Raw genomic sequence first — 55747 nt, forward strand, 5'->3', positions numbered from 1 at the left:
TTCCAGCCACTTCCACCCCGCCTAGGGAGCCTTCGGCAAGCTCGTCATTGCGAGCGGCAAGGCCGCGCGGCAATCCAGGGCCCGGCGCGTGACGCACTGGATCGCGTCGTCCCTGCGGTCCTCGCGATGACGACACTTGCCGGCATCAGGGCGCCTGTGTCCCGGTAAACGGGTGCTCGGCCGACCAGGCGCAGCCATGGCGCGTCTCGCCCTTCACGCTCAGCAGGGCGGAGAAAGGATAGACCCGGTCGCTCATGCTGTCGCTGCACGGCGCAGCCGAGATCGCCAGATCGAACGGCGCGCCGTCCAGAACCCCGCTGAAGGAAATGCCGCCGCGCCCGGCGAAGCGCTTCACTTCCACGGCCTGCCCATCCAGATCTTCCGGCGTGGTATAGGTCAGCGCCGTGCCCTGTACCTGCCCGCCCCAGAAGGGTTCCGTGCCGGAAAAATGCAGCAGTTCCTTCTCGCCTATTTCGTGAAAGGGCTGATGGTCCTCCGCATCGCCGGGCAAGCCGCTGCCATGGCCCGAATGGCAGGCGGCCAGCGCCAGCAGGCAGGAAAGCGCAGATAGGGAACGCATCACTTCACCTCAAAGACACTCGCGGGCCAGCTCACCAGCATGGCCCCGCGCATTTCGCCCGGCGCAAAGCCGGTCGCCCGGTCCGCCGGATAGAGCGCGTGGAGCAGTTCGGCCAGATCGGGCGAAATATTGGTGCCGTGGCAAGTGGAGCAAGGCTTGTCCTGCATCGGGATGGCCCGCAGCACATTGATCCGTTCCGCCTTGCCCGTGCCGCTGCGCCACATGGCAGTGGCGGGGAAGCCGTCGACCAGCGGCGCTTCGGCCAGCTTCGCGTAATAGGGCCGCATTTCCTCGGTCAGCCCGCCCGCCGGATTGCGATTGCGCTCGGCCACGCGGCTCACCTGCGCACCGCTCGCGGCGGATTCCTCCGCGGCGATCTTCGGCGCGGCTTGCTTGCACACGCCGATGGCCTGAACCGGCCCGCCCGCCTGCAAGGCGGCAGCGAGCTGCGCCTGCAACTTGCCCTGAAAGCTCTGCGCCACGGCGATGGAGCGTTCCATCGCCGCTGCCTCGTCAAAGCGGGCGTCAATGCGGGCCTGCCGCGATCCACCGTCAGGCATGCTGGCGCAACTGGCGAGCGAGAGCAGAAGAATGGGCGCGAACTGCGCGGGTCGCATGGCAGCAAGTATCATCGAAGGTCTCCTTCGCACGAGCATCTGCCCAGCCATGACTCCAAAGCCTGTCACTGGCCAGCGGGAGTTTGACCCCAGGGCCCTACCCTTGCTTGCGCGATTTATGCGCAGCGATCTGTTCATCCAGCGCGGCGATGCGCAGCCGTTCCGGCGTGCCCTTGGCCAGCCCCTTGAGGCGGCAAGTGGCCCACAGCGCCTTGCGTTCGGATTCCAGCGCCTTGAGATAGAGATCGGCCATTATCGCTCCTGTATATCAAATTCGCGGCATAGAGCCGGATGGTGCCGGGGGACAGCGATTTGGCGCGGCCTGCCCGCCCCCGGCCGCATCCCGGCCATACCCCTCAAAAGTGACACGAAACGGCCCGCGAAACCTGTGACTTTCCGCCCGCCCCTTCCTCGCCGTCGGACCGGCCCGCCAGCGCCAGATGCGGCCGGGCGACCAGCCGCAACAGCGCAGTATTGTCGGGTTTTCGGGCAATCTCGACAAAGCGCCCGGCATGGAACACCGGCTTGAGCGCACCTTCAAACGCCCGATATTCCAGCTCGTAGCCTGTGACCTTTCGCGAACGGTGCGTGTCACCCCGCACCTTGCCCAGCGCCACGTCCCACGCAGCCACGAAACTCTCCGCCCCACGCCGGGCGCGCAGGCGATAGGCCGTCTCCCGCGCCATCCCCACCCGCCGCGCCGCCTCCGATACGGAACGCGTCAGCGCCAGATACCCCAGAAACGCCGCCTGCCTGCGCGGCGTCCACCCATCTGCGCGAGCGCGCAGCGGAACGGGAACGAAAGCCGGCACATAGCGGCGCGAGCGGCGGGCGGGTTGGGCTGGGCGAGTCATCCGGCAGGATAAGCCACAGATGGGGGTGTGTAGGAAAGGGTTTTGGGTGGGGCTGAAGGCGCCCCCTCGTCTGCCAATCTTCGTCGTCGTTGCGAAGACGAGGTTTCAGCTGGGCATTGACCCCACGGCATCCCAATACAGCGCCAGAGCCGCCACGCTCACCACCACCCAGTTGAAGCCCAGCGCGAGTGCGGTGAATATCCGCCAGCCTTTTCCCGCGCCGGCCATGCCGCGCCGGAAGGTCCAGCGGCCAATGGCGTAGGTCAGCAGTCCGCAGGCGATGATGTTGATGGCCGGGTGAGTGTTCAACAGGCTGGAGAATACCACCAGCAGGACGATGCTCTGCAGGAACCATGCAGAGGCGAACCAGACTATAGGAATGGGGCGATAGGTGCCTTCGGGCAGGAAGCTGCCGATGTCGCTGGAACGCACGCCAAATTCGGGCGGGCCGTAATCCACTTCGTCGTCGTAAACCTTGCGCACCGTCATGCCCCCTGCCCGCGCAGAATGCCGATGGGCCGGCACGGTTCAATCCGGAAGGCTACTCACCCCTCCAGCTCGATCCGCAGCCTGCTACCGGTCGCGCGGGCGAGTTTTTCCAGCGTCGTCACCGAAGGGCGGGCAGTGCCGCTTTCCAGCCGGGCTATCGCGCTGCGGCTGGTGCCCATGCGTTCGGCCAGTTCCTCCTGCGTGAGCCCGGCGCGCGAGCGGGCTTCGACAACTTGCAGGGCAAGGGCGAACTCCTCCGCCAGCGCCATATAGGCCTCGCGGAAGGCAGGGTCCTTGCGCCAGCGCCGGATCGTCTGCTTGGCAGACATCTCCCCGCGCGCGCCGCTACCCGGCTCGCTCGAACACATGGCATGTTCGGCTGGGCCGGAATTGTCTTCGTCCTCCAAAACCTCGTGAATCATGATGCGCCCCTTTTCCGGCGGACGATGCCAGAGCCGGGACCGGGCGCAATTAAGGATGCTTACTCAGCCCTTTACCTTTACCCGCCCGATGCCCCCGCAGCGATTGCACGCCCTGCGCCGCCGGACCGAGGAAAGATCCGTGAGACCGGCTCGATGGGCGCGGCAAACGGCGGATTTCCTGCCTTGGCGAAATGGCGCGGGTGGTGCTGCGGGCGGCGCTACGGGTGGCAGAAGCGACCGGGCGAGCGCCGGATTGATGGTCCATTATGGCAGAGATTGTCCGGCGACGGCGTCACCCCTGCCGCCGCTTCTCTCCGGCCGAGCGCTTACCGATCCGCGCAGAGCCTCGCATAATCGTCGCGCGAGGAGTTCAGGTCCTCGATCACATTATTATAATCGGTCACCGAGGAATTATAGGCTTCCACATCGCCCAGCTGGTCCAGATATCCGAGCATGTTCTTGAGGATACGCTGCATTTCCTCGAGCCGGTAGATCACGCTGCTGAGCAGTCCGCAGCCCACGGTGAAATCCCGCTCCACCCGCATCCGGCTGCGCAGGCTTTCAAGCTCGCTGAAATTCCGGGCTAGATCCCTGGCCGCGGAATTATACTGCTGGACGTAGAAGCTCTCCCCCTGCGCGGCGGCGGGCTGGGCCCCGGCCATGAGGAACAGCGGCGCGAGCGGCAGGAAAATTGCGGTCAGGCGGCGCATAGGTGGCTTTCGTGGATGATGGCTCGCCTGCTTGTGCCGGGCAGCACGATGCGGGGCAAGCGGGACTTGCTGCCGCTCAGGAACAGCGCTGTTCCTTGAGCGCACGGACCTTGGCGAGCTGACCTTCCAGTTCCTCGAAAGTCTGCTGTGCACTGTCATAGCTCGACTGATCGTCGGAACTGGAGGCCAATTGCTTCATCATGTTGAGCGAAGCGAGCGCATCGAAGCCCAGCTCGCGGATATTCTCGATATGCTGGCACTGTTCCGCCGTGGTCGGCGCGGCGCGCATCAGTTCCAGTTCGCGCTGCATCTGGTCCTTGTCGGCATTCACCGTGTCGACATGGCGATTATAGGCCTCGATCGAGGCATCGCTCATTTCCGCATGGGCGGCACCCGCCGCCAGCAGCGCAAGCGTGGCGGCCGTGCCGAACAGGGCCGGGAGTTTCGTCATGCAAATGCTCCGAAAAGCAAAGGTGGAAAGCGAATCCCGGCAGGACGCCGGATGCCACGAAATGCGGCATCCGGCTGGTCAGCGTCAATCGTGTTCGCGCCCATTCGCGCCGATGTAGAGTTCGCTGCCGATCTCGCGATATTTCTCGCTCATCTGCTGCATCCCTGCCTCGGCCTCTTCGGCGGCCGTGAAAGTCTCGATGGGGGCATTCTGCTTGGCGGCGAAATCGCGCACTTCCTGCGTGATCTTCATCGAGCAGAATTTCGGCCCGCACATGGAACAGAAATGCGCCGTCTTGGCGCCTTCCGCGGGCAGCGTCTGGTCGTGATATTGCTCGGCAGTATCCGGGTCGAGCGAGAGGTTGAACTGGTCGCGCCAGCGGAATTCGAAGCGCGCGCGGCTCAGCGCATCGTCGCGCACCTTGGCCGCCGGGTGGCCCTTGGCAAGGTCCGCCGCATGGGCGGCGAGCTTGTAGGTGACCACTCCCACCTTCACGTCGTCGCGGTCAGGCAGGCCGAGGTGCTCCTTGGGCGTGACGTAGCAGAGCATCGCCGTGCCATACCAGCCGATCATAGCCGCGCCGATGCCGCTGGTGATGTGATCGTAGCCGGGCGCGATATCCGTCACGAGGGGCCCGAGCGTGTAGAACGGAGCCTCGCCGCAGGCTTCCAACTGCTTGTCCATGTTCTCCTTGATCTTGTGCATCGGCACATGGCCGGGGCCCTCGATCATCACCTGCACATCCTGTTCCCAGGCGCGCTTGGTCAGTTCGCCCAGCGTGTAGAGTTCGGCGAATTGCGCCTCGTCATTCGCGTCGGCGATGGAGCCGGGACGCAACCCGTCACCCAGCGAATAGGCGATGTCATAGGCCTTCATGATCTCGGTGATTTCGTCGAAATGTTCGTAGAGGAACGATTCCTTGTGATGCGCCAGGCACCACTTGGCCATGATCGAGCCGCCACGGCTGACGATGCCCGTCACGCGCTTGGCGGTGAGCGGGATATAGGGCAGGCGCACGCCGGCGTGGATGGTGAAATAATCCACGCCCTGTTCGGCCTGTTCGATCAGCGTGTCGCGGAAGATCTCCCAGGTCAGGTCCTCGGCAATGCCGCCCACCTTTTCCAGCGCCTGATAGATCGGCACGGTGCCGATGGGCACGGGGCTGTTGCGGATGATCCATTCGCGCGTGTCATGGATATTGCGGCCGGTGGAAAGGTCCATCACCGTGTCCGCGCCCCAGCGGATGGACCAGACCATCTTGTCCACTTCGCTGGCCACATCGCTGGCCACGGCGGAATTGCCGATATTAGCGTTGATCTTCACCAGGAAGTTGCGGCCGATGGCCATCGGTTCGCATTCGGGGTGGTTGACGTTGCTGGGGATGATCGCCCTGCCCCGCGCCACTTCCTCGCGCACGAATTCGGGCGTCACGTAATCGGGGATGGCAGCGCCCCAATCCTGCCCGTCGCGGATATATTCGCGCAGCATTTCGCGGCCGAGATTTTCGCGCGTGGCGACATATTCCATCTCGGGCGTGATGATGCCCCGGCGGGCATAATGCATCTGGCTGAGGTTCGCGCCGGGCTTGGCGCGCAACACTGTCTTGTGGACATTGGGATAGGCAGGCACGCCGCCCGAACGATCCGGTCCGAGTTGGCCGTTATCTTCCGGCTTCACTTCGCGCGCGGCATATTCCTCCACATCGCCGCGATCGAGCTGCCACTGGCGGCGCAGCTGCGGCAGGCCGCGCTGGATGTCGATCTGCGCGGCGGGATCGGTATAGGGGCCGGATGTGTCATAGACACGCACCGGCGGTTCGCCGCTGGAAGGTTCCAGATCGATCTCGCGCATGGCAACGCCGAGCGGGCCGACATGGATCTTGCGGCTGCCCCGGATCGGGCCGGTGGTCACGCCAATCTCGATAGGGGAATTGATGTCGGCCATTCATGCTCTCCATGCAGGCGGATGAGCGGATGGCGGGCCTGTATCTTCGGGAAGAACGCCCTCCACTCCCTCCGCCCGTGTTAACGGGTTCAGGTTCGACGGGTCGTGGGGCGCAACGCCCACCTCTCAGCCGATGGTCCGAAACGGACCGGCATGGCTCCCCGGGGATGAGTCGCAACCTAGGCGCTCGCACGCGCGGCGGCAAGCGGGGCGCGGCAGGTGGAGCGGCTTAACCCGGTGCTAACGCTGTTCGGGCATGGAAGATTGGTCTAGGGAGCGGGCCGCTAACGCGATGGCCCCGGCAGATGGCCCCCGGAACGGCCCAAGGGAACGGCGATGTTGGAAAAGCTGGCTGAATATCTTGCCTCCACCAGCCAGCAGCTGGCGCTGGACCTCGTATCGCCGTGGGCCCGCACCGGCCTGCTGGCGCTGATCGTCGGCTGGCTGGTCGGTATGCTGGCCTATCGCCATTATTTCGGCCGCGAAGGGTTTTCGCTGCTCGCCTATCTGCGCCACGCCTTCCCGCGCCGTGTCTACTGGTCCCGCACCTTCGCGGTGGACCTGCAGGTGTTCCTGTTCGGCCGGTTGCTGGAACCGGCGCGCTGGGCGGGCTTGCTGTTCTCGGTCACCGCCGTGGCCATGGCGATTTCCAGCGGGCTGACCGCCGCTTTCGGCCCGGTGCGGGAAAGCACGCCCGGCGCGCTGGAACTGGGCCTGCTCGCCCTGCTGCTGCTGCTCGCCTTCGATTTCGGCACTTACGTGACGCATCGCCTGTCGCATCAGGTGCCGTTCCTCTGGGCTTTCCACCGGGTGCACCATTCCGCCGAGGAACTGAATCCGCTGACGCTGGAGCGCAAGCATCCGGTCTATTCACTGATCAGCGCCGCCATCGATTGCGCCATCGTGGCGCCGGTGCAGGGGGCGATCCTCTATTTCTTCGGCGGCAAGACGGGGCTGGCCGTGCTGGCGGGCACCAATTTGGGCTTCATCCTGTTCGCCTATTGCGCCGCCAGCCTGCGCCATACCCATATCTGGCTGTCCTACGGCCCGGTGCTGGACCGGATCGTGGTGAGCCCTGCCCTCCACCAGATCCACCACAGCAAGGCCCGCCGCCATTTCGACCGCAATTACGGGGAAGTGCTGGCCATCTGGGACTGGATGCTGGGCACGATCTATCTGCCGAAGGAACGCGAGGAGCTGGAATTCGGCATCGGCGACGAGGAAGTGCAGCCCCACCCCAATCTGGGCGCGGCGCTGCTGGAGCCCTTCGCCTATGCCTGGGGCACATTGCGCCGCCCCTCACCCGGCAGCACCGCGCCCGAGAGCGATGCGGTGCAACCGGCGGCGGAGGCAGAAACCGCGCCGTCCCTGCCGGGCCAATGAACCGGGGGCTTTCCCTCTATCTCGATCTGCTGCGCTTCGCGGCCGCGCTGGTCGTCGTGGCCACTCACCTTGCCTATGCCGAACTGAGCGGCGGGATGCTGCAATATTGGCGCCTGCTGGGCAACGATGCGGTGATGGTGTTCTTCGTCCTTTCCGGCTTCGTCATCGCCCATGTCGCGCATGAGAAGGAAACCACTCTGGGCGCCTATACGGCCAGCCGCCTTGCGCGACTGTGGTCCGTTGCAGTGCCGGCACTGGCGATCACGATCCTGATCGACCAGTGGGGCCGCTCGCTCGATCCGGCGGCCTATGCGCAATGGTGGTATCAGGCGAGCGATCCGGTCTGGCGGGCATTGCGCGCACTCACCTTCACCAACGAATTGTGGTTTTCCTCCATCCGCCCTTTCAGCAACGGGCCGTGGTGGTCGCTGGGATATGAGGCGGTCTATTACGCGATCTTCGGTGCGGCCTTCTATCTCACCGGCTGGAAGCGGATCGCAATCGCCGGGGCACTGGTGGTTCTGGCGGGGCCGAAGATCCTGCTGCTGGCGCCGATCTGGTGGCTGGGCGTGTGGACGTGGAAGCGCACGCGCTGCGCCGCGCTGACTGCCGACAAGGCGGCCCTCGCCTTCTTCGGCTCCATCGCGCTCTATGGCTGGTTCCGCTGGAGCGGCGCGCCGGAGATGCTCAAGCTGGTCACCGCATGGCTGATCGGGCCGGACAATGTCGTCCACTATCTCGGCTTCTCGGACGAGTTCCTGTCGAGCTGGTTCATCGGGCCGTTCGTGGCGCTCAATTTCCTCGGCGCGCACGGACTGGCATCCTCGCTCGAGAAATGGCTGGAGCCGCTGCGGCGGCCGATCACCTTCGCCGCCCAATCCACCTTCGCGCTCTACCTGCTGCATTACCCGATGCTGCGCTTCGCCCATGCCGCCACTGGCTATGACGTGAAGAACCCGCTCCACGTGCTGGCCGCTTTCCTCTGCGTGGTGGGCAGCTGCATGATGATCGGCCCGCTGATCGAACGCAGCAAACGCGGCTGGAAGGCATTGCTGACCGCCAGCATTCCGGGCCTTTCCCAGCCGCCGCGCCAGCGCGCCTAGGCCCTCGTAGCCGGCCGGAAGGCGTGTTATCTTTCGTTTCACGGGAGAAGTGAAAAGGAGATACGCCATGAGCGTTTCCGCAAGCCGCCTGCTCGCCGCGGCCGCCGCGCTGGCCCTGCCTGCCTCTGCCATGGCCCATCACGGCTGGGGCTGGACGGAAGAGAAGGAAAGCCGCCTGTCCGGCACGATCCATTCGATCAGCTTCGGCAATCCGCACATGCACCTGCAATTGCGCACCGATGAAGGACTGTGGGAAGTGGACCTTTCCCCGCCCATCGTGGCGCAGGGCTCCGGCTTCGGCCCGGATGCGGCGAAGGCGGGCGAGAAGGCCACCATCACCGGCCATCGCGCCCGTGACAGCAAACTGCGCGCCTTCAAGGGCGAGACGATCACCGTGCGCGGCAAGACCTATGACGTCTATCCGCAGCGGGAGAAGACGCTGAGGCCGTAGGTAAGTTCGTCATCCCGGCGAAAGCCGGGATCGCGATCGATTGGGTGTGCGGCCCCGCGCGTGGAAGATCGGGTTGATCGAAAGCGCCTCCCGTTTGGGGGCATCTCTTCGAACCGATCATCTAGCCGCCAGCGATCCCGGCTTTCGCCGGGATGACGACCTGGAGCGCCCCTCAGGTAAAGCGCATGAAGCCCGAAACCGCCAGGGTCAGCCCGGCCAGCAGCGTCACTACCGCCCATACGCGATGCATGGCGGCGAGGTTCTTGAGCCAGAGGTGGAAATAGAGATCGGAAAAGCCGGCCACGGCCAGCGCCTCGATCATCATCAGCCCGCCGATGCCCTTCATCACGCAGGTGACGATGTCGCCCGAATCCCAAGGGTTCACGAGATAGATCGCCGCGCCGAAGGTCAGTTCCACCGCCGCGCTCAGCAATTGCAGCGCGGGCGATTTGTCGATCTCGTCCACCATGGCACGCCACATGCCCGGCTGACGCAGGGCGCCCACGGCGGCAAAAACGGCAAACAGGCCCAGCAGCGCGGCGCTCCACGCAGTAGGGTCGAAATTATTCGGCATCCTCGGTCACCTCCGCTTCGGGGGAGTGTTTGTGCAAGTGAGTAAGGCCGAGCCGCTGCCCTGTCCAGCGCAGGTTTTACGCGGTTTTCTGCTATCGCAAGTTAGCCTGCGGCCTGCCACTGGACCACGGCGTCCATGGGCCAGAGCAGCATCAGCACGTTGAGCGTCAGATTGTCGCGGATCATCGCCAGGGTGAACAGTTCCAGCGCCACGCCCAGCAGCACGCTGGCCCATACCGGCAGGCGGCTGGCAAGCAGGAAGCCCACGATCATCCAGCCGATATCGGACATGGAATTGACGATACTGTCCCCGACATAGCCCCAGCTGACCGTTACTTCGCGGTAGCGGTCGATGATGAAGGGGGTGTTCTCCAGCACTTCCCAGAACCCCTCGAACGCCACGGCGATCGGCAGTGCCCAGCGCGCAGGAAGGCCCCCGAACAGGCGAAAACGTCGCCAGAGGATGTGGGCGAAGAAGTAGAACAACAACCCGTGGATCAGGTGGCTGGGCGAATACCAGTCCGCGATGTGCTGGCTGTTCTCGGATGACTGCACGACCCCGTGCCACAGCTTGATCGTGCCGCACTCGCACATGGGCGGACGGTGCATCGCCAGCAGGATCGCAAGCACCAGCGCCATCACCGCCAGCGTGGCGAACAGGGCGCGGCGATGGGGGAGGAGCGATGCCGTGTTGAGTGCCATGCCTGCTGACTGCACGCGAAGCTTCCCATCCGCAAGCATGCGCAATTGTGTTTTTCCTCATCGCCCTAGGTCGTAAACTCATAAATGCCAGTCACGAGGTTTGAGGCAAAATGGCTCGGCGCGAGGAGGAGAGGCGCAGGAATATGTCGATATTTCCAGCCTCTCCGACGCTGCGCTGGGCCATTTTGGTCAAATCCCTGCGGGACATCCAAATGGCTTCCATCTCGAACCGAAAGGCGCTTGCGATGGCAGCAAGCCGTCGCGGCGCGCCTTTCGGCCCGATATGTTCGCCATTTGGATGCCTCGTGACTGGCATTTATGAGTTTACGACCTAATCATCGCGGAATGATCACTCGCCGCGCCATGCATTTCCTTGCCCGCCTGTCCGCCCCCGTCGCATTCGCGATGCTTCTCGGCCCCGCGCCGGCTGCCGCCGAAGAAGAGGCGAGGCTGGTGCAGGCGGCTCAGACCAGTGCCTATGAAGACCTTTACGCCGCCATGCGCGAAGGGGTGGACGATACGGTGATGATCGAGAACATCCTCGATACGATGATCGCCGAGATCAGGCGGCAGGCACCCGAATTCGCCCTGCTGGAAGAGGAAGAGCCGCAATTGATGAACAATCTGCGCGGCAATGTCCGGCCCGTGCTGATGGATTATTCCGAACGTGTGCGCGTTGCCTATCTTCCGGAAATGATCGCGGTATTGCAGGGCGGCCTGACCGCCGCCGAAGCGCGCGATCTGGCCGCCTTCTATCGCTCGGAAGTGGGGCAGAAGCTGCTGGCAGGGGTGAGCGGCAGTTTCACCGGCGAGGAAACCATGCGCGGCATGGGCGGCGATTTCGACCAACAGGTAGACACGGAAGCCGTCGCGCGAGACATCAGGTCCGCCAGTGTGAAGGCCTATCTTACGCTGACGCCTGAAGAGCGCCAGGAAGTGGAGACCGTCTTCGCCCAGAATCCGGCACTGGCCAAGATGAATGCGCTTCAGCCGCGGATCAACGCCGTGCGTGCCGCAATGGAAAACGAAGCCATGACGCCGGAGGAAGAAGCGCGCATGGACGCCGCGCTGGATGACACTTTCGCGCCGTTCTCCGACGATTTGCCTGACGAGTAACGACAGGCAGCCCCCGGGCATTGCGCGAGCCGCCTCATCGGCTAAAGCCATGCCCATGAACGGGCGCCAATTCGATATTGCCATTGTGGGCGGCGGGCTGGCCGGGGGCTTGATCGCCGCGGCGCTGGCACGCAGTCGGCCCGAAGTATCGGTAGTGGTGGTGGAAGCGCAGCAGGTGCTGGGCGGCAATCATCGCTGGAGCTGGTTCGAAAGCGACCTTTCGCCCGAAGGCGCCGCCCTGCTCCACCCTTTCCGCAAGGTCGAATGGGACAATGGCTATGACGTGGCCTTTCCCGGCCGTGTCCGCACGCTGTCCTCGCCCTATCGCTCGCTTGCCTCGGCGGAATTCGACGCCGGGCTGCGCCGCATGCTGCCCGATGGCGCAATCCGCATAGGCCGCGAAGTGGTGACGCTGGATGCGGCGGGCGTGATCCTGGACAATGGCGAGAGGATCGGCGCGCGGGCCGTGATCGATTGCCGGGGCCAGCCCAGATCGGCGCACCTCACCGGCGGCTGGCAAATATTCCTTGGCCGCCACATGCGCACCCGTGCTCCGCATGGGGTAGAACGCCCGATCATCATGGACAGCACCATCGAACAGGTGGGCATTGCCGATCAGGGCGCATACCGCTTCGTCTATGTCCTGCCTCTCTCCAGCCAAGAGCTGTTCATCGAAGATACCTATTACGCGGATAGCCCGCTGCTCGATCGCAGCCTGCTGTCCGGCCGGATCGACGCCTATTGCGCCCGCCATGGGTGGGAGGGCGATCTACTCGGCTCCGAAACGGGGGTTCTGCCGGTGATCACGGGCGGGAACTTCGGCGCCTATCAGGCGGAACGGCGGATCGGCGGTGTCGGCCGCGCAGGTGCGCTGGCGGGCTTTTCCCATCCGCTGACATCCTACACCGTGCCCTTCGCGGTAGAGACGGCGCTGGCCATCGCTCGCGATGCCGATCTTCCGGCAGACCAGATGGCCGCCATGCTTGAAGCCCGCGCGCGCCATCACTGGCGCGATACCGGCTTCTATCGCCTGCTGGGCAAGATGCTGTTCGGCGCCGCCGACCCGACCCAGCGCTGGCGCATATTCGAGCGGTTCTATGGCCTCCAGCAGGGGCTGATAGAGAGATTTTATGCCGGGCGCTCGACACAGCTCGACAAGGCGCGCATCCTCATGGGCAAGCCGCCGGTTCCCCTTACCCGCGCGCTGGGCGCATTGCTGCAGAAAGGCACACCAATGAACGGGCAGGAGGCCGCATGACCCCCGACCTGGCTCCCTATCCCGGAAAGAAGGCCTGCGTCATCGGCGCCGGCTTTGGCGGGCTGGCACTGGCGATCCGCCTGCAATCGGCAGGCGTTGCCACCACCGTGGTGGAAGCGCGCGACAAGCCGGGCGGGCGCGCCTATTTCTGGGAGCGCGACGGCTTCACTTTCGATGCCGGGCCCACTGTCATCACGGACCCGATGTGCCTGCGCGAGCTGTGGGCGCTGACCGGGCATGAGATGGACGACGATATCGAGCTGATGCCGGTCATGCCGTTCTACCGGCTCAACTGGCCCGACGGGACGAATTTCGACTATTCGAATGACGAGACCGCGCTGCAGGCCGAAATCGCCCGCATCTCCCCCGCCGATATCACCGGCTATGAGGATTTCCTGCGCTATTCCGAAGGCGTCTGGCACGAAGGCTATGTGAAGCTGGGCCACGTGCCCTTCCTGGACTTCGCCTCCATGCTCAAGGCAGCCCCGGCGCTGGCCAAGTACCAGGCATGGCGCTCGGTCTATTCGATCGTCTCCAAATATATCCAGTCGGAGAAACTGCGCGAGGCGTTCAGCTTCCACACCTTGCTGGTGGGCGGCAACCCGATGACCACCAGCAGCATCTATGCCCTGATCCACAAGCTGGAAAAGGATGGCGGCGTGTGGTGGGCGCGCGGCGGCACCAACCGGCTGATCGCAGCCATGGTCCGCCATTTCGAGCGGCTGGGCGGCACGATCCGCCTGCACGATCCGGTCAAGGCGATCCACACCGTGGGGACGACCGCCACTGAGGTGGAAACCGTCAGCGGCTGGAAGGAACGCTTCCACGCCGTCGCCAGCAATGCCGACATCATGCACACTTATCGCGATCTTCTGGGCGGCACCAAGCGCGGGGCGGACGAAGCCAAATCGCTGGCGAAGAAGCGCTTTTCGCCCAGCCTGTTCGTGGTCCATTTCGGGATCGAGGGCACCTGGCCCGGCATCCCGCACCACATGATCCTGTTCGGCCCGCGCTATAAGGGCCTGCTGGACGATATTTACGAGCATGGCGTGCTGCCCGTCGATTTCTCGATCTATCTCCATCACCCCACCGTGACCGATCCATCGATGGCGCCGGAAGGCAAGAGCACCTTCTATGCGCTGGTGCCGGTGGCCAATATGGGCAAGCTGCCAATCGACTGGGAACAGGTCGGCCCCGTGCTGGAAAAGCGCATCCTCGATGAAGTCGCCCGGCGGCTGATCCCCGATCTGCATGACCGGATCGTCACCAAGTTCCATTACGCCCCGCGCGATTTCGCGCTGGATCTCAACGCCCATGTCGGCAGCGCCTTCAGCCTTGAGCCGATCCTGACGCAGAGCGCATGGTTCCGCGGCCACAATCGCGACGATGTGATCCGCAACATGTATCTGGTAGGAGCGGGGACTCATCCCGGCGCCGGCATTCCCGGCGTGGTCGGCAGCGCCAAGGCGACTGCCAAGCTGATGCTGGAGGACATGAAGGAATGAAACCGCTTTCCGCCCTTTGTGCGATTGCCCTGCTGGCCGTTCCCGCGGGCCTTTCCGCCGCCAACTGGGAAGAGGTGGAGCGGCTGGCCGGCGACATCGCCGTGGAAATCGACACGCAGAGCGTGGCCAAAGCGCAGGATGGGGTAACGGAAGTCACGCTGGGCACTTTCCGCAAGGAACTGCCCAACGGTGTGATGCAGACGGATGTGGCAGTGGACTGCAAGGGGCAGGCCGCCAAGATCCGCGGCATCCGGCTGCTGCAGGGCGATGTTGTGGCGACCTCCAGTTCCACGCCCGGTGCGGAATTCCGCCCGGTGAATTACGGCAGTTCCGAAGCAATCTATTTCAAGGCCCTGTGCGGCCGCGAAATCCCCGCTCCCGAAGGTGCGCAGGCGGAAGCGGCGCCCGAATGATCCGCCGCCTTGCCGTCTATTGCGGGTCTGCTTCGCCCGCCGATCCCCGCTATCTGCAGCTCGCGCATGAAGTGGGCGCAGGCCTTGCCGCGCGCGGTATCGGCGTGGTCTATGGCGGCGGCAGGCTGGGCCTGATGGGGGCAGTGGCCAGCGGCGCTTTGGAGGCCGGGGGCGAAGTGATCGGCGTGATCCCCGATGCGCTTTCCAGCAGCGAAATCGCCAATACCGACTGCACCGAGCTGCACATCGTTTCCGGCATGCATGAACGCAAGAAGGCCTTCACTGACCTGTCGGATGGCTTCGTCACCATTCCCGGCGGCGTCGGCACGATGGACGAATTGTGGGAAGCGGTCAGCTGGGCGCAGCTGGGCTATCACACCAAGCCGGTGGGGCTGCTCAACGCCTTCGGCTATTACGATCACCTGATCGCCTTCAACCGCCACATGGCCGAAACCGGCTTCGTCCGCCCGGCCCATCAGGGCATTCTGATCGCGCGCGAGACCCTGCCCGATCTGCTGGACGCCATGGCCGCCTATGAACCGCACCGCCCGATCTTCGCGATGAAGGCGGACGATTTGTGAGTTCTTTTCGTCATTGCGAGGGGCCGAAGGCCCCGCGGCAATCCAGGGCAGTTACAGGCGGCACTGGATTGCTTCGTCGCTCCGCTCCTCGCAATGACGTTTGATCGCCCGACCCTCGTCGCCCAGGCGCGGGATACGATCCGCGAGGGATCGAAAAGCTTCGCCGCCGCGAGCACGCTGTTCGGCCGCACCACGCGTGAGCGCGTATGGCTGCTCTATGCCTGGTGCCGTCGCTGCGACGATCTGGCCGATGCGCAGGACATGGGCGGCACTCTGGGCGATCAGGCCGGCGCGCATGACCGGCTGGCGGAAATCCGCGACCTGACCGCAAAGGCCTTTGCCGGGCAGCCCACAGGCGATCCCTGCTTCGACGCCTTCGGCCTCGTCGCCCATGAATGCGGCATCACGCCTGCCATGGCGGAAGATGTGATCGCAGGCTTTGCGCTCGATGCCGACGGCTGGCGCCCGCAAAGCGAAGGCGACCTGATGCGCTATTGCTTCCACGTGGCAGGCGCGGTGGGCGTCATGATGGCAGTGGTGATGGGCGTGCCCGCCCGGCGCGAGGATGTGCTGGACCGCGCCTGCGACCTTGGCCTGGCCTTCCAGCTGGCCAATATCGCGCGCGACATTGCCGAGGATGCCGAAGCCGGGCGCTGTTACTTGCCTGCCGAATGGCTGGCAGAAAAGAACATTCCCGAAAATGAGATCATGGCGCCCCGGCACCGACCTGCCCTGGCCGAACTGGCCGCGCGGCTGGTGGCCTTGTCTCAGGAACACGAACAGGCATCGCGCATCGGCGCTGCGCAACTGGGCTTCCGCCAGCGCTGGGCGATCCTTTCCGCCGCCGGTATCTATGGCGCGATCGCAACCGAAGTCGGCCGCCGGGGCGAAGCCGCGTGGGACGAGCGGGTCCACACATCCGGCCGCGCCAAGCTGGGCTTCGTGGCCAAGGGGCTGGCCGCCGCGCTGCTGCCCCCGCCCCGAATGGACGCCCTACCCAAATGGAACCGCCGCCAGCTTGCCGCAATGGCCCGCGCGCCGGGCTGACTTAAGCCCGCTTGCCTCCCCGCGCAGGTGCAGGCAGTCTCCCGCAAAACATAGAGGGGAGAGAAACATGGGCGAACCCGGTGCCGAACAGGCGCAGGTCCACAAGACCGAATGGAAAGTGATCGCGGCATCGTCGCTCGGCACGGTGTTCGAATGGTACGATTTCTACCTCTACGGCCTGCTCGCCACGATCATCTCGGCCCAGTTCTTTTCCGGCGTCAATGAAACCACTGCCTTCATCCTCGCCCTCGCCGCCTTTGCGGCGGGCTTTGCCGTGCGGCCCTTCGGCGCGCTGGTATTCGGGCGGGTGGGCGATCTTGTGGGGCGCAAGAACACCTTCCTCGTCACCATGGGCATCATGGGCGCATCCACTTTCGCCGTGGGCCTGCTGCCCTCCTATGCCAGCGTGGGCGTGGCCGCGCCGCTGATGCTGGTCGGCCTGCGCCTGCTGCAGGGCCTCGCGCTGGGCGGGCAATATGGCGGGGCGGCGACCTATGTGGCGGAACATGCGCCAGAGGGGAAACGCGGCTTCTATACCAGCTTCATCCAGACCACCGCGACGCTGGGCCTGTTCTCCAGCCTGCTGGTGGTGATCGGCACGCGCGAGGCACTGGGTGAGGAAGCCTTTGCCCAATGGGGCTGGCGCCTGCCCTTCTATGCCTCGGCCCTGCTGCTGGTCGTCTCGCTGTGGATCAGGCTGCAACTGAACGAGAGCCCGGTCTACCAGAAAATGAAGGCCGAAGGCACGACCTCCAAGGCCCCGCTGACCGAGGCATTCGGCAATTGGAAGAACCTGCGCATCGTGCTGATCGCGCTGCTGGGCGCCGTCGCCGGGCAGGCGGTGGTCTGGTACACGGGCCAGTTCTACGCGCTGTTCTATCTGGAAAAGATCCTGAAGGTAGACGGGGCAACCGCCAATGTGCTGATCGCCGCCGCGCTGGCCATCGGCACACCCTTCTTCGTATTCTTCGGCTGGCTGAGCGATCGCATCGGGCGCAAGCCGATCATCATGGCGGGCTGCGCGCTGGCGGCGCTGACCTATTTCCCGCTCTTTTCCGCCCTCACTGCCGCTGCCAATCCGGCGCTGGCCGAGGCACAGGCCAAGGCGCCAGTGGTGGTCCATGCGGACCCGGCGAGCTGCTCGGTGCAGTTCGACCCCATCGGCAAGACCAATTTCAACACCACCGCCTGCGACATCGCCAAGTCCACGCTCGCCAAGGCGGGCATTCCCTATGAGAATGCCGCGAGCGGCAGCGGCGAGACGACTATCGGCGCGATTACCATCCCGGCGGACGACATGGAAAGCTATGGCGAGCGGCTGACCATTGCCGTGGCGCAGGCGGGCTATCCCGCACAGGCCGATCCCGCGCGCACCAATACACCGCTGGTGATCGCCATCCTTGCCGCGCTCGTCCTGCTGGTGACCATGGTCTACGGCCCCATCGCCGCGTTGCTGGTGGAACTGTTCCCCAGCCGCATCCGCTATACGGCGATGAGCCTGCCCTACCACATCGGCAATGGCTGGTTCGGCGGCTTCCTGCCCACCATCGCCTTTGCCTGCGTGGCCGCGACGGGGAATATCTATGCCGGGCTGTGGTACCCGGTGGGCGTGGCGGTGCTGACCTTGCTGGTCGGCCTGCTGTGGCTGCCCGAGACGTTCCGGCGGAAGATCGATCACGAGGGGTAAGACAAGCTCCTCCCCGACACGGGGAGGGGGACCACCCGCAGGGTGGTGGAGGGGCACCTGCCATAATCGCGACGTTTCGCCTGCCGGACGTGCCCCTCCACCATGCTTCGCATGGTCCCCCTCCCCCGTTGGGGGAGGATTTAGGAACCCATGAACTGCGCCACGCTCGCCCGCTCGGCCTCGCTCATATGCAGGCCCAGCTTGCTGCGCCGCCAGAGCACGTCCTCTGCTGTGCGCGCCCATTCGACCTCGCGCAGATAAGTGACTTCGGCTTCGCTCAACCCCGCGCCAAAATGGCGGCCGAGATCGCCCCACGCTTTCGCCTTGCCCAGCCATCTCCCGGCCCGCGTGCCATAGGCGCGAATGATGCGGGTCGCCTCCACTGTCGAGAGGAACGGGTGCTGCCGCTTCAACTCGTCTGCCAGCGCCGCCTGCCCGTCCACCGGGAAATCCCCGCCGGGTAGCGGCGCCCCTGCCGTCCATCCGGGGCCAGACAAGGCTGGGATGCGCCGCGCCAACGTGTCCACTGCCGCTTCCGAAAGGTGGCGGTAGGAAGTGATCTTGCCGCCGAACACATCGAGCAAGGGCGCGCCCTCTTCCGGCGGGGAAAGCGGCAGGCGATAACCGCGCGTTGCCGCCTCCGGCCTGCCCGATCCGTCGTCCACCAAAGCGCGCACGCCGGAATAGGTCCACACGACATCGGCAGGAGTCACGCGCCTGGCGAAATAGCGGCTCGCCGCCTCGCACAGATAGGCGATCTCGTCTTCAGACGCCTCGATCCGGTCCAGCGGTCCAGTGTGATCCCGGTCAGTCGTTCCGATCAGGGTAAAGTCCCGCTCATAGGGAATGGCGAAGCAGATGCGCGTATCGGGCAGTTGGAAGATATAGGCGTAATCATGGTCGAACAGGCGGCGCGTCACGATATGCGATCCTCGCACCCGTCGCAGCGAGAAGCGCGGCGCCTGCCCCGTCAGCCGCGCCACATCGTCCGCCCCCGGCCCGGCAGCATTCACCAGAGCGCGGCCGTGGAATGTTCCCGCGGGCGTTTCCACTGCCCATAGCTCACCCTCCCGCCTGATCGCCGTAGCGGGCGTGCGGGTACGGATTTGTGCCCCGCGCTCCGCCGCGTCGAGCGCGTTGAGTACGACCAGCCGGGCATCGTCCACCCAGCCATCCGAATATTCGAAACCCCAATGCAGCGAAGGGGCCAGCGCCGCGCCTGCGGGATGGTGGCCCAGCCGGATCGTGTCGGCGGCGGGCAAGCGCTTCCTGCCGCCGATATGATCGTAGAGCAGCAGCCCCAGCCGCAGCATCCAGCGCGAGCGCAGATGGGGCATCCACGGCAATACGAAGCGCATCGGGCGGATGATGTGCGGGGCAATGCCCCACAGCACTTCCCGCTCCCTCAGCGCCTCTCGCACCAGCGCGAATTCGTAATATTCGAGATAGCGCAGCCCGCCATGGACCAGCTTGGTGCTGGCGCTGGATGTGCCGCTGGCAAGGTCCCGCGCCTCCAGCAGGAGGACTTGCGCCCCTCTCCCCTGTGCATCGCGAGCGATCCCCGCGCCGTTGACCCCGCCGCCTATGACGATGAGGTCGAACGGCCCGGTCATCCCGCGCGGCCCATCAGTGGATATGCACCGGCGGACCCGGCCGCGGATGGAGGCGGCGGAACAGGCGGCCCTTCTCGCTATAGAGCACCAGCAGCAGCGCAAAAACGCCCGCCAGCAGCAACGCCCAGGCGAGCGGGCGGGCCGTGCCGTCATAGTTCTGGCCGATGACGAGGCCAATCAGCGCGGCAAGCACCATGCGCAGGAAGGACTGGATGGCACTGGCCGCCCCGGCGATCTCGGCAAAGGGCTGCATCGCGATCGAGCCGAAATTGGCGCCCAGGAAGCCCAGCAGCGCCAGGTTGCAGGCCATCAGCGGCAGGAACCACAGCAGCGAGGCGCTGTGCGGCGAGTGGGAGACCCACACCTGCAGCGCGCTGATGACGATGAATACCAGCAAGCCCGCATGGCTCACCCGGCGGGCGCCGAAACGCTCCACGATCCGCGAATTGACGATGCTGGAAATTGCCATCGTCGCCGCCGTTCCGCCGAAGATATAGGGGAACATGTCGCCCGCGCCGAAATGCTCGCCCACCAGCTGCTGAGCCGAATTGACGTAGCCGAACACGGTGCCGATCACCAGCGAGGTGCCCAGCACATAGCCGATCGCCTGGCGCGACGTGGCCGCGATATAGAGATTGCGGGCGAGGATCTTCGGCTGGATTTCCTGCCGGAATTCAGGGTGCAGCGTTTCGGGCAGGCGGATGCCCGCCCAGATCGCCATGACCACGCCCATGACGCTCAGCCCCACGAAGATCCAGCGCCAGCCCGCCACTTCCAGCACGAGCTGGCCCAGCGAAGGCGCGATCACCGGCACGGTGATGAACACGGCCGAGATCATGGAGAAGACGCGCGCCATCTTGTCGCCTTCGAACTGGTCGCGAATGATCGCGCCGGGCAGCACCATCAGGCCGGCCGAGCCGAAGCCCTGGATAATGCGCATGATCAGCATCTGGTCGAAACTGGTCACGAATGCGCAGGCGACGCCGAAAACGACATAGCACAGCAGCGAAACCATCAGCAGCTTCTTGCGGCCGAAACGGTCCGCCAGAAGGCCGGGAATCAGTGTGCCGGCACCCGTGGAGAGCAGAAACAGGCTGACGATATATTGCCGCTTATTGGCATCGAGCATGCCGAATTCGCCGGCAATCTCGTCAATTGCGGGCAGCATCCCGTCGATCGCCAGTGCGTGCAGCGCCATCAGCATGGCGGTCAGCACCACCAGCTCGGTATTGCCCAGCACGCGCGGTGGGGAAAGGTTGGAATCCGTTGCCATGCGCGCCCATTGCCCGCTCTTACAAGGCATGGCCAGTGAGAATTGTTGCAAGTGCTAACAATTTTCCTGTCGTTCGGCGCACTCTACCTTTCGCGGCCGGGGTGACGGGAGGATCGTTCGGCGGTAACCTGCCGCCAACGCCATGGACCGCGACGAACACGACGATGGGGAGGCCGCACTGGGCCTCAGGAAGATCATCCATGTCGACATGGATGCCTTCTTCGCCAGCGTGGAACAGCGCGACGATCCCGATCTGCGCGGCAAGCCAGTGGCGGTTGGCGGCGCGACCGGGCGCGGTGTCGTGGCGGCCGCAAGCTATGAAGCGCGCAAGTTCGGGGTCCGCTCGGCCATGCCGTCGCTGCGCGCCCAGCAGCTCTGCCCCGGGCTGATCTTCCGCAAGCCGCGCTTCGATACCTATCGCGAGGTCTCGCAGCAGATCCGCGCGATCTTCCGCGACTACACGCCCCATGTCGAACCGCTGAGCCTCGACGAGGCCTATCTCGACGTGACGGAGGATCTCAAGGGCATCGGCTCTGCCACCCGCATCGCTGAACTGATCCGCCAGCGTATCCGCAAGGAAACCCAGCTCACCGCCAGCGCCGGAGTGAGCTACAACAAGTTCCTCGCCAAGCTGGCCAGCGACCAGAACAAGCCAGACGGCCTGTGCGTGATCCGCCCCGGCCAGGGCGCCGCTTTCGTGGCCGTGCTGCCGGTGCGGCGTTTCCACGGCGTGGGCCCGCGCGGGGCGGAAAAGATGACGAAGCTTGGGATCGAGACCGGTGCCGATCTGCGCGAAAAGGACCTGCCTTTCCTCAAGCAGCATTTCGGCAGCTTCGCCGACTACCTCTATCGCGCGGCGCGGGGGATCGACCTCAGGCTGGTGCGCGCAAATCGTCCGCGCAAATCTTTGGGCGGGGAACGCACTTTCATGGACGATATCTCGTCCGGTCATTCCCTGCACGAAACGCTGGACCATATTGCCGATATCGTCTGGAGCCGGATCGAGGAGGCTCAGGCGCGCGGACGCACTGTCACCCTGAAGCTGCGCTTTACGGATTTCCGCATCGTCACCCGCGCCCGCTCGCTCACCCATTTCGTGAGCGGGAAGGAAGAATTCGCGAAGCTCGGCCATGCCCTGTTGAACGAAATGCTGCCCCTGCCCCTGCCGATCCGGCTGATGGGCCTCACTCTGTCAGCGCTGGAAGGCGAGGAAAGCAGCACGCCGCATAAGGACATGGCGCAATTGTCTTTGCTCTAGTCCGTCAGCATCCCGAGCGCCGCATCCACCAGCGCCACCCGCCCTTCCGGCAAGGCATCGAGCGGAAAGAAGCGCGCCTCGGCGATCTCCCGCCCATCGGGGCGAAGTTCACCTTCCAGCCGTGCGGAATAGATGTGGCTGACGCAGGGTGCCCCATGGAGCAGCCTGCGGTTCACGCCCAGTGCCAGCAAGCCCACGGCCTTGCAGCCCAGTTCCTCCGCGATTTCGCGCCGGACTGCCGGCTCTGGCATTTCGCCGCGCTTGAGGCCGCCGCCCGGCAGGGTCCATTTGCCCGAGCCATAGGCATGGCGCACCAGCAGCACTTCGCCCGCATCGTTCAGCAGCGCGACGTTCACGCCGCTCAATTGCGGCTTGGCCAGCCGCCACCACGCCTTGCGCAGGCCGTGGGCCAGCCGCAGCCCGGCCCGGTGCAGAGGTGCGGGGATCAGGTGAAGCATGTGACGGGCTGGCGCGCGGCCCCCAGCAGGCGCGCCACGGGCAGGTCGTTCTTACCGTCCAGCGCTGCCAGGAATAGGGCGCGCTTGTCTTCCCTCCGGATCACAAAGAGGATTGCATCGCTGGCAAGCAGCGCGGGAATGGTCAGGCTAACCCGGTCGAACGGCGCCTCCGGCGGCAAGGGATCGGGCGTCAGGCGGCGCACCTTGCGCGGATCGTCGACCTTGGGATCGGTATTGGGGAAGAGCGAGGCGATATGCCCGTCCCCTCCCATGCCCAGCCAGGCCAGCGCGAAATGCGGCGGCGCGCTTTCGGGCGTCAACGCCAGCACTTTCGCCCCGGCAGGCTCCAGCAAGGCACGGATGCGGCCGACATTGCTGGCCGGATGATCCTCCGGCACGATCCGGTCGTCTCCCGGCCACACGGCGACACGCCCCCAATCGAGCGGCATGGCAGCAAGCTGTTCGAGAATGGGGAACGGGGTCGATCCGCCGGGCACGGTAATAGCCACACCCCCTTCTGCCTGTCCGAGCGCGGCCGAGAGTTGGTCGTGGAGCCAGTGAGCAATCGCGCGATCGTCCGCGCCGTGGATCATATGAGGCCGAGTCATCGGCCAACCCTATCACAGGCTCGCCTTACGGAAAGGCCGCCGCAGCATTGCCACGGCGGCCCCGCTGTCCAGGATCCAAAGGGCCAGGCCGAGCAGTTATCCCACGCGCCGGGGGTTCGGTGGCTGCGGGCAGGCTGCGGAAGGACACCTTTCGATAAGACCGCAACGCATGAGACGGCGCGAAAGTTCCGGCGCGAAATCGGAAGACAACCTAGAGGATTCCCCGCGCGGCAAGGCCCGTCCAGACGGCCGCCAGCAGCATGGCGGCGGCGATCGAAAGACGGACCGCACGCAGGTTCACATGCCGCTCCATCTGGCCGCCCAGCGCCCATGCCAGCGTCAGTGCCGCGCCGCCGCCCAATGCCCCGCCCAGCCCCGCAAGCGTCGGCGATCCGGCCGATGCGGCAAAGGCCACGATCAGGAAACGCGCCGCATCCGTCAGCTGGCGCGAAGCGATCACCAGCGCGATGGCCACGAAGGAGCGCGTCGGCTCCGCCGGGTCGCGCAGACGCACCGGCCAGGCAAGCTCGCCCGCGCCCAGCAGCAGGGCCAACGCCACAAACATTGCCTTGCCTTCCGGCGGCATGAGCTGCGCCAGGCCCGCCCCCGCAAAAGCCGCAGCGGCGGACGTCGCCACGCTGGCAATCCACCCGGCCAGCAGCAGTGGTCCGCTGGCACCGAGCTTGCCCGCCAGCATGCTCACCACCCGCTGGTCCCGCCCGCCGGTGGCGGCGAGGAAAGTGGCGAGCAAGGCGAAGAAAAAGGCGGGCATGACGGCAAGCCTAGCATGGCGTGCATCGCCCGGCACTGGCCAATCGCGCCTCGAATGCCTAGCTAGGCATGGATATGAGCGTGGCAATGGACATGAAACGCGGAGCGTGGCGCTGGATTTGCACCCTGCTGGTGCTGATCGCGGCCGCGCATGCCGTGTTGCCTGCGGGCCAGCCCATGCAGCGCGTCAGCGGTTCCGCCTTCAGCGCATCGACCGCCGATGTCGCCGTGGGCTGCAGCACGCGGGCGGAAGAGCGCAGGCAGGCACAGCCTCAGCCCGCGCCGCCGCTGCCCGCTGCCTGCGTCACGCAGAGCCCTCCGCTGGCCGCGCAATTGCCCAGCCGCCCCTTCGCACCTCGCCCGGATACACGCGGCCCCCCGCTTTTCGAGACGACCCTTTTCCTTCTCAGTCCCAGGGCACCGCCCCTCGCCTGACCGGCCACCGGCCGCACATCCGCTGCGGCCAGATTTCCCGTCCGGACAGGATATGACACATGAGTTCCGACAATCCCGCCGCCGCCGAAAGGCGTGCGGCTGCCGAGCGCCTGCTCGAACGCTACCCCGACCTCGATGGCGAGGAGCTGCAGGCCCTGATTCACTATTTCCGCAGGGAAGCGTCCTCGCTCGATTGCGCGCTGGTTTCGTCCAATCACGCAGTGCTGGGCAAATATCGGCAATTCTGCCGCGATCACTATCTCAGCCGCCTGCGCCCGCGCGAGGTTGCGCTCGTCGCGACGGGCATCGTCACAGTGGTGGTGCTGGTGATCCTCTATCTGGTCTACGGCCAGACGCCCTGAGCAGCCCCCGGGGCGGCCCCGCAAGGCAAGCCGCCCCGGCCCTGCAAGCAGAGGCTATGGATCAGCCGGTGAAGGGAATGGAGCGGGTGAAGGGAATCATCCGCAATAGTCTCTCATGAATCTCCGCGGTTTCCCCTCGCATTCCGGGCGTTTTAGCGATTAATCTTCGCTGATGGCTGACGAGCATAGAAATCAGCATTGGATTCCCGAGGTCTACTCGCGGGCATGGTGCGACCCAAACCGCCCCGGAATCATTCACCGCTATAACTCGGACGGGAAATACGTCGATTGGCGGCCGGTGAAGCGCGTATTTTCTCAAGACGATTTGTATACGATCTATGGAGAGGCCGGCGAACGTGACGTTCGCGTTGAAACCGAATTCCTTCACGCTCGCGAAACAGCTTTCGGAAGGATCAGGCCGAAACTCGAGAATGGAGACGAACTGACGGAAATCGAACACGCGGAATTGTTGATCTTTGTGGCGAGCTTACATCGCCGCTCACCTGAAGCGCGAGATCACTGGCAAAGGTTCATGGACCAAGTACTGAAGGTCGGCGATGATATGGATCGCCATCTAAAGGCGTTGCCTCCGGATGAGCGGCGAGAGGTCGCCAAAGGTCTCCGATCGATAAGTTCATCGAACGACAGCACGAGCATTTCTCTAGAAGATTGGCGAAAGAAAACGGCCGCTCAATTCGGCGAATGGCTTCCTAACCACATGTTTATCGAAGCAAAAGCTATGACCGGAATGGGAATGGTAGTTCTTCAAGCGAGCGCTGACGCTGGCCAATTCATCACTTCAGACTCTCCGGTGACATGGTGGGATTACGAAAATCCGCCGGGGCACCGGCTCGGAATTGGTCACCCAACAATAGAAGTCACCCTACCAATTTCACCATCGACATGCATTCTTTTCCGTCACGGTGATGCCGGCACCTACCAACTCAACGCGGAAGGAGTGGCAGAAATCAATCACCGCACGCTTCATGGGTGTCGAGAATTCTTTATCGCGAACTCACCCAATGTCGTGGTCGAATGGCACCAAGCCCCTCGATGACAACCCGCTCGCGCACCAACACCTTTGGCGATGGAGCGGGTGAAGGGAATCGAACCCTCGTATTCAGCTTGGGAAGCTGCTGCTCTACCATTGAGCTACACCCGCACTATCAAGCACTTGGCGAGGCGGAGCCGGTGTGTATCACATCCCGGTTATCGCCTGACCCTGTGAGATGGCGGGCGAGTGCCACGACCAGCGGCGCAACGTCAACCTCTCTCTTTCGCTTTTGAGCGCAGAGACGCCGCGCTCGCTCAACCTCCCGCCTTGTACGCCACCTGATCCATCGCGCCGAAAGGCGTAGCTCCCACGGAATCGCGAGCCTCCATCCGCACCCGGTCGCCGAAATGCATGAAGCCGGTCTGCGGCGCGCCGTGGGCGATGATCTCGATGGCGCGGCGTTCGGAAATGCAGCTTGAGCCGACCTGGGCATAGGCTTCGTTCGCCACTGTGCCCGATCCGATGATCGTGCCCGCCACAAGATCGCGCGTGGCGGCGGCATGGGCGACGAGTTCATGGAAGCCGAAGCCCATTTCACGGCCATTGGCCCGGCCAAAGGGTTCGCCGTTCCACTCAATGGCGAGATCGAGGCACACGCGCCCGTCCTTCCAGCCATCGCCAAGCGCATCGGGCGTGACGGCGAAGGGCGCCATGGAGCAAGCGGGCTTGGCCTGAATCCAGCCGAACCCCGTCTTCATTTCCGGCACGGCCAGCGCACGCAGCGACCAGTCATTGATCTGCACGATCAGCTTGATGTGGTCCATCGCATCGCGCGCGCTGGTGCCCATGGGCACTGCATCCACGATCACGCCGAACTCGCCTTCGAAATCGATGCCCAGCGCCTCGTCAGGGAAGGGTATCGGCGCCGAGGGGCCATAGAAGCGATCGGACAGGCCCTGATACATCAGCGGCTTGTCATGCTCGATCCGCTCGGTGCCGAAAGCGACCTGCATCAGGTCGGCATGGGCCTGGAAGGCGGAACCGTCGAGCCATTGCCAGGAACGCGGCAGGGGTGCCCGCAGGCTGGCCGGATCGAGCGAGCGCCCCTCGCCCGCCTCTACGCGCGCGGCGAGGCTGCGCAGGTCCCCCTCCGCCGCATGCCACTGGCCGATAGCCGCAAGCAGGCTGGGCCAGCGCGGCCCGGCGGCAAGCGCGCGGGTGCCGTCAGCCGAGACGACCACCAGCTCTCCATCCGGCGTGCCGTTCTCGCGCGTGGCCAGGCGCATCAGAGCCCATCCTCGAACTTGCCGTCGATCAGCACGAAGGCGATGCGGCAGGGCTTGCCTGAACGATTGGCCCAGCCGTGATTGGTGCCACGCTGGATCACGATGTCGCCGGGGCGGATCACTGTCTCGCCCTCATCGACGATCAGGGTCAGTTCGCCTTCGAGCATGATGCCGTAGTCCACCGTTTCCGTACGGTGCATGAAGGCATGGCGCGAGCCCGCGCCGCTGTGAGAAGATACGTCCGTCTCCCCCACTTCGGCGAAATGCGCGCGCGCTTCCTCGGGGGTCATCGTATCGAAACTGGCATCGTCGGGCGGGATATCGAGCACGCGGATACGCGTCCCGCCAGTGGGCGGGGAAAGGCGAATGCCTTCCTCCACCGGTTCGCCCGAAGCCCGGTCGATCCGGGCAGGCGTCTCCTGCGTGTTCCAGATTTCGTAGAACAGCGGGCCCCGTTCTCCGCCGATGCGCTGGATACGCGCGGGCGCACCGTCTTCCTGAATGATCGCTGCCCCCTTGGCGTCATGCCCGGTCACGATCCTGCGCACAGGGGTATTCATCATCTGCTTCTCTCCCGCAACCACTTCGTTTGGGCCGCTTCTTGTGGCCGCTTCTTTCAGGCCGCCCTGTTCACCCTGTATGACCGCCAAGCTGCCCGGCCAGCCAGTCGGCGATATAATCGCGCGCGTAGGACATGTTGTCTGCCCCAACATGCTCCACCCCGCCCTCGCGCTCGGTGAATATCTTGAGTTCACGCAGCGGGGCATTAACCAGTTGGGCATAGCTGCGATCGGCATATTCCAGCGAGATCTGTCGGTCTTTCTCGCCATGAGTGACGAGGAAGGGCACCCGGATGCGCTCCATCACGCCTTCCAGATGCATCTCCTCCGCGCGGGCGAGGAATTCCTCCATGTCCTTCGCCCCGAAGGCCCACATTACATGCGCCCAGTAATGCGGCACGGGATTCTCGCCCTCGCGCCGGATGCGCTTCTGCTGCACCTCGGCCCAATTGTGGTTCGCACCCCAGACGGCGCCTGCCGCAAAGCGCGGCTCGAACGCCACGGCGCGCGGGGCGAAATGGCCGCCAAGGCTTATGCCGGTCATCGCGATGCGATGCGGATCGGCGTCGGGCTGCGTTTCCAGCCAGTCCACCGCGCGCGATGCCCAGTTCTCGCTATGGGGATCGACCGGCAGGCCCTGAAGACGCAGCGCCTCGCCACTGCCGGGCTGGTCGACGCACAGGGTGGAGACGCCGCGCCGGGCCAGCGCCTCTGGCAGGCGCGACCAGTAGAGCAGTTCCTTGCAGCTATCGAGGCCGTTGCAATAGACCACCACCGGATGCGGCCCCGGCCCGGGAGCCCTTGTGTAGAGCGCGGGCATGGTGCCGTGGGCGAGCGGGATTTCCACTCTCTCGCGGTTGATCCGACCCAGCGCGGTCGAGCGGTCGAAGGCTGCGCGGGCACGCAGATAGGTCTCCTCCCGCCCCGCACTGCCCTGCGCCTGCATCCGTTCCGCCACCAACAGATAAAGCGCGGCGCGTTCCAGCTTGTCGGACGCGGAAAAGCCACGGCCCTTCGCCTCATCCTCGTCGGCAAGCTCGATCAGCCTGTCGGCCACGCGGACCCATTGCGCCATGAATTGCGGCGTGCCCGCATCGGCACCGCTATCGGCAGCATCGCGCAGGGGCAGGCACATATCCATGATCTCGCCGATCTGCGCGCCGCTCTCCAGCGCCATGGCCACCGACAGGTTCCAGACATAGTTCGGGAAGAATTCGAACAGCGCCATTGGCTCAGACTCCCGCCGGCTGAAACAGGCGCGCGTCGGGCGCGGCGTGCGGCATGGTCTGCGGTCCGCCAACGCCGACGCCCCACTGGTCCATGATCCGCGGTGCGGGGGCATGGACCTGCGGCTGGTGCGTCTCGAAATCGACCTCTTCCAGTTCGGCCGTATATTCCACCGCGAAGCCGCCAGGCGTGACGAAATAGCTGAACGTATTGTCCCCCGCCGTGTGCCGCCCCGGCCCCCAGCGGATTTCGATATCGTGCTGCTTCAGGCGGGAGATGCCACGCATCATCCCGTCCACACCCGCCATGTCGTAGGCGACGTGGTTCAGGCAGGGCGGCCCGGGCAGGATCGCGATCCGGTGATGGGCGGAATTGCAGCGCAGGAAGCACATGAAATCGCCCAGCCAGTCCGAAACGCGGAAGCCCAGCACATCGGTGAAGAAGCGCACCAGCGCCTGATGATCGGGCGAATGGAGCACGATATGGCTGATGCGCAGCGGAATGCCTTCCCAGCGTTCAACCTCGCGGCTTGAACCGACCTCAACTCCACTTGAGATTTCAAATGGCAGGCCATCCAGGCTGAAGAATCGGAAGCCATAACCGCCGCCCGGCCCCTCCAGCGCCTGCGGACCGTGGACGATGCGGCAGCCGGCTTCTGCGACCTTGCGGTGCAGTTCCTCCACATCGGCGGGCCCCGCAGCCGCGAGCGCGATCACGTCCACATGATCGGCATCCGATGCGCGCAGGCGCACCACGTGATGCTCACTGCTTCCGGCGGCCTTGAACCACGCCATACCCTCGGCCGAGGCGACCTCTTCCAGTCCCCATTTCGCGGCATAGAAGGCTCGCTCGGCATCGAAACCGGTCACGCCGTAGCCGACATAGCGAATATCCGTCACACGGCTCATGGCCTGTCCTTTCTCAGATCGGTTGTGCGGTGAAGTGGAACATCTCGGCGGTCGCCTTGGCATTATCGACCAGCGGGCCCTTGCCGAGCTGGCCCATGCAGATGGCCAGGCTGGCGCGCACGATATAGGCGCAGCGATCGAAGCGGCGGGCGCGATAGGCCGTCAGCGCTTCCTCGACAGTGGCATGGCGGGCAAGCTCCTCTGCCAGCACCAGACTGTCCTCGATCGCCATGCCCGCGCCCTGCCCGAGATGCGGCGTGGTGGCGTGGACGGCGTCGCCCAGCAGCACCACCCGGCCCTTGTGCCACGGCCCTTCCACCAGCATGCCTTCCAGCGGGCGATAGACAACGCCATCATCGTCAGTGATCTGTTCCGCCAGATCGCGGATCGCCGGAGCGCAGCCTTCAAGGCGGGATCGCATGGCCGCCGCCAGCCCCTCGCGCGGATAGCGCGGGTTTCCCGGCTCGGGCGTGGTGGCATAGAGATACATCACATCCTGCCCGATGGGAACAAGGCCCACGCCGATCCGGCCATTATAGGCATGCAGTGCGTCCAGCCCCGGCGTGCGGGGCAGATTGTATCGCCACACCGCCTGTCCGGTGAATTGCGGCGTTTCCGCCTCCGGGAACAGCATCGCACGGGTCTGCGAATAGACGCCGTCCGCCCCGATCACGAGATCGTAGGTGCCGCTGCTTCCATCCGAGAATTCTACCCGCACCCCTTCAGCGCCATTGGCAATTTCGCTGGCCGTCACACCCAGCCGCACCTCGGCCCCAGCCGCCAGAGCAGCATCGCCCAGCAGCTTGTGCAGCGCGGGCCGCCCCACGCCAAGATTGGCGGGATAGCTTTCCAGCAGGCGCGGCGAAGGAACGCGGGCGATCCTCGTACCGTCAGGCATAAAGACTTCCACTGCATCGAAGCCGACGCCGGATGCGACATAGCCTTCCAGCAGCCCAAGCTCAGCCACGGCACGCAGCACATTGCCCTGTTGGATGATCCCCACGCCATAGACGGACCAGCTAGGGTCCTTCTCGATCACCGTAACGGCGAAACCGCTCTGGCGAAGGGCAATGGCCGATGTCAGCCCGCCAATCCCGCCGCCGATGACCAGCACCGACAAATCCTGCATCCTATGCCTTCCCGATTCTTCTCCGTTGGGGAGAAGGTAGGGCAGACAGTTCAATCCGAAAAAGCGATTGATATTATCATATTCAATCAGATTGATTTATATTTGGATTTGCGTGGCCTCGCGCCGCAATTCGCCACGCAACCAGCGCAGGCCTTCGTCCATCTCCCGCGCCCGATGGAATTGCATCGCTTCGCGCATGACCGGGAAGGGGAACGGAATTTCGGCAATCGCCAGCGGGAAATGGGCCACCAGCAGGCGGGCCAGCCTCTCATGCACGATGGCGATCCGCTGGGTCCCCTCGATCAGCCAGGGCAGCATGGTGAAGCTGCCGCAGGTGATCTCCACCCTGCGAGCGTAGCCCATCTGCTCGATCTGGCGATCAGCGAAGGACGGCACGCGATTGCTGCCGACATGGACCGCAACATGCCCCAACCTGCCGAAATCCGCCTGAGAGAAGTGCCCCGCAAAGGCGGGATTATCCGCCCAGCCGACGATCACCTGCCGCTCCTCGCACAGCAATTCGCAGGGCTGGCCCGGCTGTGCAAAATCTTCGGGCGTCACGATCAGATCGGCTTTGCCTTCCATCACCAGCTGCGCGGCTTCCTCGGCCGGCAGCATCAGCTCGAGCCTGATCCCCGGCGCCTCCTGCGCCAGCCGGGCGGCCAGTGGGGCGACGACCGAGCTGGTGATATAATCCGAAGCCACAATGCGGAAGGCCCGCCGGGTGGCGGCCGGATCGAAGCGCGCGGAGGCGGTAATCAGCGCCTCCGCATCGCCCAGCAACTGGTTGATCGGCCCGGCAAGGCTTTCTGCATGCGGCGTGGGATGCATCCGCCTGCCATGGACGACCAGCAGCTCATCCTGGAAATAGTCCCGTAGGCGGGACAACGCCGCGCTCATGGCCGGCTGGCTGACATTCAGCCGCCGGGCCGCGCGCGTGACGTTCCGTTCTTCCAGCAACACCTGAAAGGCGAGCAGCAGGTTGAGATCGAGTCCCTTGAAACGCATTTCCCATCCGTTTCATGGATTGAAATCCATGGGAACAAGAAATACGCGTGATACCCGTGCAGGTCAGCCTTGCAACACCACGGCGCCATCCTTGCGCGCCAGCGCGAAGCGATTGACCACCAGCGTGCGGTAATCGGGCTTGAGCACCGTATCGACCGCCACGAAGCTTGCCTGCCCGCCCGCGCGCGTCAGTTCGAGGCGGACATAGCCCTGATGCATGTTGTCGGTCCAAACCACCTCGGGATTGTGATCCGCGAAGACCTTGTCGAACTTCACCGAAAGCTCCGGCCCGAAGCCGCTAGCCATGAAATCGCCGGGCGAGGTAATGCCCGCCGTGCCCAGTTCGACGCCCGCCGGGCGGCCAGAGGAATCGGCCAGTTGGTTGGCCCAGAAGCTGTGACTGTCGCCCGTAAGGAAGACCAGATCGCCCGCGCCCGCCTTGCGGCTGAGATCGTAGAGCCGCTCGCGCGCCCATTCGTAGCCATCCCAGGTGTCGGGATAGAATGGCAGGTTCCACTTGCCCTTCCACGCCAGCGCCCGCGCTTCCAGCGAGGCATCGGCGGCAGGTTCCGCCATCAGGCCGAGCGCCACCACGTCAGGCACATTGGTGCGCGCGATGGGCATCGGGTTGCCGATCAGGCGCCAGGGCTGTCCGCCTGCCACGGATTGCTCGAGCGCAGCGGAAAGGTCCGCCTCAAGCTCGGGCGCCAGCATGGTGCGGCCCGGCGCACCGATCACGTCCTTCACCAGATGGCGGGCGTCGTCGGCGCTGGCGATCTTGTCTGCGTAATCGAGATAGTCGACCTGCAAGGCGCGGGCCGTGTGGCGGGTTTCCAGCGTGAACAGGGTGGCCAGATCGCCGAAGCTGTAGCTGCGCCAGAACTGCATCCGGCTGCGGCCCTTCTGCGCCAGCCATTCCGGTTCGCGCACGGGCATCCATTCAAAATAGGCCTGGATCGAGGCCGCGCGGCGGGCCTGCCAATCGCCTTCCTTGTCCGGCTGGTGGTTCTGTGCCCCACCAGTCCAGGGATTGTTCGCGCTTTCGTGATCGTCCCAGCAGGCAAGCAGGCTGTGCGCGGCCAGCATCACCTGCGAACCGGCATCCGTCTTGTACTGGGCATGGCGGGTCCGATAGTCCGACAGGCTGACGATCTCATGCGCCGGTTCATGGCGGCGGCCGATCGTGCGGCCGACATCGTCGCCCCAGCTATCCTGCCCATATTCGTAGATGTAATCGCCCGTGTGCAGCACGAAATCGACGTCCGCGTCGCGCGCAATCGCATCATAGGCGTTGAAGAAACCGAAGGGGTAATTGGAGCAGGAGGCAAGCGCGATGCCCAGCCGGTCCAGCTGCCCTTCAGGAAGCGTCCGGGCCCGGCCCACGGGGGAAATCGCATCGCCAAGCTGGAAGCGGTAATAATAGGCCGCACCCGGCTCCAGCCCGTCGGCCAGCAGCTTCACCGTATAGTCACGCTCCGGCCCGGTTGTGGCGGTGCCCTGCTTCACGATCTTTTCGAAGGCAAGGTCGCTCGCCAGCTGCCAGCGCACCTCCGGCGTGCCTTCCGCCGTCACGCGGGTCCACAGCACCACGCTGGTCCGATCGGGATCGCCGCTCGCCACGCCGTGACGGAACACCGGATTGGCCGACAGGTCATGCGCCGCCGCACGCCAGGGAAGAGTGGCGAGGAAAGTCGTTCCGGCAAGACCGGCAAGAGTGGTGCGGCGAGTGACGGGGGCGGCAAAGGCCATGGTGGGAGCTCCGGTTGCGGGATCTGGTTAGAAAGACATTGAACCGGCCATGTTTCAGCCAGATGGAAAGGGCGCCCCCGCAAAGGAGCGCCCCGAATTCCATGCCGAAACCGGACGGGCAGGCACGGCGGAGAATGACCTCCGCCGTGCCCGGCCGGATCAGAAGCCGGCCTTGACGGTCACGAAGACCTGACGGGGAGCACCGACCAGCAGGGTCTGGCGGTCGCCCGAATTGCCGTAGCCGCCCGAACCGATGGTCGAGATATACTGCTTGTCGAGCAGGTTGGTGGCGTTCAGCTGCAACTCGATCTTGTCGGTGAAGCGATAGCCGATGCTGGCATCGGCCAGCAGGCGTGCATCTACCGACTGGTCGTTCAGGTAAGTGAAGTAGCGTTCCGACATCCAGTTGAGGCCGACGCGGCCGAAGATCGTGCCATCGTCATAGGCCAGTTCGCCACGCAGCATATGTTCGGGGCTGTCAGTCAGCGTCTTGCCCTTGATGGCGGAAATCACGTTGCCATCGCCGTCCAGCACGTCGTCGCGATAGGTCGCGTCGGTGTAGCTGTAGGACGCATAGAGCGAGAAATTGCTGCCCAGCTTGAGATCGCCCGCCGCTTCGAAGCCGATCGAACGGACCGAACCGACATTCTGCAGCGCGCTGGGGTTGCCCTGGATCGAGGAGCCGACTGCGACCGAAAGCAGGCGGTTCTGGAAGTTCACCAGATAGACGCCGATCACGCCGTTGAAGCTGGAGGTGTTGTAGCGCAAACCTGCTTCATAGGTGTCCGAGCTTTCTGGCTTCAGCGTATCCTTGATCGCATCGAACCCGGCCTGATTGGTCGAGAACGGGCCAGTCGTGGTGGCCGAGGCATAGGCCCGGGTCGATTGCGTGAAGCCGGCGAAGACTTCGGCATTATCCGACAGTTCGTAGACTAGGCCGACATGCGGCTGGAACCAATCTTCCGCCGTGATCTTGCCTTCCGGATAGCTCGCCTGCACCACGGCATCGGCTTCGTTGGTGACCTTGAAGCCCTTCCAGCCCAGATTCACCTTCAGCGATCCGAGGTCGATCTTGTAGGCCACGAAATATTGCAGCGTGTCAGTGGTGAAATCGAATTCCCACTGGGTGAAGAACGGGTTCTTCGGATAATCGCGGAATGAGAAGCCCGGATCGGTGCGGCTTGCCAGCGCGTAGAAGCGGCGGGCCTGATTGAACTCATTATGTTCGTACCAGCCGCCCACGCTGACCTGATTGCTGCCTAGATCGATGTCGAGCGAGCCGAAGATACCGCCACGGTCGATCTCATATTCGGTGGTGCGAACCGAGATCGGCGTGCCGTTGGGGCTGGGAACGTAAGGCGTCGCCCACAGGCCCATGCCGCGATTGTTGTGGTAGTACCCCTTGACCGAGAGGTTCACCTTGTCGCCCAGCGGCGCCTTCACGCCCAGCGAGGCGACAAAGTCCTTACGCAGGCCTGCCGCATCGTAATAGGCATCGTCGACATATTTGTAATTGCCCGGGAACACCTTGCCCGCGGCCGGATTGCTCGGCGCAAGGCCGGTAATATCCGAAAGACCGTCGGCACCCGGCAGGCCGGTGGTGTTATTGAAGGAGTCGATATTGTTGGCAACGTCGGCGAGTTGGATCGCCAGAGCATAATCGCCGAACAGATTGTCGGAATCGTAGCCGAGCCGGTCCAGCATATCGAGCGACATGTCCTGGTAGTCCTGCTCGCGGCGGTCCGAATAGCTCAGCCAGCCGTCGACTTCGGCCTGACCCACCGGGATCACGACCTTGGCATTGACCATGTGCTGGTCCTGCGTGCCCTTACCCTTGTACTTGTCGGTCGAGCCATAGGCATAGCTGACAAAGCCGCGCGGGCCATTGGCGCTGCCGGCATTGAGGCGCACGAAACCGCGCATCGTATCGTTGCTGCCGTAAGTGGCGGCAGCGTCGGCGGCGAAATGGTCTTCCGGATCGCGCGAGAAGCTCTGCACGGTGCCGCCCAGATTGTTGGTCGACTGCGTGCCCAGCGTGCCCGCGCCCTGCGACACTTCCACGCGGCCCACGTTTTCGGGGCTGATCACGCGGCTGATATGCAGGCCGTTATGGTTGCCATAGGTCATATCGCCCAGCGGGATGCCGTCGAACGTGAAGCCCAGCTGGTTCTGGTTGAAGCTGCGGATCGAAACGCGGGTGGACCATTCGTAATTGCCGAAGGGGTCGGCCGCCTGGAAGTTGACGCTGGGCAGCTTCTCGATCGCCTTCAGCGGGCTGGTGCCCGGCAGCAGGGTGACGATATCGTCCGAGGAGATTTCCTGCACCTGGCGGGTTTCGCCCTTGCCGTAGACGACGATTTCATTGTCGGTCGTCTCGGCGGCCGCCGCTGCTTCTTCGGCATGGGCGGAATTGGCTAGCGCGAGGCAGGTCAGACTGGCGCCAATGAGCACGCCCGCACGGAGCTGATGGAGTCGCATTTTGGTCCCTCATGGTTTTTTGTTGCAGCGCGGCATTGACGAGGGATTTTGAAATGCGAGGGTCAGTTTAGGGACGGAATCGTGACTTTCTTGACAGTTTAGTTTCAAATGAGAACTTGTGCTGCATCGCAGAAGAAAGGTGCCGCCTGACCGGCCCCACAGGCGCACGAGAAGGCCCGCCGCGATGCGGCGTTATGGCTCTGTGCATCGCCCCGCGAAGGGCAGGCGGGATCAGTTACCCGACGAGTTGCGTTCGCCGGTTTCGCTGCCGGTCTTGGCGGCGTCGGCCTGATCGGCCGTGATCTGCGCGACAGGCTTGGTGTCGGTGCTGGCAGGCTTGTCGTCATCTTCGGCCATGCCCTTGCGGAAGCTGCGCAGGCCCTTGCCGAAATCGCCCATCGTTTCCGAGATCTTGCCCCGGCCGAACAGGATCAGGATCACCACGGCCACGATCAGCCAGTGCACCATGGAAAAGGAACCCATTTCGAATCGCTCCACCGTTAGGTCGGTATTTCTGGCGCGCCTATAACCGAACCATGCAAGGAAAGTGACAGAATTCGAGTTCGGCATTTCCCGCCCGGCCGCATCGCGCTAGTGCTCGCACATGGATCTGGGCCCGCTCAATCACGTCGGCGTCGCGACGCCATCCATTGCCCGCAGCATCGCCTTCTGGCGCGATGCGATGGGCGCCACCCAGATTTACAACCCCTTCCCCATGCCCGAACAGGGTGTGACGGTGTGTTTTGTGGACATTCCGAACACTCAGATCGAACTGCTGGAGCCGCTGGGAGAAAACTCCCCCATCGCGAAGTTCCTTGAGCGGAACCCGGAAGGCGGCCAGCACCACCTGGCCTTCGAAGTGCCTGACATTGCCACCGCCCGCGCCGCCTTCGAGGCACAGGGCAAGCGCATCCTGGGCCCCACCCGCATTGGCGCGCATGGCACGCCGGTGTTCTTCCTCCATCCCAAGGATATGGGCGGCGTGCTGACCGAGATCATGGAAACACCCGCACATGGCTGACAAGTCCGACTGGCAGGCCCGCGCGGAAAAGGAAGCCAAGGGCGCGGACCTCACCTGGCACACGCCGGAAGGGATCGCGGTCCAACCGCTTTATACGGCAGAAGATGCGCCCGCCGACCCCGGAGTGCCCGGCTTCGCCCCCTTCACGCGCGGCCCCTATGCCAGCATGTACACGGTGCGGCCCTGGACCATCCGGCAATATGCGGGCTTCTCCACGGCGGAGGAATCGAACGCCTTCTATCGCCGCAACCTCGCCGCCGGGCAGAAAGGCCTGTCGGTCGCCTTCGACCTTGCCACTCATCGCGGCTACGATTCCGATCATCCCCGCGTGGTGGGCGATGTCGGCAAGGCAGGCGTGGCAATCGACACGGTCGAGGACATGAAGCTGCTGTTCGACGGCATCCCGCTGGCCGAGATGTCCGTTTCCATGACGATGAACGGCGCCGTTATCCCGATCATGGCCTTCTTCATTGTCGCGGGCGAGGAACAGGGCGTGCCGCGCGCCCAGCTATCGGGGACCATCCAGAACGACATCCTCAAGGAGTTCATGGTCCGCAACACCTACATCTATCCGCCCGAGCCATCGATGCGGATCGTGAGCGACATCATCGCCTTCTGCTCGGCCGAGATGCCGAAGTTCAATTCGATCTCGATCAGCGGCTATCACATGCATGAGGCCGGGGCGACGGCAGTGCAGGAACTGGGCTTCACCATTGCCGACGGCAAGGAATATGCGAAGCGCGCCATGGCCGCTGGGCTCGACATAGATTCCTTCGCCCCGCGCCTGTCCTTCTTCTTCGGCATCGGCATGAACCTCTTCATGGAAGTGGCCAAGCTGCGCGCCGCCCGCGTGCTGTGGTGCAAAGTGATGGAGGAACTGGGCGCGAAAAACGAAAAGTCCAAAGCCCTGCGCACCCATTGCCAGACCAGCGGCGTCAGCTTGCAGGAGCAAGACCCCTATAACAACGTCATCCGCACTACGGTGGAAGCACTGGCCGCCACTCTGGGCGGGACGCAAAGCCTGCACACCAATGCGCTGGACGAGGCGCTGGCCCTGCCGACTGACTTTTCCGCGCGCATCGCCCGCAACACCCAGCTTATCCTGCAGGAGGAAAGCGGCATCACCCGCGTGGCCGATCCTTTGGGCGGGAGCTATTATGTCGAGGCGCTGACTGCCGCTCTGGTGGAGGACGCGGGCAAGCTGATCGCCGAAGTGGACGCCATGGGCGGCATGACGCAGGCCGTCGCCAGCGGCATGCCCAAGCGCCTGATCGAACAGGCCGCCGCCGCGCGTCAGGCCCGCGTGGACCGGGGCGAGGATGTGATCGTGGGCGTCAACAAATACCGGCTCGCCGAGGAGCAGCGGATCGAGACGCTGGAAGTGGACAATCACGCCGTGCGCGAAAGCCAGATCGCGCGGATTGCCGCCGTGAAGGCCGGGCGGGACGAGGCGAAGGTGCGGGATGCGCTGGCGGCGCTGACGGCGGCTGCCAAAGCTGCTCCCCCATCGGGGGAGGGGGACCGTGCGCAGCACGGTGGTGGGGGCGTGCCCGAAGGCAATCCCCCTCCGTCATCGCTGCGCGATGCCACCTCCCCCGGCGGGAGAGGATCTGGGATGGCTCCAACACCCGCTCAGCCTGAGCCTGTCGAAGGCCACACGCCAACGCTTCACCCAGCCGCCAACCTCCTCACCCTCGCCATCGAGGCCGCCCGCGCCCGCGCCACTCTCGGCGAAATCTCCGCCGCGCTGGAGGACGCCTTCGGCCGCTACGGCACCCAGCCCCAGCCGGTCGGCGGGATTTACGGCCCCGCTTATGGCGATGATCCACGCTACCAACAGGTGCTGGACGGCGTGGAAGCCGTCACCCGCCGTCTCGGCCGGAAGCCGCGCCTGCTGGTCGCCAAGATGGGGCAGGACGGGCATGATCGCGGGGCAAACGTCATCGCCAGCGCCTTCACCGACATGGGCTTTGACGTGATCAGCGGGCCCCTGTTCCAGACCCCTGCCGAAACCGCCGCCCTCGCCCTTGCCGAAGGGGTGGACGCCGTGGGCGCCAGCAGCCTCGCCGCCGGGCACAAGACGCTGATCCCCGAACTGATCCGCCACCTGCGCGAAGCAGGCCGCGCCGACATCAAGGTGGTGGCCGGCGGCGTGATCCCGCCGCAGGATTACGACTTCCTGCGCGAGGCGGGTGTGCAGGGGATTTACGGGCCGGGCAGCAATGTGGTCGAATGCGCGGCGGATATGCTGCGGTTGCTGGGGCATAATATGCCGCCTGTGGGGGAGTAGACGATGATCAGCTTCCCTCCTCGTCACCCTGAACTTGTTTCAGGGTCCATTTCTCCCCATGCGATGTCAGGGCGGGAGGAGAGATGGATGCTGAAACAAGTTCAGCATGACGATGTGAGAGGCAGCATCGCCGTTATCTCGTCATTCCAGCGAAAGCTGGAATCGCAGGCCCCCACGTCCAGCCCAGCGGCCAGAGACCCCAGCTTTCGCTGGGGTGACGGCTTGTAGGAGCCGTCATGTTCACCAAAATCCTCATCGCCAATCGCGGCGAGATCGCCTGCCGGATCATCCGCACCGCGCGGCGCATGGGGATCGCCACGGTGGCGGTCTATTCCGATGCCGATGCGCGCAGTCCGCATGTGAAGCTGGCGGATGAGGCCGTGCATATCGGCCCCTCCCCCGCCGCGCAGAGCTATCTCCTGCCCGAGAAGATCATCGCCGCCTGCAAGGCCACCGGGGCCGAGGCCGTCCATCCGGGCTATGGCTTCCTGTCGGAACGGGCGAGCTTCGTGGAGGCGCTGGAGGCGGAAGGGATCGCTTTCATCGGCCCGCCGCCCAATGCCATCGCGGCGATGGGCGACAAGATCGAGAGCAAGCGTCTCGCGGCGGCGGCGGGCGTGAATGTCGTCCCCGGCTTCGTCGGCGAGATCGAGGATACGGAACATGCCGTCCGCATTGCGGGCGAAATTACCTATCCGGTGATGATGAAGGCCAGCGCGGGCGGCGGCGGCAAGGGAATGCGGCTGGCATGGTCCGAACAGGACGTGCGCGAGGGCTTCGAGAGCGTGAAGCGCGAGGGCCTCAACTCCTTCGGGGATGACCGCGTCTTCATCGAGAAATTCATCGAAAGCCCGCGCCATATCGAAATCCAGGTTCTGGGCGACCGCCATGGCAATATCGTCCACCTGAACGAGCGTGAATGCTCCATCCAGCGCCGCCACCAGAAGGTGGTGGAGGAAGCCCCCAGCCCCTTCGTGACGCCCGAAATGCGCGCCCGCATGGGCGAGCAGGCGGTCGCGCTGGCGCGGGCGGTGGGCTATCATTCGGCGGGCACGGTGGAACTGATCGTCAGCGGCGCGGACCCAACTGGCGAGAGCTTCTATTTCCTCGAAATGAACACCCGCCTGCAGGTGGAACACCCCGTTACCGAGGCGATCACCGGGATCGATCTGGTCGAACAGATGATCCGCGTGGCGGCGGGCGAGGCCCTGCCCTTCACGCAGCAAGACATCGGGATCGACGGCTGGGCCATCGAGAACCGCGTCTATGCCGAGGACCCCTATCGCAATTTTCTGCCCAGCACCGGGCGGCTGGTGCGCTATCAGCCGCCTGAAGCGGCCTCACACCAACAGCCGTTCGCCCTGAGCCTGTCGAAGGGCGCGGGTGAGGCTGTCGAAGCGCGCGTGCTTCGACAGGCTCAGCACGAGCGGGGATTCGTAAGAATTGACGATGGCGTCACCGAAGGCGGCGAAGTCTCGATCTTTTACGACCCCATGATCGCCAAGCTGATCACCTGGGCCCCCACACGCAGCGAAGCGGCGGACCTTCAGGTGCAGGCGCTGGACGCCTTCCGGATCGAGGGGCCGGGCAACAACCTCCACTTCCTCTCCGCCCTGATGCAGCACCCCCGCTTCCGCGCGGGCGAACTGACCACCGGCTTCATCGCAGAGGAATATCCCGAAGGCTTCATCGGCGCCCCGGCCTCGCCGGAACTGCTACGGGCTCTTGCGGCCATTGCGGGAACCATCGCCACGATCGATGCCGACCGCGCGCGGCGGATCGACGGGCAGTTGAATGGCCCGCCTGCCCCTCCGGGCGACTGGCAGGCAACAATCGACGGGACGGATTATCTGGTCAGCATTGAGGAGGATGCGATCACGGTGGATGGCGAGCCGGTGGAGATCGCCTTTGAATATACGCCGGGCGACCGGATCATCTTCGCCGAGTTGGACGGCGCTCCGCTGACGGTTCAGGTCACGCCGAAGCGGCTCGGTTACATGCTCTCCACGCGCGGTTTCGGTACGCATGTGCGCGTGTTGAACGCCCGTTATGCGGCTTTGAGTGCACATATGATCGAGAAGGAGGCGCCCGATCTCTCGCGCCTGCTGATCTGCCCGATGCCCGGACTTCTCGTGGCATTACATGTGGTTGAAGGGCAGGCCGTGGAACCCGGCCAGCCTCTGGCCACGGTGGAGGCGATGAAGATGGAAAACCTCCTGCGCGCCGAAAAATCGGGCACGATCAGGCAGATCAACGCCTCGGTCGGCGCCAGTCTGGCAGTGGATGCGGTGATCCTGGAACTGGACTGACGTCCAGTTCCCGAACCACGCACCAGGCAATCAGCCCGACTTAACGCCCGCCTTCGCGCGCGCCGACGATGTCCACCGTCTTGGGCGTGCTGGAAAACAGCTCGGCAAAAGGATCGTCGCCGGTTTCCATCGTGTGCGGCTCGGTCCCTTCACGCACTGTAGTGCGGCGCATGTCGCGCTTTTCGTGTTCGTAATCGAACTCGCCGCCGCGATGCATGGTGCACAGATTGTCCCAGATCACCAGATCGCCCGCATTCCACTTCACGCTGAAGATATATTGCGGCTGAGTGCAGTGCTCGATCAGTTGCTTGATGAGCGAGCGGCCCTCTTCCGGGTCCATCCCTTCGATGTCCATGGTGTGGGCGGCAATGAACAGCGCCTTGCGACCTGACCCCTTGTGGGTGTGGACCAGCGGGTGACGTGCCTTGGGGCGTGCGTCGATTTCCTCTTCGGCAATGTCGGCGCCGGCCTGCTTGCGGCTCCACCACAGGGAATTCACGCCCACCTTGTCGGCCAGGAATTCCTTCATGTCCTGCGGCAGATCGTCATAGGCAGTGCGGGTATCGGCAAACCACGTCTCGCCGCCTTCGCTGGGCACCTGATGGGCCAAGAGCAGCGAATAGGACGTGCGCTTTTCCATGAAGGCACTGTCCGTGTGCCACAGGCGATCGCCCTTGCGATACTGGATCGCGGCCGGATCCTTCGTGATCTCGCCTTCCAGATTGAGATTGGACGCGTCGAACAGCTCACGGAAGGGCAGCCGCATCTTCATACCCTCGCGGGCGGGGACACGCTCCAGATAGCCGAAATTGCGGCTGAATTCGACGTGCTGCTCGTCGGTCAGGCCGGTGTCGCGATAGACGCACACACCGAATTTATCCATGGCATCGGTCACTTCCTTCAGCTCTTCGGGCGAGAGCGGACGGGTGATATCGAGGCCGGAACATTCGGCGCCGAACTTCGGCAGGATCGGGTTCACTTGGAGGCCCATCTGGCCTTCTCCTGTAACTTGCACGCCCCCACGGGGGAAAACGAGCGAGCGCGATTCCCCAAAGCTGTGACAGAGTCAATCTTCCCGCTGACGCCATGCCGCCCCGTCTCGGCTCTGGCGCGGCCTGGCTCGATCGGCGATAGGAAGAGGAAACGTCAAAGGAGAGGAACCCGGACATGACTACCCGCCAGCGAATCGCCCCCCGCTCGAAATTCGAGGAAGAAGTGGGCTTCACCCGTGCATTGCGCGTGGGCGACCGGATCATCGTCGCGGGAACGATCGACGACCGCATGCCCCCCGCCGAAAGCGCAGGCGATCAGGCGGACCGCATCTACACGCTGATCGGCGAATATATCGAGGAACTGGGCGGCACCATGGCCGACGTCGTGCGCGTGCGCATGTTCGTGACCGACATTGCGGACGCCGATGCAGTGAGCGCGGCCTTCTCCAAACACCTGAAGGCCACCTGCCCCACCGGCACGCTGGTGGCGATCAGCTCGCTCTACCGGCCCGAGATCAAGGTGGAGATCGAAGCCGAAGCGGTAGTCCAGGAGGGCTAACCGAGCCGGGCGGCGGAAAGGTTCGGTACATCGGGCGTTGATATTGCAGAAGATATTGCCCCCGCGAACAGATGGGAGAACACCATGAAGCTCCACCTTGCCGCCGCCTCCACCCTTGCAGCCCTTGCGTTGGCCGCATGCAGCAGTTCCGACGAGCCGAGCGAGAGTGCCACGCCGGAAAGCGAAGCACCTGCCGCGATGCCCGAGCCTTCCGCCAGTAGCGAGCCCGCAAGCCTGCCCGACGCGATCCCTGCGGCCATACAGGGCCGCTGGGGTCTGGTTCCGGCCGACTGCACTTCCACGCGCGGCGATGCCAAGGGGCTGCTGGTGATCGGGCCAGAGAAGCTCAAATTCTATGAATCGGTCGGTACGCTCGGCACGGTGAAGGAAGGCGGGGACAAGCGCCTGCTCGCCAGTTTCGCCTATACGGGCGAAGGCATGAGCTGGACGCGCGAGGAGGAGCTTGTCGTCAATGAAGGCGGCAAGGAACTGGTGCGCACCGAGCATGGCGGAGGTGCGATGCCGCAGCCACTGACCTATACTCGCTGCGAATAATGGGAGTTTTTCGATGACGCGACTTTTCGCCATACCCGCCGCTTTCGCCGGGGCCTTCGCGCTGGGCGCCTGCACCACTACCGGCGCCGAAGAACCCGCTCCGCAGCCCCGCGCCGAAGGCGAGTGCAAGGCAGAGGCCGGGCAGGCCTTTGTCGGGCAGAAGGCCACGGCAGAAACCGGCGCGGCACTGATCAAGGCCACCGGTGCGCGCACCTTGCGCTGGGTTCCGCCCCGCACCGCCGTGACGATGGACTTCCGGGCCGACCGGCTGACCGTCAGCTATGATGACGACATGGTGATCGAGCGGGTTTCCTGCACCTGACAGGCCCGCTATCGCCCTGGCGATGAGCGAGAATATCCACCACCACATCCATGGTGGCGCGGGGCACCTGTCCCTCGCCCGCCCCCGCGCGATCAACGCACTGACGCTCGACATGGTCGAGGCAATGCAGCGGGTACTGCTGGAATGGCGCGACGATCCCGCCGTACAGGCTGTGCTGATCGACCATGCCGAGGGCCGGGGCTTCTGCGCCGGGGGCGACGTGGCCGCCGTGCGCCGCTCGGTGCTGGAGGATGGCGGAGCGGAAGGCCGTGCCTTCTTCCACGAGGAATATCGGCTCAACCATTTGCTGTTCACTTATCCCAAGCCGGTAGTCGCCTTCATGGACGGGATCACCATGGGCGGCGGGGTGGGCATTGCCATGCCAGCGCAATTCCGCGTGGCGACCGAAAATACCCTGTTTGCCATGCCGGAAGGGGCCATCGGCCTGTTCCCCGATGTCGGGGCGGGCTGGTATCTTTCGCGCCTTCCCGGTCGGATCGGGCCGTTCCTGGCGCTTACCGGCGCGCGGCTGGACGGGGCGGAATGCCTCTGGGCGGGCCTTGCCACACATTATTTGCCGAGCGAGGCGCTGGCGCAGGCCAAGGTCCGGATCATCGCCGCGCCGGACGATATTGCCGCCATCCTTGGGGAGCTGTCCGTCCAGCCGCCTGAGGCCCGCCTCGCCCGCAATGCCGAGAAGATCGACCATTTCTTCGCGTCAGACCGGCTGGAGGACATCCTCGCCGCGCTGCAAGCGGACGATTCGAAATGGGCGGGCAAGGAACTGGCCACCCTGCGCTCCAAGAGCCCGCTGACCATGAAGGTCGCCCTGCGGCAGATCGCGGAGGCCCGACGTCGTCCCGGGCCTGACCCGGGACCGCTGGCCGGCGGAGGGAAACAGGCGGGCAGCGATCCCGGCATTCGCCGGGATGACGCAGAAGCCTTCGCCGAGGAAATGCGCATCGAATACCGCCTTGCCGCCCGCATGATCGCCGAACCGGACTTTGCCGAGGGCGTGCGCGCCTTGCTGGTGGACAAGGATAATGCGCCGCGCTGGAATCCCGCCGCGCCGGAAGGCATAAGCGAGGCGAAGCTGGACGCGATCTTCGCCCCTCTCCCGGAAAGGGAAGAGTGGACGCCGCTGACCTGAACGGAGAACAGCCTTGGCCGAATATCAGACCATCCTTGTCGAACAGCAGGGCGCCGTCACGCTGGTGACGCTCAACCGGCCGCAGGCGCTCAATGCGCTCAACAGCCAGGTGCTGGCCGATCTGGTCGCCGCCTTTGCCGCCTATGAAGCCGATCCGGCGCAGCGCTGCCTCGTCCTCACCGGTAGCGAGAAGGCCTTTGCCGCCGGGGCCGATATCAAGGAAATGTCCGCCAAGGGCTTTGCCGACATGTATGGGGCCGATCTCTTCGCGGGCTATGACCACGTTGTCGCCACTCGCAAGCCGTGGATCACGGCCGTGGCAGGCTATGCGCTGGGCGGCGGGTCCGAACTGGCGATGATGGCCGATTTCATCCTCGCGGCCGACAGCGCGAAATTCGGCCAGCCGGAAATCACCCTGGGCATCACGCCGGGCATGGGCGGATCGCAGCGCCTGACTCGCGCTGTGGGCAAGGCCAAGGCCATGGAGATGTGCCTTACCGGGCGGATGATGGATGCGGCGGAAGCAGAAAGCGCGGGCCTTGTCGCCCGCGTGGTTCCCGCCGATGAATTGCTCACGGAGGCCATGAAGGTCGCGACCAGGATCGCCGCCATGCCTCCGCTGGCCGCCATGGCCTGCAAGGAAATGGTCAATGCTGCCTTCGAGACTCCGCTCGGCCAGGGCCTAGCCTTCGAGCGCCGCCTGTTCGCCGGGCTGTTCGGCACGGAAGACCAGAAGGAAGGCATGGCCGCCTTTGCCGAAAAGCGCCCCGCCCAGTTCACCGGCCGGTGACCGGGCGAACCGCGCGAAGGGGCAGACCTAGCCACAGTTTGCCCCCCGCAAAGAATTTCTGCCCTGCCGCGCTCTTGCCCCGGCGCGCGGCACAAGCCATGTGCCGATGCGATTATGCAGCAATTGACGCATCTTGATCGGCTCGAGGCCGAAAGCATTCACATCCTGCGCGAGGTCGTGGCCGAAGCGCAGAATCCTGTGATGCTCTATTCGATCGGCAAGGACAGCGCAGTGATGCTGCATCTTGCCCGCAAGGCTTTCTATCCGTCGCCTCCGCCCTTCCCGCTGCTCCATGTCGATACGACCTGGAAGTTCCGGGACATGTACGCCCTGCGCGACAAGATGGCCGAGCAATCCGGCATGGATCTGATCGTCTATCAGAACCCGGAAGCGAAAGAGCGCGGGATCAACCCGTTCGACCATGGCCCGCTGCACACGGATATGTGGAAGACGGAAGGGCTCAAGCAGGCACTCGACAAATATGGCTTCGATGCGGCCTTCGGCGGCGCCCGCCGCGACGAGGAAAAGAGCCGCGCCAAGGAACGCATCTTCTCCTTCCGCACGGCCACGCATGCGTGGGACCCGAAGAACCAGCGCCCGGAACTGTGGAACCTCTACAATGCCCGCAAGAACAAGGGCGAGAGCATCCGCGTGTTCCCGATCAGCAACTGGACCGAGCTGGATATCTGGCAGTACATCATGAAGGAGCAGATCGAGATCGTGCCCCTTTACATGGCCGCCCCCCGCCCCACTGTGGAGCGTGACGGCTTGCTGCTGATGGTGGACGACCACCGCTTCCCGCTGCTGCCGGGCGAGGAGCCTGTGATGCGCTCCATCCGTTTCCGCACCCTGGGCTGCTACCCGCTGACCGGCGCGGTGGAGAGCACTGCCAGCACCCTGCCCGAAGTGGTGCAGGAAATGCTGCTGACCACCACCAGCGAACGTCAGGGCCGCGTGATCGACAAGGACGGGGGCGATGCCTCCATGGAGAAGAAGAAGCAGGAGGGGTATTTCTGATGACCGATCCTGCCGCTCTCGAACCGGTCTACAAGACCGACGCCCTGATTGCCGAGAATATCGAGGCCTATCTCGATCTGCATCAGAACAAGACGCTGCTGCGCTTCATCACCTGCGGGTCGGTGGACGACGGCAAGTCGACCCTGATCGGCCGCCTGCTCTACGATTCGAAGATGATCTTCGAAGATCAGCTCGCCGCGCTGGAGGCAGACTCCAAGCGCGTGGGCACGCAGGGGCAGGAGATCGACTTCGCCCTGCTGGTGGACGGCCTTGCCGCCGAGCGCGAACAGGGCATCACCATCGACGTCGCCTATCGCTTCTTCGCCACGGAAAAGCGCAAGTTCATCGTGGCCGATACGCCGGGCCACGAACAATATACCCGCAACATGGTGACGGGCGCTTCCACCGCCGACCTCGCCGTGATCCTGATCGACGCGCGCAAGGGCGTGCTGACGCAGACCAAGCGCCATTCCTATCTCGCCCATCTGATCGGCATCCGCCATCTGGTGCTGGCCGTGAACAAGATGGACCTGGTCGGCTACGATCAGGACGTGTTCGACGCCATCGTCGAGGAATATGCCGAATTCGCGCGCGGGATCGGGATTGAGGAATTCACTCCCATCCCCATTTCCGGCTTCAAGGGCGACAACATCACTGTCGCGCCGTCGGACAATACGCCGTGGTATGAAGGGCCCAGCCTGATCCACCATCTGGAAACGGTGGAGATCGCGGACACGGCTGCCCAGGCGCAGAGCTTCCGCATGCCGGTGCAATGGGTCAACCGCCCCAACCTGGACTTCCGGGGCTTTTCCGGCCTGATTTCCTCGGGCGAGATCACGCCCGGCAAGGAAGTGCGCGTGGTGCCTTCGGGCAAGACCAGCCGGGTGAAGTCCATCGTCACGCTGAATGGCGAACTGGACGTGGCCGTTTCCGGCCAGTCGGTCACCCTGACGCTGGAAGACGAGGTCGATTGCAGCCGCGGCGACGTGATCGCGATTGCCGACGACCCGCCGCAGGTGGCGGATCAGTTCGAAGCCACCATCGTGTGGATGAATGACGAGGCGATGATCCCCGGCCGCGGCTATTGGCTGAAGCTGGCGACGCAGACCGTCAGCGCCACGGTGGCGGAGCCGAAATTCGAGATCAACGTCAACACGATGGAACATCTGGCAGCCAAGACGCTGCAGCTCAATTCCATCGGCGTGGCGGAAGTGACGACCGACCGACCGATCGTGTTCGAACGCTACAGCGATTCCCGCACGCTGGGCGGCTTCATCCTGATCGACAAGATCACCAATGCCACAGTGGCCGCCGGCATGATCCATTTCAGCCTGCGCCGCGCACAGAACGTGCACTGGCAGGCGCTGGAAGTGGGGCGGCAGCAGCATGCGGCACTGAAGGGCCAGAGGCCTGCGGTACTGTGGTTCACCGGCCTGTCTGGCTCGGGCAAGTCGACCATTGCCAATCTGGTGGAGAAGAAGCTCCACGCGCTGGGCAAGCACAGTTTCCTGCTGGATGGCGACAATATCCGCCATGGACTGAACAAGGATCTGGGCTTTACCGAGGCGGACCGGATCGAGAATATCCGCCGCGTGGGCGAAGTGGCCAAGCTGATGGCCGATGCGGGCCTGATCGTGCTGACCGCCTTTATCAGCCCCTTCCGCGCCGAGCGCGAGATGGTGCGTTCGATGCTGCCGGAAGGCGAATTCGTGGAAATCTTCGTCGATACGCCGCTGAGCGTGGCGGAAGAACGCGACGTGAAGGGCCTTTACAGGAAGGCCCGCAGCGGCGAACTGAAGAACTTCACGGGCATCGACAGCCCCTATGAAGCGCCGGAGAACCCCGAAATCCGCATCGACACGACCCGGACCAGCCCCGAAGACGCCGCCGATCTGATCGCCGAGCGTATTCTGGGCGTGTGGACCCCGGATCTGTGACGGCGCGCTGAGAGGAGGAACGGGGGCATGTTCCTCTTCCAGGGACGGGAAGCTCACAGCCGATCGGTGGTGAAAGCCATCAGTTGGCGCGTGTTGGGCAGTATCGATACCTTCCTGCTGTCCTGGCTGTTCACCGGCAGCCCCAAGGCGGCAGGTGCGATCGCCTCGACCGAAGTGATCACCAAGATGATCCTCTATTATTTCCACGAGCGGGCCTGGAGTTCGGTCAGATGGGGCTTCAAGGAAGCGCCCGAAGACCCGGCCACCAAGATCTGAGATTGTCGCGATGACCGATGCAGAACTCGCCGCCCATCTGGCTGCCGTTGCCGGACGTATCCTGATCGAGGTGCGCGCCAGCGGCGTGTTCGAAGGCAAGGCGCTGGGTAAGGCCGGCGATCAGGTCGCCAACCAGTTCCTCGTCCACGCCCTGCGCCAGCAGCGCCCCGATGACGGCCTGCTTTCCGAGGAAGAGAAGGACAATCCGGAACGCCAGGGCAAGGCCCGCGTCTGGATCGTCGATCCGGTGGACGGTACCCGCGAATATGGCGAGGAACGCAGCGACTGGGCCGTCCATGTCGGCATGGCAGTGGACGGAGTGGCCACTCTCGGCGCGGTCGCCCTGCCCGGCCTTGGCGAAGGCGCTGTGTTCCGCAGCGATGCGCCGGTGGAGCTTCCCGCCCATCATGGCGCGCCGCGCCTGCTCGTCAGCCGCACCCGCCCTGCCGCAGAAGCACTGGCCGTGGCCGAGATGCTGGGCGGCGTACTGGTGCCCATGGGTTCCGCCGGGGCCAAAGCCATGGCCGTGATCCGGGGCGAGGCGGATATCTATCTCCATTCCGGCGGCCAATATGAATGGGACAGCTGCGCCCCTGTGGCCGTCGCCAAGGCGCACGGCCTGCACTGCTCGCGCATCGACGGCAGCGCGCTGGTCTACAATCAGGCCGACACCTATATGCCGGACCTGCTGATCTGCCGCCCCGATTGGGCGGAGCGTGTTCTGGATGCGGTTACCGTAGCCGCCAAGGGCTGAATTTGCGATAAGTCAGTGTTCAAGCGCCCCCTGCGGGCGTAGCACTGCGCGTCGACAAGTGCCGATTCCTTGGGAGAGCCACCTTGGCCAAGAACAACACGATCACTTTCTACGATCTTGCCCTGTCCACCGGGGCGACCATCAGCCCGTTCGTCTGGGCGACGAAATATGCGCTCAAGCACAAGGGCTTCGATCTCGACGTCGTGCCCGGCGGCTTCACCAAGATTCTGGAGCGTACCGGCGGCAAGACCGAACGCCTGCCCGCCATTGTGGACGATGGCACCTGGGTGCTCGATAGCTGGGGCATCGTCGAATATCTCGACGCCGAATATCCCACTCGCCCCACGCTGATCCCGCATGAAAGCGTTGCCACGGTCACCCGCGCGCTCGACGCATGGTTCTGGAAAGTGGCCACCGGCCCGTGGATGCGCTGTTTCTGCGCCAATTACCGCAATTTGGCGAACCCGGAAGATCACGAATACATCACGCACTCGCGCGAGATCATGCTCGGCATGAAGCTGGAAGACATGCAGGCCGGTTATGAAGACCGCCTGCCGAAGATTTCCGCCGAGCTGGAGCCGCTGCGTATCGCCCTGCGCGAGAGCAAGTGGCTGGGCGGTTCGCAGCCCAACTATGCCGATTTTCGCATCATGGGCTCGATCCTGTTCACGGCCTCGGTCTGCCAGACGAGCCCCGTACTCGCCGAAGACGATCCGCTGCGCGACTGGATCGAACGTTGCCTCGATCTCTATGGCGGCCTCGGCCGTCATCCGGGCCTGTTCCCGCTGTTCGGCCTCAAGCAGCGCGACGGCGATCCCGAACTGTTCGCGCCGCAGGGCGCCGGCGGCATTCACAAGCGCAATACCGGCCCGGCATCGACCAGCACCGAGACGCAGCGCATCACCGAAGGCATGAAGGCGGGCTGAGCCCCGCCGGACTGCCGGAAAAGGCCTTGCGGTGCGGCCTCTGACCCAACCGGGCGCCATGTTGCCGCAAGGCAAGGAATGGTCTTCGGAAGGCATGTCCGCCGAGGAAGCGGCTGAGCGGTGGCGCAGCCATTTTGCGGAGCGGACGGAGTCTCCGGTCGATATCACGCTCCATGGAACGGAGCGCTTTGCTGCAAGGCTCATCAGCCGCGGCGTGGGGCAGCTGCGCCTGCTCCACCTCGTTGCCCCTCCCCAGAAGGTCGTCCATCGCGAGATCGTTCAGGAACTCGCGGCGGCCGATCATCTTATCCACCTCATCTATTCCATCAGGGGGCCGTTCCACGCCCGGGCCGAAGGGCACGACTTTCACGTCGAGCCCGGCCAGTTCGCGCTGATCGACAACAGCAACCGATTCGAGCTCGACATGTATACCGAGCATGAGGCGCTGGACCTGATCATGCCGCTGCCCTGGCTCGAACAGTTCCTGCCCGATCCGATGTCCCATATCGGCAAGCCGATGGAGATGGAGGAGGGTTGGGCCCCGCCGCTTGCCACCATGCTTCTCACCATCGCCCGCGAAGGCGACAATTGCCCCATGCCGCGCACGCTGGTGGCCGAGCAATTGGGCAATCTGGTGGCTCTGGCTCTGGGAGTGAAGGAGCCGGTTTCCGTTCGCCCCAGCATGAGGCTGGCCCAGCAGATCATGCGGCGTATCGAAAGCGACTATGCCGATCCGGAACTCACACCGGAAGGCGTGGCGGCAGATTTGCGAATCTCGAAGCGCTATCTCCAGGCGCTGCTGACCAATTCCGGCACCAGCTTCGTGCGCGAGCTCAATGCGGTAAGGCTGGACAAGGCCAGCGCCCTGCTCACCGATCCTACCTCGCGGTCGCTCTCCGTGGCGGAAATCGCCTTCCGCTGCGGCTTTCTGGACCCGGGCTATTTCGCCCGGCAATTCCGCAAGCGCTTCAACGCGACCCCTCGTGCATGGCGGGAAATGGGCTAGTCATTCGATTAAATGAACAAATACGCATGCGCAAATGTCCACATTCCCCTGCGCGCGTGTCCTTCCGAATACGAATGTAATTGCACTATCCTCCGGATCGAAAGTTGCCCCAGGGCCTTTCGGGAACGCAGCATCAACCGTTCGATGAGAACATCGCCGCGCGCTTCGGACTTGCAGCATGACATGCAGGCCGGGCGCCACAAGGGCGGGAGGGGACGAACGGTATGGACCGGGGGGTGAACCCCCTTCACTTCCCGGTCCCACCTTGCAGGCGTTCCCGGGCCCTCCGCCGCTCCCAATGCCGCCTTTCCCGTGACCGCCGCGATCGACCTGTGCCATAAGGCATGCGTGACCGAGCGCGACCGCCAAGCCGATGACGACAGGGAGTGGAGCTCTTCCGGCCTCGCCAAGCGGGACGCCATCGACCAATGGCGCAGCTGGGCCGCCAGTACGATCGCCCCGATCGAGGTTACCGTTTTCGATCCGGACAGTTTCGCCGCCCGATGGGTGAGCCACGGCATCGGCCAGTTGCGCCTGCTTCAGCTCCACGCCCCTGCCCAGCGCGTTACTCATACCGGCGCCGAGGGAGCGGCCATGCGCGCCACACCTTCGATTCAACTGGTCTATTCCCTGCAAGGCGACATGAAGACTTCCATGGGCGGCAGGCGCTTCACTCTGGCAGCGGGGCAGTTCGTGCTGCTGGACAATACCCGTTTCTACCAGATGGAGATGGAGACCGAGCATCGCGCGCTGGACCTGATGATGCCGCAGAACTGGCTTGAGCGTTACCTGCCCGACGTGGGCACACATCTTGCCCGGCCGATGGACGGCCGCGACGGCTGGGGCGCCCCGCTCGGTGCCCTGCTTGAATGCCTCGTGACACGCCTCAAGACCACCACCCTGCCCCGCCCGCTGATCGCCGAGCAGATCGGGAACCTCCTCGCCCTGGCTACCGGGGTCAATGAAACCGGCGAAGGCAGCAGCCCCAAGCATCGCCATCGCGGGCAGCTGGCGCGGTTGATCCTGCGCCGGATCGAAAACGATTATGCCTCGCCCGACCTCTCGCCGGACCGGGTGGCGGCCGATTGCGGCATTTCGAAAAGCTATCTCCAGACACTGCTGGCAGGCAGCGGCACCAGCTTCGTTCAGGAGCTCAACGCTACTCGGCTCGAACGTGCGGGCGACATGCTGTCCGATCCACGTTCCCACAGCCTTTCCATCGCGGAAATCGCCTATCGCAACGGCTTCCTCGATCCAGGTTATTTCTCGCGCCAGTTCCGCAAGCGCTTCGGCATAACCCCGCGCGAATGGCGCGCCGGCCACGCGCCGCAATCCTGAGTGCAAAGCACCTTCCGCACGCACAACTTAGACAATAGCCTTGTGCTTTTGTCCTATTCATCATGTGCGTGAATCCTACCGAAGTCGGGCCTCAGGCAGTATCCTGACCTCAACAAGAAATTCCCGCGAGCACGAACTACGCGGGAACGGGATTTGAATGGAGGATGTTGGAAATGGCTGATGAAGCCAAGGGCTTTCCCTTGCCTAGTTCCCTGAAGGTCGTGCCGGGCACCGAAGCCGCCCAGGCCGCCTACCCCTATTACACTCAGTTCACTCCGGAAGACGACGAACGCTTCTGGTTTTACAACTCAATGCACTTCCCCGAGCCGATGCATCATTTCGACATGATCACGGCAGAGGCGGCCTATGTCGCGCTGGGTGCGTTCAACACCCGGGTCCATGTGCTGCCCACCGCCAAGGGGATCGACCACCGGGTCATCAACGGTCGCGTCTATATCGGCGGCGTAGCCGTTACCGACCCGGCCGAGATCGAGGAACGCGTGGGCGAGTTCCAGCAGCGTGCCTTCTATTATTACGAACACTGGGAGACTTTGTACGACCAGTGGAAGGACAAGATGAAGGCGTTGATCGCGGATGCGCAGGCGCTGCCCAAGCCCTCCCTGCCCGATTACGAGCCGCTGGAGACAACCCACACCGGCAAGGGTGTGGCAGCCAATCACGCGCTGCTCGACATCTATCAGAAGCAGATCGAAGGGTACCACCGCATGTGGCACCACCACTTCGAATTCCTGCTGCTGGGCTATGGCGCCTACATGACCTTCTTCGACTTCTGCAAGAAGGCCTTCCCCGAGATTTCGGACCAGACCATCAGTCGCATGGTTGCCGGCATGGAGGCGGAAATCTTCCGCCCCGACGAGGAAGTGAAGCGCCTCGCCCGCCGCGCAGTGGAACTGGGCGTGGACGACAAGTTCCACGATGGCATGTATATCGACGACGTGCTGGAAGCGCTCGACCAGCTTGGCGAGAGCGGCAAGGCCTGGCTCGACGAGTTGGAAGCAAGCCGCAACCCTTGGTTCAACGTCAGTTCCGGCGATGGCTTCTACCACTATCACCGTTCGTGGAACGACGACCTCTCCCTGCCCTTCGCGGCTCTGCCGGGCTATATCGAGAAGGTGAAAGCCGGCACGAATATCGAGCGGCCCACCGGGCAGCTTGTGGCGGAACGCGAACAACTAGTGGCGGACTATCGCGACCTGCTCGACACCGATGAGGACAAGGCGACCTACGATCAGCTGATCCACCTCGCCCACCGCGTCTTCCCCTATGTGGAAGGCCACAAGTTCTATTGCGAGCACTGGTACACCAACCTGTTCTTCAACAAGATCCGCGAATTCGGCGCCCTGCTGCGCGATCACGGCTTCTTCGAGAAGGAAGAGGATGTGTTCCACCTCACCCAATATGAGCTGGAAAGCGCGATCATCGACCTGATGCTCTCCTGGGGCATCGGCTCCGAGCCGCGCGGGCCCAAATACTGGCCCGCCATCGTCAAGCAGCGTGCCGCAGCCATCGCGGAATGGGCCAAGCACCCCACCCCGCCTGCTCTGGGCAATGTTCCCGATTCCATCGACGATCCCGCCATTGTCATGCTGTGGGGCATCACTCGCGAAAACCTCGACACCTGGCTCAACGCCGATGCCGAGGCGGATTCAAAGGAGCTGAAGGGCTTCGCCGCCTGCCATGGCGTGGTCGAAGGCCCTGCCCGCGTGGTGAAGTCCGTCGAGGAAATCGGCCGCTTGCAGCAAGGCGACATCCTCGTCTGCCAGGTGACCAATCCCACCTGGGCGCCGATCTTCCAGAAGATCAGCGCCGCCGTTTCCGACATTGGCGGATCAATGAGCCACATGGCCATCGTTGCCCGTGAGTACGGCTTGCCCGCCGTGGTCGGCACCGGCACCGCAACCCAGAAGATCAAGGACGGCCAGCGCATCCGGGTGGATGGCGGCCGCGGCACCGTGACCATCCTCGACGAGGAAACGGTGCTCGAGGACGCATGACGCAATGAGCAATGAAGTGAAATCGGTCGCCTGGTTCAGCGAAGTGGGCATCCACGATCGCCCCACCGTGGGCGGCAAGGGCGGCAGCCTCGGCGAATTGACCGGCGCGGGCATTGCCGTGCCGCCGGGCTTCGTCGTCACCACTCATGCCTTCGAGCTGTTCCTCAAGGCCCTCGAAGCGCGTGACAGCGTGCGCGACAAGGTCGAACGACTGGAGCCCGCCAATCTGGAAGCAGTGACGGCCCTGTCGCTGGAACTGCGTCGCCGGGTGGTGGAAGAACCCCTGCCCGCCGAAGTAGAACAGGCGATCCTTGCCGCCCATGCCGAATTGTGCGGCGGTGGGTCGGTGCCAGTGGCCGTCCGTTCTTCCGCAACGACGGAAGACGCCGAGGACGCCAGCTTCGCGGGGCTTCAGGACACCTTCCTGTGGGTGCTGACCCCGGAGGAAACAGTCCACCGCGTGCGCGAATGCTGGGGCAGCCTCTAT

The 55747-nt window shown here is 64.3% G+C and carries 58 protein-coding genes, 1 tRNA gene and 1 riboswitch (2 of these 60 cut by a window edge); of the genes, 32 read left to right on the plus strand and 27 right to left on the minus strand.

All coding sequences use genetic code 11. The features are described 5' to 3' along the window. Positions 1–25, plus strand: partial view of a DUF2061 domain-containing protein gene (locus tag WFP36_RS13215; RefSeq protein WP_336981025.1) — the 3' end only. The gene continues 212 nt to the left of window position 1, outside the view; the window shows 25 of its 237 coding nt (coding positions 213–237); the start codon falls outside the window, past its left edge; it ends in the stop codon at positions 23–25. Between the two features lie 120 nt (positions 26–145). Here WFP36_RS13215 and WFP36_RS13220 read toward each other — a convergent pair whose 3' ends face one another. The 9 genes from WFP36_RS13220 to thiC form a co-directional block, all read right to left on the minus strand. After that, positions 146–580: a COG3650 family protein gene (locus tag WFP36_RS13220; RefSeq protein ID WP_336981026.1), complete on the minus strand. Its 435-nt coding sequence runs from the start codon at positions 578–580 to the stop codon at positions 146–148. After that, positions 580–1212 carry a c-type heme family protein gene (locus WFP36_RS13225; protein ID WP_336981028.1) on the minus strand — a complete coding sequence of 211 codons (633 nt, stop codon included), beginning with the start codon at positions 1210–1212 and terminating at the stop codon, positions 580–582. The genes WFP36_RS13220 and WFP36_RS13225 overlap by 1 nt, the downstream gene beginning before the upstream one ends. Before the next feature lie 82 nt (positions 1213–1294). Continuing rightward, complete coding sequence (locus WFP36_RS13230; RefSeq protein WP_336981030.1) at positions 1295–1450, minus strand: hypothetical protein; 156 nt, start codon at positions 1448–1450, stop codon at positions 1295–1297. Between the two features lie 103 nt (positions 1451–1553). Beyond that, positions 1554–2051, minus strand: a complete 498-nt coding sequence (locus tag WFP36_RS13235) for a hypothetical protein (protein ID WP_336981032.1) — start codon at positions 2049–2051, stop codon at positions 1554–1556. Positions 2052–2156: 105 nt separating this feature from the next. Next, positions 2157–2540 carry a hypothetical protein gene (locus tag WFP36_RS13240; protein ID WP_336981034.1) on the minus strand — a complete coding sequence of 128 codons (384 nt, stop codon included), beginning with the start codon at positions 2538–2540 and terminating at the stop codon, positions 2157–2159. 56 nt (positions 2541–2596) lie between these two features. After that, positions 2597–2962 (minus strand): helix-turn-helix domain-containing protein, encoded by a 366-nt coding sequence (locus tag WFP36_RS13245; protein ID WP_336981036.1) that lies wholly within the window; start codon positions 2960–2962, stop codon positions 2597–2599. A 326-nt stretch (positions 2963–3288) separates the two neighbouring features. After that, positions 3289–3672 carry a hypothetical protein gene (locus WFP36_RS13250; protein ID WP_336981038.1) on the minus strand — a complete coding sequence of 128 codons (384 nt, stop codon included), beginning with the start codon at positions 3670–3672 and terminating at the stop codon, positions 3289–3291. 76 nt (positions 3673–3748) lie between these two features. Continuing rightward, positions 3749–4123: a hypothetical protein gene (locus tag WFP36_RS13255; RefSeq protein WP_336981039.1), complete on the minus strand. Its 375-nt coding sequence runs from the start codon at positions 4121–4123 to the stop codon at positions 3749–3751. Positions 4124–4207: 84 nt separating this feature from the next. Then, positions 4208–6067 (minus strand): phosphomethylpyrimidine synthase ThiC, encoded by a 1860-nt coding sequence (gene thiC / locus WFP36_RS13260; protein WP_336981040.1) that lies wholly within the window; start codon positions 6065–6067, stop codon positions 4208–4210. A gap of 48 nt (positions 6068–6115) precedes the next feature. Continuing rightward, positions 6116–6241: riboswitch (TPP riboswitch) on the minus strand. 162 nt (positions 6242–6403) lie between these two features. Here thiC and WFP36_RS13265 point away from each other — a divergent pair. The 3 genes from WFP36_RS13265 (at position 6404) to WFP36_RS13275 (ending at position 9004) form a co-directional block, all read left to right on the plus strand. Further along, entirely contained in the window at positions 6404–7450 is a 1047-nt protein-coding gene (locus WFP36_RS13265) for a sterol desaturase family protein (protein WP_336981042.1), read from the plus strand. Next, entirely contained in the window at positions 7447–8553 is a 1107-nt protein-coding gene (locus tag WFP36_RS13270) for an acyltransferase family protein (RefSeq protein WP_336981044.1), read from the plus strand. The genes WFP36_RS13265 and WFP36_RS13270 overlap by 4 nt, the downstream gene beginning before the upstream one ends. Positions 8554–8620: 67 nt before the next feature. After that, positions 8621–9004: a DUF6152 family protein gene (locus WFP36_RS13275; RefSeq protein WP_336981046.1), complete on the plus strand. Its 384-nt coding sequence runs from the start codon at positions 8621–8623 to the stop codon at positions 9002–9004. A 172-nt stretch (positions 9005–9176) separates the two neighbouring features. On the opposite strand, the gene WFP36_RS13280 is transcribed toward WFP36_RS13275, so the two are convergent. Further along, positions 9177–9578 carry a hypothetical protein gene (locus WFP36_RS13280; protein WP_336981048.1) on the minus strand — a complete coding sequence of 134 codons (402 nt, stop codon included), beginning with the start codon at positions 9576–9578 and terminating at the stop codon, positions 9177–9179. A gap of 101 nt (positions 9579–9679) precedes the next feature. Further along, positions 9680–10279, minus strand: a complete 600-nt coding sequence (locus tag WFP36_RS13285; RefSeq protein WP_336981049.1) for a DUF2585 domain-containing protein — start codon at positions 10277–10279, stop codon at positions 9680–9682. Positions 10280–10624: 345 nt separating this feature from the next. Here WFP36_RS13285 and WFP36_RS13290 point away from each other — a divergent pair, with 345 nt between their 5' ends. The 7 genes from WFP36_RS13290 (at position 10625) to WFP36_RS13320 (ending at position 17886) form a co-directional block, all read left to right on the plus strand. After that, positions 10625–11395, plus strand: a complete 771-nt coding sequence (locus WFP36_RS13290; RefSeq protein ID WP_336981051.1) for a DUF2059 domain-containing protein — start codon at positions 10625–10627, stop codon at positions 11393–11395. A gap of 55 nt (positions 11396–11450) precedes the next feature. Then, positions 11451–12653, plus strand: a complete 1203-nt coding sequence (gene crtY / locus WFP36_RS13295; protein ID WP_336981053.1) for a lycopene beta-cyclase CrtY — start codon at positions 11451–11453, stop codon at positions 12651–12653. Beyond that, positions 12650–14158, plus strand: a complete 1509-nt coding sequence (locus tag WFP36_RS13300; protein WP_336981055.1) for a phytoene desaturase — start codon at positions 12650–12652, stop codon at positions 14156–14158. Before crtY ends, WFP36_RS13300 begins: the two co-directional genes overlap by 4 nt. Then, complete coding sequence (locus tag WFP36_RS13305; RefSeq protein ID WP_336981056.1) at positions 14155–14571, plus strand: hypothetical protein; 417 nt, start codon at positions 14155–14157, stop codon at positions 14569–14571. Before WFP36_RS13300 ends, WFP36_RS13305 begins: the two co-directional genes overlap by 4 nt. Next, entirely contained in the window at positions 14571–15152 is a 582-nt protein-coding gene (locus WFP36_RS13310; RefSeq protein ID WP_336981215.1) for an LOG family protein, read from the plus strand. The genes WFP36_RS13305 and WFP36_RS13310 overlap by 1 nt, the downstream gene beginning before the upstream one ends. Positions 15153–15245: 93 nt before the next feature. Next, entirely contained in the window at positions 15246–16199 is a 954-nt protein-coding gene (locus WFP36_RS13315; RefSeq protein ID WP_336981058.1) for a phytoene/squalene synthase family protein, read from the plus strand. Between the two features lie 67 nt (positions 16200–16266). Next, positions 16267–17886 carry an MFS transporter gene (locus WFP36_RS13320; protein WP_336981059.1) on the plus strand — a complete coding sequence of 540 codons (1620 nt, stop codon included), beginning with the start codon at positions 16267–16269 and terminating at the stop codon, positions 17884–17886. 140 nt (positions 17887–18026) lie between these two features. Here WFP36_RS13320 and WFP36_RS13325 read toward each other — a convergent pair whose 3' ends face one another. Further along, positions 18027–19499, minus strand: coding sequence for a glycerol-3-phosphate dehydrogenase (locus WFP36_RS13325; protein ID WP_336981061.1), 1473 nt, complete (start codon positions 19497–19499; stop codon positions 18027–18029). Between the two features lie 13 nt (positions 19500–19512). Further along, entirely contained in the window at positions 19513–20772 is a 1260-nt protein-coding gene (locus WFP36_RS13330; RefSeq protein ID WP_336981062.1) for a multidrug effflux MFS transporter, read from the minus strand. A 142-nt stretch (positions 20773–20914) separates the two neighbouring features. Between WFP36_RS13330 and dinB the strand changes: the two genes are divergently transcribed. After that, positions 20915–22030 carry a DNA polymerase IV gene (gene dinB / locus WFP36_RS13335; protein WP_336981064.1) on the plus strand — a complete coding sequence of 372 codons (1116 nt, stop codon included), beginning with the start codon at positions 20915–20917 and terminating at the stop codon, positions 22028–22030. On the opposite strand, the gene WFP36_RS13340 is transcribed toward dinB, so the two are convergent. The 3 genes from WFP36_RS13340 to WFP36_RS13350 all read right to left on the minus strand — a co-directional run bounded on the left by WFP36_RS13340 (position 22027) and on the right by WFP36_RS13350 (position 23868). Then, positions 22027–22488, minus strand: coding sequence for an NUDIX domain-containing protein (locus tag WFP36_RS13340; RefSeq protein WP_336981065.1), 462 nt, complete (start codon positions 22486–22488; stop codon positions 22027–22029). The genes dinB and WFP36_RS13340 overlap by 4 nt on opposite strands. Next, a complete protein-coding gene (locus WFP36_RS13345; protein ID WP_336981067.1) occupies positions 22476–23096 on the minus strand; it encodes a 6-phosphogluconolactonase in 621 nt (206 codons plus the stop codon). Before WFP36_RS13345 ends, WFP36_RS13340 begins: the two co-directional genes overlap by 13 nt. 211 nt (positions 23097–23307) lie before the next feature. Then, positions 23308–23868, minus strand: a complete 561-nt coding sequence (locus tag WFP36_RS13350) for a hypothetical protein (RefSeq protein WP_336981069.1) — start codon at positions 23866–23868, stop codon at positions 23308–23310. Positions 23869–23942: 74 nt separating this feature from the next. Between WFP36_RS13350 and WFP36_RS13355 the strand changes: the two genes are divergently transcribed. The 3 genes from WFP36_RS13355 to WFP36_RS13365 all read left to right on the plus strand — a co-directional run bounded on the left by WFP36_RS13355 (position 23943) and on the right by WFP36_RS13365 (position 25721). Next, a complete protein-coding gene (locus WFP36_RS13355) occupies positions 23943–24302 on the plus strand; it encodes a hypothetical protein (protein WP_336981071.1) in 360 nt (119 codons plus the stop codon). A 59-nt stretch (positions 24303–24361) separates the two neighbouring features. Beyond that, on the plus strand, positions 24362–24664 hold the full coding sequence (locus tag WFP36_RS13360; RefSeq protein WP_336981073.1) for a hypothetical protein: 303 nt from the start codon (positions 24362–24364) through the stop codon (positions 24662–24664). A gap of 172 nt (positions 24665–24836) precedes the next feature. Beyond that, positions 24837–25721, plus strand: a complete 885-nt coding sequence (locus WFP36_RS13365; protein WP_336981075.1) for a DUF4238 domain-containing protein — start codon at positions 24837–24839, stop codon at positions 25719–25721. Between the two features lie 31 nt (positions 25722–25752). Here the strand turns inward: WFP36_RS13365 and WFP36_RS13370 are convergent. From WFP36_RS13370 to WFP36_RS13415, 10 genes are all read right to left on the minus strand, one after another. Further along, a tRNA-Gly gene (locus tag WFP36_RS13370) sits at positions 25753–25826 on the minus strand. Between the two features lie 146 nt (positions 25827–25972). Next, positions 25973–26944 carry a fumarylacetoacetate hydrolase family protein gene (locus WFP36_RS13375; RefSeq protein ID WP_336981076.1) on the minus strand — a complete coding sequence of 324 codons (972 nt, stop codon included), beginning with the start codon at positions 26942–26944 and terminating at the stop codon, positions 25973–25975. After that, positions 26944–27507, minus strand: a complete 564-nt coding sequence (locus tag WFP36_RS13380; protein ID WP_336981078.1) for a cupin domain-containing protein — start codon at positions 27505–27507, stop codon at positions 26944–26946. Before WFP36_RS13380 ends, WFP36_RS13375 begins: the two co-directional genes overlap by 1 nt. 67 nt (positions 27508–27574) lie before the next feature. Next, positions 27575–28732, minus strand: coding sequence for an alpha/beta hydrolase family protein (locus WFP36_RS13385; RefSeq protein WP_336981079.1), 1158 nt, complete (start codon positions 28730–28732; stop codon positions 27575–27577). Positions 28733–28736: 4 nt separating this feature from the next. Beyond that, complete coding sequence (locus tag WFP36_RS13390; RefSeq protein ID WP_336981081.1) at positions 28737–29639, minus strand: VOC family protein; 903 nt, start codon at positions 29637–29639, stop codon at positions 28737–28739. A gap of 13 nt (positions 29640–29652) precedes the next feature. Next, entirely contained in the window at positions 29653–30768 is a 1116-nt protein-coding gene (locus WFP36_RS13395) for an FAD-dependent oxidoreductase (RefSeq protein ID WP_336981083.1), read from the minus strand. Between the two features lie 96 nt (positions 30769–30864). Further along, entirely contained in the window at positions 30865–31776 is a 912-nt protein-coding gene (locus WFP36_RS13400) for a LysR family transcriptional regulator (RefSeq protein ID WP_336981085.1), read from the minus strand. 63 nt (positions 31777–31839) lie between these two features. Then, positions 31840–33525, minus strand: a complete 1686-nt coding sequence (locus tag WFP36_RS13405; RefSeq protein ID WP_336981087.1) for an alkaline phosphatase D family protein — start codon at positions 33523–33525, stop codon at positions 31840–31842. Between the two features lie 159 nt (positions 33526–33684). Next, a complete protein-coding gene (locus WFP36_RS13410; RefSeq protein WP_336981088.1) occupies positions 33685–36003 on the minus strand; it encodes a TonB-dependent receptor in 2319 nt (772 codons plus the stop codon). 231 nt (positions 36004–36234) lie between these two features. Beyond that, positions 36235–36486 carry a twin-arginine translocase TatA/TatE family subunit gene (locus WFP36_RS13415; RefSeq protein ID WP_336981090.1) on the minus strand — a complete coding sequence of 84 codons (252 nt, stop codon included), beginning with the start codon at positions 36484–36486 and terminating at the stop codon, positions 36235–36237. A gap of 121 nt (positions 36487–36607) precedes the next feature. On the opposite strand from WFP36_RS13415, the gene mce reads away from it, so the two are divergent. The 3 genes from mce to WFP36_RS13430 all read left to right on the plus strand — a co-directional run bounded on the left by mce (position 36608) and on the right by WFP36_RS13430 (position 41623). Continuing rightward, positions 36608–37024, plus strand: a complete 417-nt coding sequence (gene mce / locus WFP36_RS13420; protein WP_336981091.1) for a methylmalonyl-CoA epimerase — start codon at positions 36608–36610, stop codon at positions 37022–37024. After that, positions 37017–39314: a methylmalonyl-CoA mutase gene (gene scpA, locus WFP36_RS13425; RefSeq protein ID WP_336981093.1), complete on the plus strand. Its 2298-nt coding sequence runs from the start codon at positions 37017–37019 to the stop codon at positions 39312–39314. Before mce ends, scpA begins: the two co-directional genes overlap by 8 nt. Before the next feature lie 236 nt (positions 39315–39550). Further along, positions 39551–41623 (plus strand): acetyl/propionyl/methylcrotonyl-CoA carboxylase subunit alpha, encoded by a 2073-nt coding sequence (locus tag WFP36_RS13430; protein WP_336981095.1) that lies wholly within the window; start codon positions 39551–39553, stop codon positions 41621–41623. Between the two features lie 40 nt (positions 41624–41663). Here the strand turns inward: WFP36_RS13430 and WFP36_RS13435 are convergent, their stop codons facing one another. Continuing rightward, positions 41664–42614, minus strand: coding sequence for a TauD/TfdA dioxygenase family protein (locus WFP36_RS13435; protein WP_336981096.1), 951 nt, complete (start codon positions 42612–42614; stop codon positions 41664–41666). Between the two features lie 176 nt (positions 42615–42790). Between WFP36_RS13435 and WFP36_RS13440 the strand changes: the two genes are divergently transcribed. The 14 genes from WFP36_RS13440 to WFP36_RS13505 all read left to right on the plus strand — a co-directional run. Further along, entirely contained in the window at positions 42791–43174 is a 384-nt protein-coding gene (locus WFP36_RS13440) for a Rid family hydrolase (protein ID WP_336981098.1), read from the plus strand. 84 nt (positions 43175–43258) lie between these two features. Then, positions 43259–43729: a hypothetical protein gene (locus WFP36_RS13445; protein WP_336981100.1), complete on the plus strand. Its 471-nt coding sequence runs from the start codon at positions 43259–43261 to the stop codon at positions 43727–43729. Between the two features lie 13 nt (positions 43730–43742). Then, entirely contained in the window at positions 43743–44051 is a 309-nt protein-coding gene (locus WFP36_RS13450; protein ID WP_336981102.1) for an I78 family peptidase inhibitor, read from the plus strand. Between the two features lie 22 nt (positions 44052–44073). After that, a complete protein-coding gene (locus WFP36_RS13455) occupies positions 44074–45201 on the plus strand; it encodes an enoyl-CoA hydratase/isomerase family protein (protein WP_336981104.1) in 1128 nt (375 codons plus the stop codon). Positions 45202–45214: 13 nt separating this feature from the next. Continuing rightward, positions 45215–45991 carry an enoyl-CoA hydratase-related protein gene (locus tag WFP36_RS13460; RefSeq protein ID WP_336981106.1) on the plus strand — a complete coding sequence of 259 codons (777 nt, stop codon included), beginning with the start codon at positions 45215–45217 and terminating at the stop codon, positions 45989–45991. Positions 45992–46105: 114 nt separating this feature from the next. Next, on the plus strand, positions 46106–47008 hold the full coding sequence (cysD, locus tag WFP36_RS13465; RefSeq protein WP_419716637.1) for a sulfate adenylyltransferase subunit CysD: 903 nt from the start codon (positions 46106–46108) through the stop codon (positions 47006–47008). Then, positions 47008–48945 carry a sulfate adenylyltransferase subunit CysN gene (gene cysN / locus WFP36_RS13470; RefSeq protein WP_336981108.1) on the plus strand — a complete coding sequence of 646 codons (1938 nt, stop codon included), beginning with the start codon at positions 47008–47010 and terminating at the stop codon, positions 48943–48945. The genes cysD and cysN overlap by 1 nt, the downstream gene beginning before the upstream one ends. A 27-nt stretch (positions 48946–48972) precedes the next feature. Further along, positions 48973–49221, plus strand: a complete 249-nt coding sequence (locus tag WFP36_RS13475) for a DUF2061 domain-containing protein (RefSeq protein ID WP_336981110.1) — start codon at positions 48973–48975, stop codon at positions 49219–49221. Between the two features lie 10 nt (positions 49222–49231). Continuing rightward, positions 49232–49975: a 3'(2'),5'-bisphosphate nucleotidase CysQ gene (locus tag WFP36_RS13480; protein WP_336981112.1), complete on the plus strand. Its 744-nt coding sequence runs from the start codon at positions 49232–49234 to the stop codon at positions 49973–49975. A gap of 83 nt (positions 49976–50058) precedes the next feature. Continuing rightward, positions 50059–50901 carry a beta-etherase gene (locus WFP36_RS13485; protein ID WP_336981114.1) on the plus strand — a complete coding sequence of 281 codons (843 nt, stop codon included), beginning with the start codon at positions 50059–50061 and terminating at the stop codon, positions 50899–50901. A 58-nt stretch (positions 50902–50959) separates the two neighbouring features. After that, positions 50960–51907, plus strand: coding sequence for a helix-turn-helix transcriptional regulator (locus WFP36_RS13490; RefSeq protein WP_336981116.1), 948 nt, complete (start codon positions 50960–50962; stop codon positions 51905–51907). A 312-nt stretch (positions 51908–52219) separates the two neighbouring features. After that, positions 52220–53245, plus strand: a complete 1026-nt coding sequence (locus tag WFP36_RS13495) for an AraC-like ligand-binding domain-containing protein (RefSeq protein WP_336981118.1) — start codon at positions 52220–52222, stop codon at positions 53243–53245. A gap of 173 nt (positions 53246–53418) precedes the next feature. After that, the gene (locus WFP36_RS13500) at positions 53419–55260 is read left to right on the plus strand and encodes a PEP-utilizing enzyme (RefSeq protein WP_336981120.1); all 1842 of its coding nucleotides are present in this window, start codon (positions 53419–53421) and stop codon (positions 55258–55260) included. A gap of 4 nt (positions 55261–55264) precedes the next feature. Then, a protein-coding gene (locus WFP36_RS13505) for a PEP/pyruvate-binding domain-containing protein (RefSeq protein ID WP_336981122.1) crosses the window boundary here: on the plus strand, positions 55265–55747 show its 5' portion. Its footprint extends 567 nt past the window's final position; only the first 483 of its 1050 coding nucleotides appear in the window; it begins with the start codon at positions 55265–55267; its stop codon lies off the right edge, out of view.

The organism is Fulverythrobacter fulvus, from assembly GCF_037154085.1.
Classification (GTDB): domain Bacteria; phylum Pseudomonadota; class Alphaproteobacteria; order Sphingomonadales; family Sphingomonadaceae; genus Andeanibacterium; species Andeanibacterium fulvum.

Coding starts and splice junctions, on each gene's coding strand:
- WFP36_RS13220 (WP_336981026.1), bottom strand. CDS start 580: ATGCGTTCCCTATCTGCGCTTTCCTGCCTGCTGGCGCTGGCCGCCTGC.
- WFP36_RS13225 (WP_336981028.1), bottom strand. CDS start 1,212: ATGATACTTGCTGCCATGCGACCCGCGCAGTTCGCGCCCATTCTTCTG.
- WFP36_RS13230 (WP_336981030.1), bottom strand. CDS start 1,450: ATGGCCGATCTCTATCTCAAGGCGCTGGAATCCGAACGCAAGGCGCTG.
- WFP36_RS13235 (WP_336981032.1), bottom strand. CDS start 2,051: ATGACTCGCCCAGCCCAACCCGCCCGCCGCTCGCGCCGCTATGTGCCG.
- WFP36_RS13240 (WP_336981034.1), bottom strand. CDS start 2,540: ATGACGGTGCGCAAGGTTTACGACGACGAAGTGGATTACGGCCCGCCC.
- WFP36_RS13245 (WP_336981036.1), bottom strand. CDS start 2,962: ATGATTCACGAGGTTTTGGAGGACGAAGACAATTCCGGCCCAGCCGAA.
- WFP36_RS13250 (WP_336981038.1), bottom strand. CDS start 3,672: ATGCGCCGCCTGACCGCAATTTTCCTGCCGCTCGCGCCGCTGTTCCTC.
- WFP36_RS13255 (WP_336981039.1), bottom strand. CDS start 4,123: ATGACGAAACTCCCGGCCCTGTTCGGCACGGCCGCCACGCTTGCGCTG.
- thiC (WP_336981040.1), bottom strand. CDS start 6,067: ATGGCCGACATCAATTCCCCTATCGAGATTGGCGTGACCACCGGCCCG.
- WFP36_RS13265 (WP_336981042.1), top strand. CDS start 6,404: ATGTTGGAAAAGCTGGCTGAATATCTTGCCTCCACCAGCCAGCAGCTG.
- WFP36_RS13270 (WP_336981044.1), top strand. CDS start 7,447: ATGAACCGGGGGCTTTCCCTCTATCTCGATCTGCTGCGCTTCGCGGCC.
- WFP36_RS13275 (WP_336981046.1), top strand. CDS start 8,621: ATGAGCGTTTCCGCAAGCCGCCTGCTCGCCGCGGCCGCCGCGCTGGCC.
- WFP36_RS13280 (WP_336981048.1), bottom strand. CDS start 9,578: ATGCCGAATAATTTCGACCCTACTGCGTGGAGCGCCGCGCTGCTGGGC.
- WFP36_RS13285 (WP_336981049.1), bottom strand. CDS start 10,279: ATGGCACTCAACACGGCATCGCTCCTCCCCCATCGCCGCGCCCTGTTC.
- WFP36_RS13290 (WP_336981051.1), top strand. CDS start 10,625: ATGATCACTCGCCGCGCCATGCATTTCCTTGCCCGCCTGTCCGCCCCC.
- crtY (WP_336981053.1), top strand. CDS start 11,451: ATGAACGGGCGCCAATTCGATATTGCCATTGTGGGCGGCGGGCTGGCC.
- WFP36_RS13300 (WP_336981055.1), top strand. CDS start 12,650: ATGACCCCCGACCTGGCTCCCTATCCCGGAAAGAAGGCCTGCGTCATC.
- WFP36_RS13305 (WP_336981056.1), top strand. CDS start 14,155: ATGAAACCGCTTTCCGCCCTTTGTGCGATTGCCCTGCTGGCCGTTCCC.
- WFP36_RS13315 (WP_336981058.1), top strand. CDS start 15,246: ATGACGTTTGATCGCCCGACCCTCGTCGCCCAGGCGCGGGATACGATC.
- WFP36_RS13320 (WP_336981059.1), top strand. CDS start 16,267: ATGGGCGAACCCGGTGCCGAACAGGCGCAGGTCCACAAGACCGAATGG.
- WFP36_RS13325 (WP_336981061.1), bottom strand. CDS start 19,499: ATGACCGGGCCGTTCGACCTCATCGTCATAGGCGGCGGGGTCAACGGC.
- WFP36_RS13330 (WP_336981062.1), bottom strand. CDS start 20,772: ATGGCAACGGATTCCAACCTTTCCCCACCGCGCGTGCTGGGCAATACC.
- dinB (WP_336981064.1), top strand. CDS start 20,915: ATGGACCGCGACGAACACGACGATGGGGAGGCCGCACTGGGCCTCAGG.
- WFP36_RS13340 (WP_336981065.1), bottom strand. CDS start 22,488: ATGCTTCACCTGATCCCCGCACCTCTGCACCGGGCCGGGCTGCGGCTG.
- WFP36_RS13345 (WP_336981067.1), bottom strand. CDS start 23,096: ATGACTCGGCCTCATATGATCCACGGCGCGGACGATCGCGCGATTGCT.
- WFP36_RS13350 (WP_336981069.1), bottom strand. CDS start 23,868: ATGCCCGCCTTTTTCTTCGCCTTGCTCGCCACTTTCCTCGCCGCCACC.
- WFP36_RS13355 (WP_336981071.1), top strand. CDS start 23,943: ATGAGCGTGGCAATGGACATGAAACGCGGAGCGTGGCGCTGGATTTGC.
- WFP36_RS13360 (WP_336981073.1), top strand. CDS start 24,362: ATGAGTTCCGACAATCCCGCCGCCGCCGAAAGGCGTGCGGCTGCCGAG.
- WFP36_RS13365 (WP_336981075.1), top strand. CDS start 24,837: ATGGCTGACGAGCATAGAAATCAGCATTGGATTCCCGAGGTCTACTCG.
- WFP36_RS13375 (WP_336981076.1), bottom strand. CDS start 26,944: ATGCGCCTGGCCACGCGCGAGAACGGCACGCCGGATGGAGAGCTGGTG.
- WFP36_RS13380 (WP_336981078.1), bottom strand. CDS start 27,507: ATGATGAATACCCCTGTGCGCAGGATCGTGACCGGGCATGACGCCAAG.
- WFP36_RS13385 (WP_336981079.1), bottom strand. CDS start 28,732: ATGGCGCTGTTCGAATTCTTCCCGAACTATGTCTGGAACCTGTCGGTG.
- WFP36_RS13390 (WP_336981081.1), bottom strand. CDS start 29,639: ATGAGCCGTGTGACGGATATTCGCTATGTCGGCTACGGCGTGACCGGT.
- WFP36_RS13395 (WP_336981083.1), bottom strand. CDS start 30,768: ATGCAGGATTTGTCGGTGCTGGTCATCGGCGGCGGGATTGGCGGGCTG.
- WFP36_RS13400 (WP_336981085.1), bottom strand. CDS start 31,776: ATGCGTTTCAAGGGACTCGATCTCAACCTGCTGCTCGCCTTTCAGGTG.
- WFP36_RS13405 (WP_336981087.1), bottom strand. CDS start 33,525: ATGGCCTTTGCCGCCCCCGTCACTCGCCGCACCACTCTTGCCGGTCTT.
- WFP36_RS13410 (WP_336981088.1), bottom strand. CDS start 36,003: ATGCGACTCCATCAGCTCCGTGCGGGCGTGCTCATTGGCGCCAGTCTG.
- WFP36_RS13415 (WP_336981090.1), bottom strand. CDS start 36,486: ATGGGTTCCTTTTCCATGGTGCACTGGCTGATCGTGGCCGTGGTGATC.
- mce (WP_336981091.1), top strand. CDS start 36,608: ATGGATCTGGGCCCGCTCAATCACGTCGGCGTCGCGACGCCATCCATT.
- scpA (WP_336981093.1), top strand. CDS start 37,017: ATGGCTGACAAGTCCGACTGGCAGGCCCGCGCGGAAAAGGAAGCCAAG.
- WFP36_RS13430 (WP_336981095.1), top strand. CDS start 39,551: ATGTTCACCAAAATCCTCATCGCCAATCGCGGCGAGATCGCCTGCCGG.
- WFP36_RS13435 (WP_336981096.1), bottom strand. CDS start 42,614: ATGGGCCTCCAAGTGAACCCGATCCTGCCGAAGTTCGGCGCCGAATGT.
- WFP36_RS13440 (WP_336981098.1), top strand. CDS start 42,791: ATGACTACCCGCCAGCGAATCGCCCCCCGCTCGAAATTCGAGGAAGAA.
- WFP36_RS13445 (WP_336981100.1), top strand. CDS start 43,259: ATGAAGCTCCACCTTGCCGCCGCCTCCACCCTTGCAGCCCTTGCGTTG.
- WFP36_RS13450 (WP_336981102.1), top strand. CDS start 43,743: ATGACGCGACTTTTCGCCATACCCGCCGCTTTCGCCGGGGCCTTCGCG.
- WFP36_RS13455 (WP_336981104.1), top strand. CDS start 44,074: ATGAGCGAGAATATCCACCACCACATCCATGGTGGCGCGGGGCACCTG.
- cysD (WP_419716637.1), top strand. CDS start 46,106: ATGCAGCAATTGACGCATCTTGATCGGCTCGAGGCCGAAAGCATTCAC.
- cysN (WP_336981108.1), top strand. CDS start 47,008: ATGACCGATCCTGCCGCTCTCGAACCGGTCTACAAGACCGACGCCCTG.
- WFP36_RS13475 (WP_336981110.1), top strand. CDS start 48,973: ATGTTCCTCTTCCAGGGACGGGAAGCTCACAGCCGATCGGTGGTGAAA.
- WFP36_RS13480 (WP_336981112.1), top strand. CDS start 49,232: ATGACCGATGCAGAACTCGCCGCCCATCTGGCTGCCGTTGCCGGACGT.
- WFP36_RS13490 (WP_336981116.1), top strand. CDS start 50,960: ATGTTGCCGCAAGGCAAGGAATGGTCTTCGGAAGGCATGTCCGCCGAG.
- WFP36_RS13500 (WP_336981120.1), top strand. CDS start 53,419: ATGGCTGATGAAGCCAAGGGCTTTCCCTTGCCTAGTTCCCTGAAGGTC.